The organism is Brevibacterium sp. 239c (assembly GCF_900169365.1).
Lineage (GTDB): Bacteria > Actinomycetota > Actinomycetes > Actinomycetales > Brevibacteriaceae > Brevibacterium.
This window is the reverse complement of sequence record NZ_FXZH01000006.1, coordinates 172,257-229,927: the sequence shown is the minus strand read 5'-3', so window position 1 is coordinate 229,927 and position 57,671 is coordinate 172,257. Positions and strand designations below refer to the sequence as shown.

The following is a 57,671-nucleotide window of genomic DNA, read 5'->3' as shown; positions in this document are numbered from 1 at the left end:
CTGAGGCCAGCCGCAAACTCTCCCCGGATCTCTTCCGGCGTCTCTTCGAAGTCTCACGCTCGCCCTCACTCCTCATCGCCACAGACTACGACGGCACCATTGCGCCGATCGTCGACCTCCCCGGTCAGGCCTTTCCACTGGATTCCTCGGTGGACTCACTGCGGGCTCTCGCTCTGCTTCCCTCCACCTCGGCGGGGGTGATCTCCGGTCGCAGCCTCCGCGACCTCGCAGCGATGTCACGGCTGCCACGGGAGGTCCACCTCTTCGGATCCCACGGGGGAGAGACCGACACGGTCGCCATCGACACCCTCGACCCGGGGCAGCGCACAGCTCTCGACGGCCTACGTCGAGACCTCTTCCAGACGTTGCCGACGTCGATCATCGAGCACAAGACCACCGGGGCCGCTGTTCACCTGCGCGGACTCGATGAGGCCGAGCGCAAGAGGGTCGAAGCCGCGGTGAGCGAACTCGTCGAGACTCACGCGATCTTCCCGACTCGGGGCAAGCAGGTCATCGACCTCTCGGTCGTCCCCTCCTCGAAGGCCGCGGCTCTGCAGCGCCTGCGGGAGCAGACCGGGGCAGAAGTCGTCGTCTTCATCGGCGATGACACCGCCGATGAGTTTGCCCTCGAAACATTGGGCGAGGCCGACCTCGGGCTGAAGGTCGGCCGCGAACCCGCAGATACACACGCGGACTACCGCATCAGTACTCCTGCCGAGGTCTCCGTCGTCCTCGCCGCCATCTACGAGCTGCGCAAATCCTGGCTATTCGGCAGGCGCGCGACCCCGATCCACAGGCACAGTCTGTTGGGCAACGGACAATCCACGGCACTGGTCGACCCATTCGGCAGCATCTGCTGGATGCCGCACCCACTGCCGCACTCCTCGTCGATGTTCTCCGAAATCCTCGGCGCCGAAGCCGCCGGATTCTTCGCCGTCGACACCGAAGCCGGAACCGCCCCGCTGACACAGCGCTACATCACCCACTCGACGCTGTTGGAAACCCGGTGGCCGGGCCTCAACTGCATCGACTACCTCGCTCCTGTCGACGCCAACAGCGACGACACCATCGTCGTGCGGGTGCTCACCGGCGACACTGCTGCCCGTATCCGCTTCGCCCCACGTCTGGACTACGCCACCGTGCCGACGCTGATGGTGCGCACCCATGACGGTGTACAGGTCCTAGGCACCTCCGAACCCATCTCACTGATCGCACCCGGCGTCGACTTCGAGATCAGTGAGACCGGACAGTCCCATACTGCCGAGGCGGTCGTCGTGCCCTCAGAGCAGCCCGGGGGAGTCGTCGTGCTTGTGCTGGCCTGCGGCACCGGAACCGGCGATGCCCGCTACATGGCCACAGGTGGTGAGCACCATGTGCGCGAGCGCGCCCTGAACTTCTGGACCAACTGGGTCGACACCCTCAACATCCCCAGCCACCATCGTGAGGAGGTCATCCGCTCGGCGGTGACTCTGCGCGCCCTGTGCCACGAACCGACGGGAGGGGTGCTCGCCGCACCGACGACCTCCCTGCCTGAGGGCATCGGCGGCGTGCGCAACTGGGACTACCGCTACACCTGGCTGCGCGACGGATCGATGACCGTGCGCGCGCTTCTCTCGCTGGGGTCCACCGGCGAAGCCGAAGGCTTCCTGTCCTGGCTGACGGGAATCCTGGCGCGCACAGTCTCTCCCGAACAACTCCACCCCCTTTACGCCGTCGACGGCTCGGCGCTGACCACCGAGGCGGTGCTGGCCCACCTGCCCGGATATGCGGGATCTCGCCCGGTGCGGGTTGGAAACGCGGCCGAACACCAGGTCCAGCTCGACGTCTTCGGTCCGGTCACCGAGCTCCTCAACGAACTCAGCGAGCACCTCGGCGATCTTCCGGACTCATATTGGAGGTTGACCTGCCAAATGGTCGAAGCGGTCAGCAAGCGGTGGTTCGAAGCCGACCATGGCATCTGGGAGGCCAGGCGGCCACCGAAGCACAACGTCTACACGCGTGTGATGTGCTGGGTCACGGTTGACCGGGCGCTGCAGATCGCCGAGCGCGTCGATCGTGAACTTCCCGGTGCCTGGCGGCAGCTGCGTGAGGAGATCGCCCACGATGTGCTTGAGAACGGGTACAACCAAGAGGTCGGGGCCTTCACGGTTGCCTACGGAGAGACCGACCTCGACTCGGCGTGCTTGTTCGTGGGACTCTCCGGTCTGCTGCCGGCCGACGACCCGCGCTTCGTCTCGACCGTGGATGCGATCGAACGCGAGCTGCGAGTCGGGCCGACGGTCTTCCGCTACACCTACGACGATGGGCTGCCCGGCCTGGAGGGCGGGTTCCACATCTGCACGACCTGGCTCATCGAAGCCTTCATCAAGGTCGGGCGCATCGACGACGCCTGGGACCTTTTCCGGCAGTTGGACAATCTGCTCGGGCCCACCGGCCTGCTGGCCGAGGAATATGATCCGGTCGCGGAGATGCACCTGGGCAACCACCCGCAGGCCTACTCGCACCTGGGCTACATCCGCGTCGCACAGATGCTCGACGAGTTCCGTCCGAGCTGAGCACAGCACACAGCATTCTGCACACGGCACACGGCAACGAGAAACGGGTCGAGTGTCAAAAGACGAGGCGCGCGTGCGTTTCTCGACACGCAACCCGTGGCCCGGAGAAAGTGGCACAGCCTCACTCAACGAGGAGGGTGACCACCTCGGCGATGCAGGCCGGGCGGTCTTCGCCTTCGATCTCGATGACGTGCTTGAGGATGACCTGGGTGCCCTTGTCTCCGGGGATGACCTCGTTGACGCTGACCGTGCCGCGCAGGCGAGAGCCCACCGGCACCGGCTGGGCGAAGCGGACCTTGTTCAGCCCGTAGTTGACGCGGATGGACACGCCTTCGATGGTGAAGATCTCGCTCGAGAACTTCGGGATCAAGGACAGGGTGAAGAAGCCGTGGACGATCGTCGAGCCGTAGGGGCCGTCTGCGGCGCGCTGCTCGTCGATGTGTATCCACTGGTGATCGTCGGTGACATCGGCGAAGGTGTTGATCGCCTCCTGGTCGATCGTCGTCCACTCGGACGATCCCAACTCGGTGCCGACGAGCGAAGTGATCTCATCGATTCCATTGAGTGTGCGCATTCTGGTTCTCCTTTGATCCGTGACTGTTGTACGTGCCGTGTCAGGCGTGTTCTTAGCGGACATTCGATTGAGAGAATGCCGGTACTTGGCACCTTACTTGTTCGCATCGGACTTGGCATCGGTGTGTCCGGGATTCGGTTAGGTTGGAGGCATGGCCACTCCGTCACGATTCCTCGACGAACCTTTGACTCAGCCGCTCTCACCCAGGTGGGTCGACCGACCGGCAGGGTACCGGGATTTCGAAGCGGCCTTCTTCATCGGTCATGGTCGTGCCACCTTCGACCGCTGCGCGGAAGAACTCTTGCACTGGCAAGTGAAGATCCGCAGCGGGTTCGACATCGATGTCGAGAGTCCGAAAAGCGGCCCGCAGACGCAAGGCGACGGCCGGGACAATGGCTGGGACAACGGCGGGGACAACGGCGGGGACGCTTCGCGGACAGGTTCTGGCCGCCCGCGGGTCGAAGTCGGACAGGAACCCACGATCTTCGTGCGGCTCGGACCGTTCCGTCTGCCCGAACCGGCCCGCGTCATCGAGGTCTTCGAGTCGGAGGCACATCGCGGATTCACCTATGGGACGAAGCCCGGGCACCCGATCACCGGTGAGGAGTCATTCATCCTCATTCACACCCCCGATGACCGAGTCTTCCTCGTGCTGCGCTCGCTCTCACGAGCAGGACTGGGGATCTGGCGCCTCGGCGAACCCCTCGTCCGTCTCGCCCAGATCGTCTACCGCAGGCGCTACGCCCGCGCCCTGCGCAGCTGACCGTCCTAGGCGGATTCCAGGTACTGCTTGAGTGCCTCGTTTTGGGCTTCAGGATCTGGGAAGACCGCTTCGGTGCGGGCACCGCCTGTGATTGGATCGTTGCTGAAGTTCAGGCGTATGCCGAGCAGGCGGGCCTGTCCCTGTGCGATCACGAGGCCCAGGCCCATGCCGCCGCCACCGGCGGAGACGAAGCGGGTCGGGCCGGTGTTGACGATGTCGGGCGGGTAGCCGGAGCCGGAATCGGTGATGGTGATGCTGAGGGTGCTCGTCTCCAGGCGGATCGGGTCCGCGCCGTGCTTGATCGCGTTGACCAGCAGGTTGGAGATAATGCGTTCGAAGCGGCGGACATCGGTGACCAGCGTCGAGTTCAGGGCCGCCAGATGAGTGTCGATGGTGTGACCGGACAAGGCGCCGGAAGCGGTCATCGTACCCAGCAGCGAGCGGATCGCTTGGTCGATGTTGACACGGGTGAACTCGGGGTTCGCGCGGCCCGCATCGAGGCGTGAGACTTCGAGGAGGTCTTCGACGAGGACCTGCATGCGCTGCACCCGATCCTTGACGAGCTCGGCGGGACGCGAATCTTCCTCGAGCAGGTTGGCGGCGTTGACGAGGCCGGTCAACGGGGTCCGCATCTCGTGCGCCAGGTCCGCGGTGAAACGCTGTTCGGAATCGATGCGTTCGGTCAGTCGTGTCACGGCTGTGTCGACCGCCGAGGCGAAGGCCGCGACCTCTTGGTCCGTATCGTCGACGACGTCGGCGATCCTGATGCTGGTGTCTCCGGCCGCGATCTTCCGTGCGGCTTGAGCCCCCAGGGTCAGCCTGCGTGAGATGCGACCGGCCACGATGGAGCCGACACCGCCGACGACCAGAGCGGAGCCGATCATTCCCACCAGCAGAGCCTGGTCGATGCGGCCGATGAGTTCCTGACTGTCCTTGGTCGAGGCACGCACCGAGATCACCTCGGTGTAGGAGCCGACCTCGATCGGGGCAGCGGCCCATACGATCTCTTCACCGTCGACCTCGGAGCGCATCGTCACGCTCTGGCCCTTGAGCGCCTGGGCGCGTGCATCCTTGGGCAGTGCGGGGTCGTCGATGCGGGCGTTGAGGGTGAGCACTCCGGTCTCGGAGAAGATGGCGACTGAGTTCGCGAGCTGCTCGGTCACGGTCGAACGCATCCGGTCATCCTCAGCCCGCGCCGCGGACTGACGCAGCACGATGGAGCAGGAGAGCACAGCGATGATGACCGAGGCAACGATGAGAAGGGAGATCTTCCAGCGCAGTGACATGCGATCAGCCCGCGAAGCGGTATCCGAATCCGCGGACGGTTTCGATCATGTTGGCGCCGATCTTCTTCCGCAGGCGCTGAATGTGGACGTCGACGACACGGGAGTCGCCGGCCCACTCGTAGCCCCAGACCGTGAAGGCGATCTTCTCTCGCGAGTAGACGTGTTCGGGCTGCTCGGTCAGAAGCAGAAGGACGCGCAGCTCCGTGGGGGTGAGGTGGACTTCCTCGCCGTCGATCTCCACGGTCAGGCGACCGGTGTCGAGGACCAGCGAGCCCAAGCGTGTTCGGAACGGGCCCAGCTCATCATCGGAGCCGGCGCTGCCGTTGCGGTTCTCGCCCGCACCCGGGTAGCCGCCCTGGCCGGAACTCGCCTGCATGGCCGGTGAACCGTCCGGGCGAGGCGGAACGGTGACGTCGTCGCCGATCATCTGCTCGTCTGAACCGTCGCGCATGTCCGCCGAGGTGAATTTTCCGCCCGCACCCAGGTACGTGTCGTCGGACTCGAGTTGGGCCTTGAGGCGTTCACGGGTGTCCATGCCGGGGCTGGCCCCAAGTACCTCAGGGATGCCGTCTCCGGTGATCATGCCGCCGGGGCCGATCACGGTTTCGTGCTCCTCGTCCAGCTCGGCGGACGGGGAGTAGCCGAGCTTGTCGGTGCCGGTGGTGATGAAGCGGCGGACGACGGCGCGGATGCGAGCGTTGAGCACCTGCATGTCGAAGGGCTTGGTGAGGTAGTCGTCGGCTCCGGCCTCGAGCGCCTGGACGATGTCGATCGCATCCGAGCGGGCGGAGATGATGATGATGGGGATGGTGGAGCGCTCACGCACGGCTCTGCAGATCGAAGCGCCGTTCATGGTGGGCAGCATGAGGTCGAGAAGCAGAACGTCGGCACCGTGTGCAGCGACGAACTCGTACCCCTCACGACCGTCGGCGAATGCCGACACCGTGTAATCGAACCGTTCCAGGCCGATCTGGGTTGTCTCCCGGATGACCTCGTCATCCTCAACCAGAACAATATGCATTACGTTTCTCCATTAAGCCGCGTGAAGCGTTGACCCGGTTCAAACCTACCTTCATGCAGGCGGAATACCTGCACTGACCACCCCGAAGGGCAGCAGGCCTCGTCGCCGTCGGCATACATCGCCTCCTGCACCACCAGTGTCCCATTCTTACCTGGGCTGAGTTTGAGCTGGTTGCCAGTGGCGATCAATTCAAGGCGTGGTCTGCTGTCCTTCTCACTGATGACAGCCCCCGCCACGATCTCGCTCTTCTGCTTCGGGTTGGCCACGGTGACGAGCTGAAACTTCTTGTCGCCGCTGAGGAAAGGTGTCGCGAATTTGAGGCATTCTTTGCAGTCGGCGACGACCTTCGCCGATTCCGTTGCCTTCCCGGTCACCGCGATCCCCGAGGAGTCCACAATGGTCTTGCGGATCTCCTTGAGCGAGAACGGTTTGTTGGGCGGACCGGAGTCCGAATTCGCGGGTTCGAACTGAGTGGGAGATGTCTCACCTTCAGGTTCCACCCGCAAGCCCTTGTCCGGACCGCAAGCGCTCAAGCCCGCCAGCGTGATCGTTGCAAGGGCGGTTGCGATCACTGTTCGCAGAACTGTGCGCGGGCGCGACTTCTGACCAGGGACGACCTGGTTCGAGCTGAGCGCGCGCGACACCTCGTCAGAGGGGCGCCGAATGGGGATGTGCACATAGACATTTTTGCGTGTTCTGACCGGGTAGTCCACCCGCGCTCCGATTCCGTCGAGCCGGGAACGGTGGTTTCCACGCTTCGCCTCTGAGTTGCACGGCCACCTCGGTGCGCCGATTCTCAGGTGAGGTCGGTACGCTGGGGGCATGGCAGCATCGAAGTCTGAGAAGAAGTCCACCAGCACCGTGTCGTACAAGGACGCGCTCAAAGTGGGGCTCGTCTGCGGTATCGCCGTTCTGATCCTGTCGATCATCGTCACCCGCGCCTGGCAGGACGGGACCGCGTTCGGGTTCGCCTTCGTCTATGCAGGTGTCGCATTCGTCGTGGTCACCGTGTTCGCCAGCATTCTCAATTGGGTGCTGCGCAATGACACTCAGAACGATGATCAGACCTACCCGATCCTCAAGTGATCCCAGCGACGCTGTCCTGATTCCTTCGGTACCCGCCTGAATTCGGCGGTCTTCATCCGGGTCTAGGGCGATGGCCCTGTCGGCCCGGTTCCACCTCGGTGAAGTAGGCTTTTTCCATGGAGACATGGAACACAGAACTCACGCCGCTGTCCTTTCTGCGCCGCTCCGCGGACGTCTTTCCCGGCACACGCGCCGTGGTCTACAACGACCAGGAGATGACCTACGCCGAGTTCGCCGCAGCGGTGGAGACCCGGGCGCATGCTCTGCGTGCCGCCGGCGTCGGGCCCGGCGACCGAGTCGCCTACCTCATGCCCAACCTCCCCGAAGCGCTCATGGCCCAATTCGCCGTGCCCTTGGCCGGAGCTGTCCTCGTGCCGATCAACACCAGGCTGGCCCCCGAAGAGGTCCGCTACATCTGCAACCACAGCCAGGCGAAGCTGCTGGTCGTGGACACGCAGCTGTGGCCTAGCGTCGCCCCTGTCATCGATGGCTTCGACACCGTTGAGACCATCATCGACGTCGAGGACACGACGATCGCCACCTCCGCCGAGGCGGTCCGTCCGGAACCCGCAGCACCGACCGTGACCAGCCTGGACGAGTTCCTGGCCGGCGCCGAGGCTGACACCGAGGAGTTCACCTGGCGCGTCGAGGACGAGCGGGCGACGCTGTCCATCAACTACACCTCCGGCACGACAGGACGCCCCAAAGGTGTGATGTATTCACACCGCGGCGCCTACCTCAATGCGCTCGGCGAGATCATCCATTCGGGCCACGATAAGAAGAGCGTGTATCTGTGGACGCTGCCCATGTTCCACTGCAACGGCTGGTGCACCGGCTGGGCGCTGACTGCCGCAGGCGGCACACAGGTGTGCCTGCGCGAGGTGCGCGGAGACGTGATCTGGGATCTTATCGTTCGTCACACGGTCACTCACCTCAACGGTGCCCCGACGGTGATGAGCACGGTGATCAACGCCGAACAGGCACATTCCCTCGATCAGGCAGTGACCGCGACGATGGCAGGTGCCGCGCCGAGCCCGACCCTGATCTGGCAGATGGAGGCGCTGAACTTCGAGATCGTGCACGTGTACGGGCTCACCGAGTCCTACGGTCCCTACACGGTGTGCGAATGGCAGGATTCCTGGGATTCACTCGATGACAAGTCCCGAGCCCGGCTTCGGGCGCGGCAGGGTGTGGGCATGGTCCAAGCCGATCAGACCCGCATCGTCGCCCTCGACTCGGGAGACGAGCTTGTCGACGTTGCAGCCGACGGGCAGACGATCGGAGAGATCGTGATGCGCGGAAATAACGTGATGAAGGGGTATTTCCGGGACCCCGAGGCGACTGAAAAGGCGTTCCAGGGCGGCTGGTACCACACCGGTGACCTCGGCGTGATGCACGAGGACGGCTACATCGAACTGCGAGATCGCTCGAAGGACATCATCGTCTCCGGCGGGGAGAATATCTCGACAGTCGAGATCGAACAGGCGATCTCCTCGCACCCGGCGGTCCTCGAAGTCGCCGTCATCGGAGTCCCCGACGACAAATGGGGCGAGCGGCCGAAGGCATTCGTCATCGTCCGTGAGGGGCAGCCGGTCACCGAGACCGAGATCGTTGACCACGTGCGCACGCAGATCGCGAAGTACAAGGCGCCGCGGGAGGTCGAGATCGTCGAGGCCCTGCCCAAGACCTCGACAGGCAAGATCCAGAAGTTCGAACTGCGCAATCAGGAATGGGGCGACAGGGAGTCGCGAATCCAGGGCTGACACGCACTTGGCCCACAGCGGTTGCAACCGCTGTGGGCCAAGTGCGTTCTGTGGGTGCGCCGGTCTAGCGGAACCGCAGCAGTCGGAGACTGTTGAGGACGACGAACACCGAGGAGAACGCCATTGCGGCCCCGGCGATCATCGGGCTGAGCAGGCCGAACGCTGCGATCGGCACGGCCGCCGTGTTGTAGGCGAAGGCCCAGAACAGGTTGCCCTTGATCAGCCCCAGAGCCTTCCGGGACAGGCGGATGGCCTGCGGGATCTGCCGCGGATCCGAGCGCACCATGGTGATGTCGGAGGCTGCCATCGCCGCATCTGTACCCGAACCCATCGCAATGCCCAGATCGGCACCGGCCAAAGCCGCAGCATCATTGATGCCGTCACCGACCATGGCCACCGCCAGTCCCTGAGCCTGCAGCTCATTGACCACAGCGATCTTGCCCTCGGGCCGGACATCGGCGCGGACCTCGGCGATTTCGAGCTTGCCCGCGACCACCCCGGCGGCTTGGGCATTGTCCCCGGTGAGGAGGACGGTGCTGATGCCGAGCGTATGCAGCTCGTCGATCGCCTCGGCGGCTCCGGTCTTGATCTCGTCGGCGACGAAGGTCAGGCCACGGAACTGTGAGTCGATCGCCAGGGCGACGATCGTGGCTCCGGTGGGCACCGAATCCGCGGGGAACGAGACGTCGATCCCGTGCTCCCGGAGCAGATCCGGACGACCGGCGAGCACCTCGTCGCCGTCGATCGTCGCCCGCAGACCACCACCGGGAATGTTGTCGAAGTCTTCGACGCCGGAGCGATCGATGGTGGCGATGCTGCTGCCTGCAGCCTCGGCACCCGCGTTCATCCTCGCGGCCCGGGCCTCGACGATCGCGCGGGCCACGGGATGCTCGCTCTGTGACTCCAAGCGAGCCAGAACCTCGAAGTCCGCATCGCTCAGCTGCGTGTCCAGGAGGGTCATGATTCCCGTGGTCAGGGTGCCCGTCTTGTCGAGGACGACCGTGTCGATCGAACGCGTCGACTCGAGCGCCTCGGGCCCGGAGACGAGGATGCCCAGCTGGGAACCGCGCCCGGACGAGACGGCCAGGGCGGTCGGCGTGGCCAGGCCGAGGGCACAGGGGCAGGCGATGATGAGCACGGTGAGCGCGGCGTGTAGGCCCATCGACCAGTCGCCGGTGATCAGCCCCCAGGCGAGGAGCGTCAGGAGGGCGATGCCGAAGACGATCGGCACGAACACGGCAGAGATCCGGTCGGCCAGTCGCTGCACGGCCGGTTTGCCCGTCTGCGCGCGGCTGACCAGGTCGGCCATGGCCGCCAAGGTCGTATCGGACCCGACCCGTGCGGCCCGGACCTCGAGCACACCGGAGGCGTTGATCGTGGCACCGGTGACGCTGTCGCCGACTCCGACCTCGACGGGAACGGATTCGCCGGTGAGCATCGCTTCGTCGATCGCGGAGTGACCGGAGATCACCTCGCCGTCGGTGGCGATCTTCTCACCCGGACGCACGATGAAGACATCCCCGACGGTGAGTTCGTCGATCGGGACCTGGACCTCTGTCTGGGCGCCCTCGGCCGAGTCGCGCAGCACGTTCGCGGACCGTGCGCCCAGGCCCAGCAGCTCCTTGAGTGCGGCCGTGGCGCGGTTCTTCGCACGTTCCTCGGTGAGCTTGCCGATGAGCAGGAACACGGTGATCGCGGCCGCAGCCTCGAACCACACATGGTAGGACTCGGGGATCTGCCAGCCGTAGCCCGCGGCGACGGCCCGACCCAGGGTGATGTACGAGTAGAGGCTGGCGACGATGATTCCGACGCTGACCAGGGTGTCCATGGTCGTGGACCTGCCCCGTGCAGCCTTGGATGCCGCCGCGTGGAAGGGCCACGCACCCCAGGTCACCACCGGCAGGGCGAGGATCGCGACGATCCACTGCCAGCCGGTGAAGTGCCAGCTCATGACCATGGAGACGGCCACGATCGGCGCCGCCAGAATCAAGGATCCGATGAACCGGGGCCGCAGATGCCTGGGGTCGTAGTCGACGATCTCGGGTCCACTCGCCGAAGCGGTCTTCACGGTGGCACCGTAACCGGCCCTTTCGACGGCGGTCATCAGGTCATCGTCACTCAGTTCTGAGTCGACGACCACGTGGGCTGTGTTCAGCGGGAGGTTGACCTCGGCGCTGACTCCGTCGAGGCGGGCGAGTTTCTTCTCGATGCGCGCCGAGCATGATGCGCAGGTCATTCCCGTGATGTCGAGATCAACCTCGCGTGACATCACTTCACCTCATAGCCGGCTTCGTCGACGGCCGCACCGATCGCAGCGTCGTCGAGTTCCCTTTCGGAGGTGATGGTCACGGGGGAGTCTCCGCCGGCATTGAGCTCGACGTTGACCTCGGTGACTCCGGGCAGTGCTCCGAGCTCTTCCTCCACGGAGCTCACGCAGTGGCCGCAGGTCATTCCGTTGACGATGATGGTGGTGGTAGTCACGATGTGTCTCCTGTCTTCGCGTGTCATCACCTGCAGGTGTGCCGGTGATGCTGCACTCAGCTCTTGATGAGCCGGGCAATAGCGGCTGAAGCCTCTTCGATCTTCTTGCGGGCGGCGTCGTCATCTCCAGAGGAGGCGGCGTCGACCACGCAGTGAGCGATGTGCTCTTCTAAGAGGTTGATGGAGACCGCGTGCAGCGCGGCCGTTGCTGCGGAGACTTGGGTCAGGATGTCGATGCAGTACTTGTCGTCATCGATCATCCTTCCGATCCCACGGACCTGACCTTCGATCCGCTTCATCCGCTTCGCAAGGGCGTCCTTCTGCGGGGTGTATCCATGTTGCTCAGTCATGACGATACTGTATACCCCCTTAGGGTATAGGTCAAGTGGTGAGTGCTGCTCCTGTGAGTGTGCGATTGGTCTCACCGTGGGCATCCCGTGTTACCAAGCTCTTACAATCGAATCATGCGCGTTGCCAGACTATTCCGATTCCCGGTCAAAGGATTCCCGGCCGAGGAGATCTCCGAAGCGGATGTGCGCACCGGCCGCGGCATCCTCGGTGACCGCGTCGCAGCGTTCACCAACGGCAGCCTCGACGTTCCCGACGACAGCTGGCACCGGTACTCAGCGTTCACAGTTCTGAAGAACGACACCGATCTGCAGAAGTGGCAGGTGGCCATCGACCTCGCCGAGGCGGCTGCTGAGTCCGCGACGGTGACACTGACGTCACCGACGAACGAGTCCACGAGGTTCCGCACGGGTGACCGGGACTCAAGGGCCACCTCGGCGGAATTCCTCTCTGCACGCATACCCCCTCAGGGTGGCTTCCCGCGCGCACTGAGGGTCGCGAACCAGGGCATGTTCGACTCGCAGGCTTCCGGCGTCTCGATCATCAACCCGGCCACGGTCACGGCAATCTCCCACACCGCCGACGGACAGGCTGCCCTGGGGCCTGATGAAACCGAACTGGACCCGTTGCGCTTCCGCGGCAATGTGCTCCTCGACGGACTCGCCCCCTTCGAGGAGTTCGCACTCATCGGCAAGATCGTGCGTCTCGGCGGGGTGCGCTTGGCCATCACCCAGGCGATCGAACGCTGCCCGGCGACCACCGTCAACCCGGCCACCACCGCCGTCGATGTCAATGTCCCCCGGGTTATGGCCTCGGCATGCGGGCATCTGCACTGCGGAGTCTACGGAAGAATCCTCGAATCAGGCCTGGTCAGCACCGGTGATCAGATCGAGATCGAGGGTGACGCTCCACGTGAACTCGTCAAGACCGCACGCACCCCGCGCTTCATGACCGTGCTGGGCAGCCAGCAGATCTGCAATGACATCGTCGAGGTCTCCCTGCGCGATGACCAGGGCTGGATCCGCGAATTCGACGAACCCGGCACCAACCTTCGCGTTCACCTCGAACTCGGCGAGCCGTTCTGGCGAACCTATACGATCACGGACGTCTCCGACGACGTCGTGTCGATCGCGGTGCGCACCCAGGGCAAGGGCTCTCGCGCGGTCGCCGAACTCTCCGCCGGGCAATCCATCCTGGCCTCCGGGCCGCACGGAACGATGACCGCGAGCCGCGTCTTCGGGGGCACGACCGCGCTGGTCACAGCGGGCATCGGCATCACACCGAGCCTCGGACTGATGCGCGGGGCCGAGCTGTCGGGCACCGAGAAGATCAAACTCTTCCACGTCGACCGCGACCACCGGACGGCCTGCCTCTGGGACCGCCTGCAGAAGCGTGCCCAATCACGGCAGATCCCGGTCGAGGCCCACCACCGCGACACCGCAAGCCACGGCAGGCCAGGCCACGCCGAGCTCGTCGACTGGCTGGCAGGATGCGACAACGTCATGGTCTGCGGGCCGGTCGACTTCACCCGAGCGGTGCTCGAGGCCAGCGTCGAGGCCGGAGTTCCGGCCGTGCACCAGGAGATCTTCGCGTCTCCGAACACCGGCATGAGCGAGGCCATCGCCGCATGCCCGCCCGCCGAGGTGACCCTGGAGAATTCGGGCACGAGCTTCGTCTGGGAACCGCAGCAGGGAACTCTGCTCGAGGCCTTGGAGGCCCGTGGGCTGCAGGCCGATAACTCCTGCCGAGGCGGCTCCTGTGGGACCTGCGCCGTGTCCTTGGCTGCCGGGTCGGTCATCTATCCGGTCGAACCGGCCGCGCGGATCGCCGCCGACGAGGTGCTCGTGTGCTCCGCCGTCCCTGCCGGGCCCATCAGCCTCGGAATCTGACCGAACCGCGTCTGGGAATCTCGCGCCAGGCAGACCTGGGAACGGACACGGCGGGTGGCAGAATGGACCCATGCCCAAGGACCAGCGTGCCAAAAAGTCAGGAGGACTGACGAGACCGGTGGCACGTGTGAGCCGACGCATGAAGTTCGGTGTGGCCGGGCGCATCATGTTCGCGAACTCGATCATGCTCGTGGGCATCATGGTGCTGACCACGAGCCTCCTCTACATCCAGCTCTCCCAGCTGAACCAGAAGCGGGAACAGGATCTGCTGCGCTCCGCGGCGGACAACATGTCGATCTCGCTGAGCCTCGTCGGGACCGGTAAGACAAGTCCGGCCGACTTCATCGACGAGGAATCGCATGACAACGTCAAGAAGATGCTCGACAATGTCGTGAGCGAATATGACTTCGATGTGGCAGCCGTCGTCCCCATTGACTACCTGGTCACCCCGCCGTCGTTGGGTTCGTCGAATCGGCAGGATCGCAACGAAGAGAAGATCGTGTCCGCGAACTCGGGGGATGTGCCCGAAGACTCGATCGATCAGCTCTCGATGGCCGTCGACGGTTCGCGAGTCTCTGAGGGGCAGTCCATAGTCCGCTTCCTCGACGACGGCGGCCCCGGCGGGGGCACGATGTACGTCATCAGTCCGGTCTTCGCGAAACACCTCGGCGTCGATGATGTCGGTCCCAACACCGTCGTTGGGGCGGTCATCGTCGGCAACTCAGCGGACTCCGTGCGAGAAGGCTTCTTGGCGCAGAGCAACTGGCTCATCGGCATCGCCATCACCACGTTGGTCCTGGGTATCGCCGCCTCCTGGGCGACCTCCAGAGGCCTGCGCCGAGTCACCGGCGACTACGGCGCCACCGAACTGCGCAGCATGCTCGAGTTCTACTCCTCGGTGCTCAAGGCAGTTTCGGAGGGGCTTCTGCTTGTCGACCGGTCGACGGGCATCGTCCTCATCAATGCCGATGCGCGCGAACTCCTCGGCCTGCCCGCCGCAGGCGGAGGTTCCACGGGGGAAGGCACCGCGGGCGAAGGGCCAGCTGACGAAGGGTCAGCTGGCAGAGCCTCGGCGGACGAGCAGATCGCCGCCGATGACGATCCCGTCCGAGCGACCTCACCGGTCGGCGGCATCGCACTGCACGACCTCGATCTGCCCGACGCCCTCATCGATCTGCTCTCGTCCGGCCGCTGGGCCCGCGACGAGATCCACTACACCGACGACCGGGTGCTCGTCGTCAACCAGCAGCCCACCGATGCCGCCAGCGACACCTGGGTCGTGACGATGCGCGACCACACCGAGCTCGCCGAACTCTCCGGTGAGCTCGTCTCCGTACGGTCATTCTCAGACTCCCTGCGCGCACAGACCCACGAATACGCCAACCGACTCCACATGGTCGTGTCCCTGCTGGAGACCGGGCATGTCGACGAGGCGATCGACTTCGCGGCTAAGGATCTCGATGACCTCAACCGGGTCACCGGCGACGGTCAGATGAGCTTCGACCACCCTGTGCTCTCTGCACTGCTGCTGTCGAAGATCGCCCAGGCCGCCGAGGCGGGCATCGACATGACGGTCGATACGGCGGGACTCTCGGGCCGCCTCGCCGGGGATGATCGTGACCTGGCGACCATCCTCGGTAACCTCATCGACAACGCCTTCGATGCCCTGAGCAGACGGGACGTGCTGCCGGAGAACAAGCGGGTGCATGTGGTCCTGAGCGGAGCGGGCGGTGCCGGCGGCTTCACTATCGAGGTCAGCGACGACGGCCCGGGCATCGACGAGGATTATGTCGACGCGATCTTCGAACGGGGATGGTCGACCAAGCACGACGGCGTCGAGATCGACAAGGGACTCGGCCGGCAGGAAACCGGCACCCGAGGGGTCGGGCTGTCTCTGGTCGTCCAGGCGATCCGTCGCCTCGGCGGGGCCGTCGACGTGCAGGGCCGCGGTGAGGACTGCGATGAATTCCAGGGCGCTGTGCTCACGGTGTGGCTGCCCGACAACCAATACGTCGACCCCGGTGCGCTCGGCCAGACTTCCGGGCGCGCCTCAGCAGGAACATCGTCATCGAACCAGCCATCTGGGAACCCACCCGCCGGGCCGATCCGGATCGTTGGCGACGACCGCGACTGACCCGGCTGCCCAGGCGGGCGACTGATTCGGCTGCGCGACGTCCCAATGAATGAAACTTCTCCGCCCCATCTCGTGGATCCGGCCTAGGCTGAAGAAGAATGCCGGTCTGGTGGACAAGGGCCATCGGCCGAAGCGAAATCGAGTGGAGGAACCATGGATCAGGACATCGTCGTTTGTGAACCGCTGCGTACTGCGATCGGAGGTTTCGGAGGACAGTTCCGCGACATCCCCGCCCACGAACTCTCCGCCACCGTCGTCCGTGAGCTCATCGCCAGGACCGGACTCAACCCGGAACTCGTCGCCGACGTCGTCATGGGCCAGGGCTACTCCACCTCCGAGGCACCCTGCATCGGCCGTGTCACCGCGCTCGACGCGGGCCTGCCCGTGACGGTGCCCGGCAAGCAGGTCGACCGCCGCTGCGGCTCCGGACTGCAGGCAGTCATCGACGCAGCAATGGTCGTCGGCTCCGGCAACGGAGACTTCGTCATCGCCGGTGGTGTCGAATCGATGTCCCACGCGCCCTTCTACAACGACACCATTCGCTGGGGAGTGCGCGGCGGCAGCGCCGAATTCACCGACTCGCTGGGCCGTGGCCGCGTCACTCCGGGCGGTAAGAACTACCCAGTTCCCGGTGGAATGCTCGAGACCGCTGAGAACCTGCGCCGCGAATACTCGATCGGCCGCGACGAGCAGGACGAACTCGCCTTCAACTCACACCAGCGTGCTGCCGCGGCCGCTGAGGATGGACGCTTCGCCGAAGAGATCGTGCCGGTGACGATCCCCGCCACTCGGAAGGTCGCCGAACACCAGATCGACGCCGATGAGCACATCCGTCCCGACACCAGCATCGACAAGCTTGCCAAACTGCGCCCCATCCTGGGCAAGGACGATGACCAGGCAACCGTGACCGCAGGCAATGCTTCGGGCCAGAACGACGGAGCTGCCGCAAGCATCGTCACCACCCGCGCAGCGGCCGAGGCGCAGGGGATGAAGCCGCTGGGCCGCCTGGTCAGCTGGGCCGTGGCCGGAGTACCGCCGAAGACCATGGGCATCGGCCCTGTCCCGGCCACCACGAAGGCCCTCGAAAAGGCCGGGCTGAGCCTGGCTGACATCGACCTCATCGAACTCAACGAGGCCTTCGCCGCTCAGGCGCTGTCCGTGACCCGCGAATGGGGCTTCGGCAAAGACGACTTCGATCGCCTCAACGTCAACGGCTCTGGAATCTCCCTGGGTCACCCGGTCGGCGCCACCGGTGGTCGGATCTTGGCAACCCTGCTGCGCGAAATGGACCGCCGCGACGCTCGCTACGGACTCGAGACCATGTGCATCGGCGGAGGACAGGGCATCGCCGCAATCTTCGAGCGCGCCTGAGGCCTCGCGCCTGAACGCCGCGCATGATTTGGCGGGAACAGAACCCCGATCTTACGCACGAAAATCAAGGTTCTGTTCCCGCCGAATCCCCGTAAACGCGCATGCTCTGCTGACCAGGAAGATGGGAAAGCCCGGCGGCAGGCCAGGCTGTCGGTTGCTGACCGGCCCAGCAGCGCCCCGGCGTTCCAATCCTGTGTCATGGATGTGCCGAGGCTGTAACACGAACCACGGCAGGCCCGCAACGACGAACGCTAGACTGGCGGCATGTCAGATACAACTACCCCTGAGTCGAGCATCGGTGTGCTCGTGGTTGAGGACGAGGCAGTCGCTGCCCGGGCCCACGCAAAGTACATCGACCGCATCGACGGCTATCACCTGGCCGGTGTAGCGAAGAATGCCACTCAGGCGATGGCTGCTCTGACCGGAAAGATCTATGGTCTCGACGCGGACTGCATCAACCTGGTCCTCCTCGACATGAACCTTCCCGACGGCCACGGACTGCAGGTCTGCCGAGCCATCCGCGGTCACCGCGTCGATGTCGACATCATCGCAGTCACCGCCGCCCGGGACATGCAGATCGTGCAGGAGGCGCTGTCCTACGGCGTCGCCCAATACATCATCAAACCGTTCACCTTCCCCGTGTTCAAATCCAAACTCGAGGCTTACTCCTCCTTCCGCGACAGCCTCGGCGGGGACAGCAGCGAAGGCGAGGTCACGCAGACCGACGTCGACACCGCGATCGCTGCACTGCGCACCCACACGGTGGCCGCTACCGCCAAGGGTGTCCCGGATGCGGTGCAGACCGAAGTGAAGTCCGTCCTCGGCGACCAACCCGGACAGTCCGCCGCCGAGGTCGCCGTTGGTCTCGGAGTCTCGCGAGTGACCGCACGACGGTACTTAGAGGCCATGGCCGACGCCGGCATGCTCGCTCGCCGCCCCCGGTATGGGGCAGCCGGGCGTCCGGTGCTCGAATACACCGTCGTCACCGACGACGCCTGAACCACCCCTCGATACCCGGGCTCCATCCCCACAATGCCCGGCGGTTCCAAGCCGCGACTGACGAACCCCCGGCCTCCTTCCCCTTATCAGCGAACTCAGTCGACAAGTGGACTTCCCTGCTGACTGCATTGATGATTGACCTATGACAAAGAAGTCCAAGACATGGCTGGCCATCGCCCTCGTCGTCGTGCTGCTGGCCGGTGCCGGCGCCTTCGCCTTCTTCACGTTGCCGCTCCAAGCGGAGACAGCGGCGGAAGATGCCGCCGCCGATCTGAACAGCGGAACCATCGAATCGAACGCCTGGTCAGACAAGAAGACGGCGAAGAAGCTGCATGATCTGATCCTCGCGACTCTCGACCAGAGCATGAAGAAACGCTCGGTGAAGTTCGCAGGCACAGAGGCACACGGTGATGGCATGGTCGCGAAACTGAAGTGGACCTGGACGAACCAGGACGATGAACCTTGGGAGTACACCTCCGAACTTCCCCTGCACAAGAAGGGTCTGCTCTGGTCCGCGGAACTCACCCCCACGGTGCTGCACCCTGACCTCGAAGACGGCCAGGTCCTCGTCTCGCAGAAGACCCCCGGGCGGCGCGGGGCAATCCTCGGCGAGGACGACGAAGAGCTGATGGCCGAGGGCCCCGTCGTCGACATCGGCATCCACCCCGCCAAACTCGACGAAGCTGAGGACGACGATGACACCCTCACTGCTCTCAAGGACGAACTCGACATCGACCTGAAATCGCTGAAGGAACGCGTCGACAAGGCTGAGCCCGATCAGTTCGTTCCTGTCATCACTTTGCGTGAGGGCGACTACAAGAAGGTCAAGGACTCGATCCACTCCCTGCCCGGCACCGTGTTCAAAACGCACACTCAGCCGCTGAGCCGAAAGAAGGGCTTCGCCGGCCCGACGCTGGGAACGGCCGGTGCCGCAAGCGCCGAGGAGGTCGAGGCCTCTGATGGAAAACTCACCGGTGAATCCGTTGTAGGCAAAAGCGGACTGCAGAAGTCCTTCGATGAGCAGCTGACCGGACCGGGCAGCGAAGCGATCTACATTGCGGACCGCGATGACGGGAACGACGAAGACGCCGACGAGAGCAAAGCCACCGACGACGGCGATGCCGCCGATCCTGTCCGCGTCCACGAGTTCCCCGAAAAAGACGGCGAGAACATCACCACGACGCTCAACGTCAAGGTGCAGGAAGCCGCGGACAAGGCCGCCGCGACGGGTAAGAAGCCGACGGCCCTCGTTGCGATCCGGCCCAGCGACGGTCACATCATCGCTGCGGCCAACCAAGATCCGAAAGGTGCCGGCTGGGACCGGGCGCTGACCGGACAGTACGCGCCCGGGTCGGTGTTCAAGGTCGTCTCGGGCCTGGCTCTGCTGGAATCAGGAGTCGATGCGAAGACGACTCTCGACTGCCCGAAGACGACAACGGTCGACGGAAAGAGCTTCAAAAACGCCGAAGACCATGTCCTGGGCAAAGTGGCCTTCGAAGACAACTTCGCCGAATCCTGCAACACCGCGTTCGTCAACTCCGCAGAGAAGGTCTCGGGTGAGGACGTGGCGAAAGCGGCGTCGAGCCTGGGAATGGACGATGCTGATCTCGGAACCGGGGCGAAGATGGCGATCGTTCCCAGCGATGATGACGCGGTGACGCATGCGGCGCAGATGATCGGTCAGGGCAAAGTCGTCTCCAGCCCGCTGGCAGTGGCGGTGATGGCCGCGTCGGTGGCCGAGGGCGACACGGTCAACCCGCTTCTCGTGGTCTCCGAGGACGGCAAAGGCAAGAACAAGGAGAAGGACACGAGCGAAGACAAGGGCAGAAGCGAGCAGGCGATCGATGCCGATGCGGTCGCCGCGATGCAGAAGCTCATGCGCCGTGCCGTGACCGATGGGACTGCCGGCGCGTTGCAGGACGTCCCCGGCGAACCGGTCCATGGCAAGACCGGCACCGCCGAATACGGTGACGAGACCCCACCGCGCACCCACTCCTGGTTCGCCGGCTATCAGGGCGACGTGGCCGTGGCCGTCCTCGTCGAGGACGGCGGGTTCGGCGCCGAGGCGGCTGTGCCGGTGGCGAAGAAATTCTTCGAATCGCTCAACTGAGGCAGAGCCTCACCAATGCCTCACTTCATGCGTAGGGACCGCATGACGTCGAAGGCTGTGGTCAGTGTGCGGGCGAATCGCGACTGGTCGAGCGGACCGAAGGGGGCGATGGGAACCAGCTTCTGCTCCGCAATGCTGTGGGAGTGCATGAACTGGTAGAGGCCCTCAACGCCGTGCCGATGACCCATACCTGAAGCCTTGACCCCGCCGGCCGGAGAATCGATCGAACCCCAGGCAGCCACGTAGGCCTCATTGACATTGACCATCCCGGATTCGAGCTGCCGGGCTGTTTCGAGCCCGCGGGACTGAGAGAAGACGCTGGCGTTGAGACCGTATTCGGATGCGTTGGCCCGCTTGATCGCCTCCGCGTCACTTGCCACCGGGTACACGGCGACGACCGGGCCGAAGGTCTCCTCAGCGAACAGCTCGGCCTCCTCGGTGACATCGGTGAGCACGGTCGGCAGATAGAAGTAGGGCCCCATCTCCGGGACCGGGCGGCCTCCCGCGATGACCTGAGCTCCGCTGGCCCGTGCCTGTTCGACGTGCTCGCTGACTCGGGCCAGCTGCTTCGGCCCTGCCAAGGACCCCATTCCGGGGCCGTATGAGTAGTCGGGGCTGAGTTCGAGGTTCCGGGTCGCCTCGGCGAAATGGGCGCAGAACTCTGGGTAGAGATCCTCATGGACATAGATGCGCTCGATGGACAGACACAGCTGACCAGCCGAGGAGAAGCACCCACGAACCGCGCCGTCTACGGCCGACCCAAGATCGGCATCGGAGAGGATGAGCATCGGATTCTTTCCACCGAGTTCAAGAGCGGTCGGCAGCAGACGTCGAGCAGCCTCGGCGGCAATGGAACGCCCTGCGGCGGTCGAACCGGTGAAGGAGATCCCATCGGCACCGGCCATCAGCGCAGGCCCGACCTCCTTGCTGGGTCCGGGCACCAGCTGCCAGACCTCCGCGGGCAGGCCGCAGGCAATGGCCAGGCGGCGCATGATGATCGCCGTCAGAGTCGTCTGGCTGTCGGGCTTGTGGACCACGGCATTGCCGGCGGCCAGAGCCGCAAGCAGGTCGGTCGCGCCCAAAGTCAGCGGATAGTTCCAGGGGGTGATGAACCCGACGACGCCCAGCGGGGTGCGGGTGACCTCGGTGCGGGTCAGGACGGGAACGGCACCGCGGCGACGCTGCGGGCGCAGACGGGCCGGGGTGGTGACCCCATAATGACGGCACACGTTGTAGGTGTCGAGAATCTCGTCATAGGCGTGGATGCGGGCCTTGCCCGTCTCGTACTGAATGATGTCGAGGAGAAGGTCCTCGTGCTGGCGCAATGCCGAATGCAGGCGCAGCAGCACCCGGGCGCGGTGCTCGGGAGACCGCTGCGACCAGGCATCGGCGGCGATGCGTGCGGTGGCATAGGCGTCCTCGATATCGGCCGTGGTGTTCGAGGCGAAGCGGGGGAGTTCTACACCGGTGAACGGCTCGGGGCTGACCATGCGATCGCCGCTGCCCGAGGCCTCGGCATAGGGGTCGGTGTCGAGGAAATCGCGGAGCCGATCGGTGACATGGGTGAGTCGGTCTGCGTGGGTGCCGGTGCTGGTGACGTCCGTGTGCATCATGCCTCCGTGTCGTCAGAGAATGGGTGGGTTCAGGCCCGGGAGGCCGCTAACCTACGCTACAGTATTCTCATGGTCTCACGTGAACTGCGTCACGCAGTCCGCGGGGTCGAGGCTCCCGCTGCTGTGCTTGATCTGGAGGCGTTCGACGCGAACGTCACCGCCTTGGCCGAGCGCGCCCAGGGTCTGCCGATCCGCGTCGCTTCGAAGTCGCTGCGCACTCCCGCTGCAATCGACCGAGCGCTCGCCCACCCGGCCTATTCCGGTGTCCTCGCCTATTCTCTGCCGGAGGCGCTGGCCCTGCACGCCCGAGGAGTCCGCGACATCCTCGTCGGCTATCCCACCGTTGACCGGCGCAGCCTCACCCAGATGTTCGCCGAGGCGGGGGCCACTCAGAACATCACCCTGATGATCGATTGCCCCACCCACCTCGACATCATCGACAGTGCCCGCAGCGAGGCGGCTGCTGGTGGTACGGCTGCAGGTGACTCGGCTGCTGTTGACGCAACGGCTGGCGGTACCGCACAGACCGTGCGTGTGTGCCTCGACATCGATGCCTCCTACCGCCTGGGCGAAGGGGTGCTGGGCAGCCGAGTCCATATCGGAGCCCGGCGCTCGCCGATCCGAGACGCGGCCTCCGCCGTCGAGCTGGCCGCACATGTCATCGCTCGCCCCGAGGTCAAGCTCGTCGGGCTGATGTCCTATGAAGGACAGATCGCTGGCACCGCCGATGCTGGGGCCACAGCCAAACAGGCGGTGGTGCGTGCCATGCAGAAGCGCTCGATCGCAGAGCTGAAGGTGCGGCGCCGCAGCGTCATCGACGCGGTGCGTGAACTCGCCGACCTCGAATTCGTCAACGGCGGCGGCACCGGGTCCTTCGAATCCAGCGTCGCCGAGGGCACGCTGACCGAAGTGGCCGCCGGATCCGGGCTCTTCTGCCCGGGACTCTTCGACGGCTACACCCACTTCCAGCACGAGCCGGCCGCCTACTTCGCCACTCCCGTGGTGCGCCGGCCAGGACCCGGCTGGGTCACGGTCTTCAAGGGCGGCTTCATCGCCTCCGGCGTCCCCGGCCCGGACCGAGTTCCCACGATCGCCTGGCCCCAGAGCCTCGAGTACGCGGGCCTCGAAGGTGCGGGTGAAGTCCAAACTCCCCTCACCGGGCCCGGAGCCGAAGACCTGCGCATCGGCGATCTGGTCTGGTTTCGGCACGCGAAGGCCGGTGAACTCGCCGAACACTTCAACGAATTCCTCGTCGTCTCGGGGTCGCAAGTCGTCGACACCTGGACGACCTACCGCGGACAAGGATGGGTGCTGTGAGACGGCACGAGGAAACGACGCGGATGCGGTTTCGGAACTGGTCCGGTCATGTCCACGCGTATCCGCACACCTTCCGCAGGCCCACCTCGGCGGGGGAATTGAGCGAGGTTCTGACGTCTGCAGCCGAAGCCGGTCAACGGGTCCGGCCCGTCGGTGCCGGCCACTCGTTCACCCCGGTCGCCGCAGGTGACGAGGTCATGGTCAACCTCGACCACCTCAGCGGAATCATCAGCGTCGACGAGGCGAGCCAGCGGGTGCGCTTCCACGCCGGCACCCGGCTCCGCGACATCCCGGCCCTACTCGCCCCCTTCGGGCTGGCCCTGGCCAACCAGGGCGACGTCAACCCGCAGGCGCTCGCCGGAGCGATCTCGACGAGCACCCACGGGACCGGGCTCGGCTTCACCGGATTCGCCGGAACCCTCACCGGACTGTCGCTCATGGGCCCCGACGGCACTGCAGTCCAGCTGTCAGCGACACGTGACCCGGAGATCTTCGACCTGGCCCGCGTCAGCCTCGGCGTGCTGGGCATCGTCACGGAGATCGAGCTGCAGTGTGTGTCCTCCTTCGACCTCATCGCCGAGGAGGTTGTGACGGACCTCGACGATCTGCTGGACGACCTCGAACCGCGGATGCGAGCCGCCGATCATTTCGAGTTCTACTGGTTCCCGCACACAGATACCGCTCTGACCAAGACGAACACCCGTGTCGGCCCTGGCGAGATCGGCCCGGGCCACCTCGCCGAGGCAGGGGTGCGCAACCGGATACTGAACCTGCTCGACAAGGAAGTGGTTGAAAACGGTGCCCTGCGCCTCGCCGTCGAACTCGGTTCAGCAGTGCCCAGTCTCGTGCCCCACATCAATCGGATCGCCCAGTCCGCCGTTTCGGACAGGACGTATCGGGCACCGGGCCACGACGTCTTCGTGACACCTCGGCGGGTGCGGTTCAACGAGATGGAGTACGCGGTTCCCTTCGCATCCGGCGCCGAGGTGATTGCTGAGATCCGCGCAGCCATCGAGTCGAGAGGATGGACGATCTCATTCCCGATCGAAGTCCGATCTGCGGCCGCCGACGATGTTCCGCTCTCGACCGCCTACGAACGCGACACGATGTACATCGCGGTGCACCGGTACGTGAAGGACGACTTCGCCGAATATTTCCGTGTCGTCGAACAGATCTGTCGACGTCACGGGGGCCGCCCGCACTGGGGCAAGATCCACAGCCTGGGCGCCGGTGAACTGCGTGAACTCTATCCGCGTTTCGAGGACTTCTGTGCGCTGCGGAACCAGTTGGACCCGCAGGCGGTGTTCGGCAACCGATTCACCGACTCCCTGTTCGGGCTGGGTTCGCGCGTGAGCTGAACTGGTGCGTGGGCTGAGCACACGTGCGGGCTGAAATCGGGTGCGGGCTGAACTGGCGAGTGAACTGAGAATTTCCAGCTGACCTGCCCACGGGCTCCCACCAGCAGTAGGGTGGTCAGGATAGTCTCGATGATCGGCCATATCCGTTGTCGTTGGGAGATACGGCCGCAGCATTCCCTAAGAAATGGAATCCTCGATGTCAGATTTCGAAGCGCAGGCCCAGTCGGACCCCGCGGTCTCCAACAGTCCGGAGAAGGAGAAGGGACGACGTCGATCGATGATGGTCGCCGCCTTCGGCACCATAGTTGAGTGGTACGACTTCTCTATCTTCTTCTACGTCGCGACCATCCTGACCAAGGAGTTCTTCGGCGATCGGCCGGACTCGCTCTTACTCACCTTGGGTGTGGGAGCCGCCGGCTTCCTGTTCCGCCCGCTCGGTGCCATGGTCTTCGGTCACCTCGGCGATCGGGTCGGCCGCAAGTCCGCGCTGGTCGTCTCTGCCGTGCTCATGGCCGTCGCGATGCTCGGAATCGCTATCATGCCCGGATACGAGACGATCGGCATCTGGGCAGGTGTCGGCATGGTCTTCTTCCGTTGCCTGTCCGGATTCTCCGTCGGCGCAGAGTACACCGGAATCATGGTCTTCCTGATGGAGTCGGCCGGCAGTAAACGGCGCGGACTCGCGGCCAGCTGGGCGGCGGCCAACAGCGAGGTCGGAGCGCTCCTGGCAGTCGGGTCGGGAGCATTCCTGGCCAGCACACTGTCCGCCGAGGCGATGAGCTCCTGGGGATGGCGCGTCCTGTTCATCTTCGGAGCTCTCCTCGCTGCGCTGATGATCCCGCTGCGTCGAATGATGGAGGAGACGGACACCTTCAAACGCCTGCAGGCGGCGGAGAAGACGAAGCGGGCGCAGAACGCGAAGAGTGACAAGCCTGTGGTCTCACGCGGTCGCTCCCCGCTGCTCATCGCCTTCCTGCAGCAGCCCCGCGCGATCCTGGTCGCGTTCCTCATCTCCTCGATCGGTTCGGTCAGCTACTTCCTCAACATCACCTATGTGCCGACCTATATCGAAGAGGTCTCTCACGTGAAGAACTCCGGGTCTCTGGCGCTGGGCACCATCGCCGCCGTCGTCGCGATCGTCATCACGCCCCTGTTCGGCCTCGCCTCGGACCGCTTCGGGCGGAAGAGGACGCTGGCAGTGCTGATGGCCGTCTTCATCCTCACCACCATTCCCGCCTACGCACTGCTGGCCGATGGGAACTCCGGGGTCGCGATCTTCGGCGTCGCATTCCTTGCTGTGCCGGCCGCCGGATGGAGTGCTGTGGCAGCGGCCATGGTGCCTGAGCAGTTCACCGGCACCAGCCGCTTCTCCGGAATGGCCATCGGCTACAACGTGGCCACGGTCCTCTTCGGCGGACTCTCACCGCTGATCGCGACCGCACTGATGAGCTCCACCGGCCTCACGCTGGCACCGGCGATCTATGCGACCGTCATCGTCGTCGTCGCAGGTGTTCCGACGTTGTTCCTGGCGCGCAATATGGCGGGCAGGCCCCTGGCGGAAGTCGACCGTGACAAGGATCTTGTCCCCGCCTGAGGCGAGTTCTGCTCCGTTCTGGGATCAGCGCCGGTCCCCTGGGGTCAGTGTCGGGGGAGGCGTCCCAGAAGCCACGAGACGATCTCGGGCCAAGCGCTCTCGGAGATCGAGCGCCGCAGCAGACCGTGATGGCCGATCTGGGCGACCCCGAGTTCTCGCGGCGTGAAGGTTCGTCGTTTCACCTCGGCGAGGCGGACATGGTCGACGAGTGCGTCGATCTGCGCTGGTGAGGCCCAGTTGTCGTCGCTGGCACCGATCGCGAGCACGGGCGTGCGCAAACGTGCCATCCGGGCCGCGGCTCCCAGGCTCGGATCGTCGAAGAAGTACTCGGACATACAGACCCAGCGGCCCCATTCGAGCATGGCCGCAGTCGGGATATCCTCGCCGAGTCCGAGGCGTCTGCCGGGCGCATAGCCGACGAGGGGACTGATCAGAGGGCCGAGTGTTCTGAGGATGAGACCGACTCGCAGACGTTCGCCGCGGGGATTGATGTCGCGCAGCGCCGCTCGTGCCGTGCCCACGGTGACGAAGCCGCGCAGGTCCTCTGTGGCGTTGCCCAACAACAGAGCATGACCACCGAGGCTGTGCCCGAGTGCGAGTTTCGGCAGCTCGGGAAATTCAGTGTTGGCCCAGGCAGCGACGGCATTCGCATCCTGCTGCATCCAATCGCGCATCCGCAGCTGTGAGTGCTCCCGGGCCGGGCCGGAGGCGGCAACGCCTCGTACATCGTAGGTGAGCACAGCCAGGCCGCGTTCGACCGCGTATTCGGCGAAGTACGTATAGAACCGGGCCGGTGTGGCGGTGGCGGGGTGGATCGTGAGGAACCCGACCGGCGTCTCCGGCGGCATCAGCACGGTGCCGACGATGTGGCTCGCCCGCTCGGAGTCGGTGTGTCTGGAACCAGCGGCATCGGTGTGCGTGCCGCCGGTGACCGGAATGCGCACGGAACTCATCATTGTGCTCGTCATGAGCACAAGGTTAGTGAAGATCGACCGTATTATCTACCGGTCGGTAACAGTGAGTTCCGTGCGCCGAGATCAGCCCTGTGTACGGGCTTTCCAATCGGAGACCTCTGACTCAGCCAGCTGCGCGGCAACGCCGACGTAGGTGGCCGGAGTCAGTGCCGTCAGCTGTTCGGTCTCAGCCTCGGGCAGTCCGAGACCCGAGACGAAGGACTGCAGGTCCGTCTGGTCGATGCGCTTCCCGTGAGTGAGCTCCTTGAGCTTCTCGTAGGGGCTGTCCATGCCCGGCACGCCCTGCAGGCCGGCGGCGCGCATCACCGACTGGATCGCCTCACCCAGGACCTCCCAGTTGGAGTCGAGGTCGGCGGCCAGCGCCTCTTCGTTGATCGCGAGCCGATCGAGGCCCTTGATCAAGTTGTTCAGCGCCAGCACGGAATGGCCGTAGGCGACACCGATGTTGCGCTGCGAGGTCGAGTCCGTGAGGTCGCGCTGCATCCGTGAGGTCACCAGGGTCGAGGCGAGCGAATCGAGCAGTGCGCATGAGAGCTCGAGGTTCGCCTCGGCGTTCTCGAAGCGGATCGGATTGACCTTGTGCGGCATCGTCGAGGACCCGGTGGATCCTGCGACGGGGATCTGCTTGAAGTAGTTCATCGAGATGTAGGTCCACATGTCCGTCGCCAGATTGTGGGCGATGCGGTTGAACCGTGCCATGTCGGCGAAGAGCTCCGCATCCCAGTCATGGGACTCGATCTGCGTGGTCAGCGGGTTGAATGTCAGGTCGAGGCTGCCTTCGACGAAGGTCTTGGCCAGTTTCGGCCAGTCCGCGGTGGGCACGGCGGCCAGGTGGGCGGAGTAGGTCCCGGTCGCACCGTTGATCTTGCCGAGGAATTCGCTTGCCTTGATCCGCTCATACTGGCGGCGCAGACGGTGGACGAACACTGCGAGCTCCTTGCCCATCGTCGTCGGCGTTGCCGGTTGACCATGGGTGTGGGAGAGCATCGGCACCGTGGCCAGCGCCGAGGCGGTGTCGGCCAGTGAGTCGATGAGTGCCTTCGCACGGGGCAGCCACACATCAACGGTGGCGCCCTTGATCCCGAGAGCCCAGGACAGATTGTTGATGTCCTCAGACGTGCAGCAGAAGTGGACGAGCTCGCTGAGATCGTCGGCACCGAGTTCGACTAGCGCTTCTTTGATTGTGTACTCAACGGCTTTGACGTCATGAACCGTGACGGCCTCATGGGCGGCCAGGGTGGCGATCGTCTCCGCATCGAAGTTCTCGGCGAAGTCACGCAGCCCGGTGACCTCGTCCTCGGTGAGGCGACGGACTCCCTCGATCACGGAGTTCTGAGCGAGGTGGATGAACCACTCGACCTCGACGATGATCCGATTGCGGTTCAGGGCCGCCTCGGAGAGGTGATCGACGAGGTCAGCGGTGTCTTTGCGGTAACGGCCATCGAGTGGTCCGAGAGCAATGGCGGGTGAGATGTCAGCAAGCGAAACAGTCGGCATGATGTCATTTTCTCATGAGCCGCGTGCAGACGGGGAACCGACCATCAGGCGGTCGGGCCGAGACCCGAGGTCCGGGCTGTCTCTTATGCTCCACCTCCTGTGGATTGGGCCGCGACTTCGGCGTCGGAACCCTGTGGAGCGTCGACCGATTTCCACAGGACGAACCGGAGACCTTCCAAGGGAGCGGGCCGCTTCGTACGGTGAAGGCTGACGCCGAGTCGAAGGGAGGACGACAGTGATCACCGATGAGCTGGCACTCAACCGGGATGGGTGGAGGCGGCGAGCAGATGAGCTGCGCAGCCTGGCTCAGACCTGCCGGCAGGTCGAAGGATGGGACTCCCCGGCAGGACGGATGCTCGGCGATCGTCTGCTGACCTGTTCGGACTCGATCACCACCCTGGCAGAGAGAGCAGACAAGCTCGCCGAGGCCTACGACCTGCATCTGCAGGTCGTCTCGGTGGGAGGCCGGATCCAGATATGAACGAGGGAACGAGGTCGGCAGTGGGGGCGGGGAAAGCTGCGGCTGTGCCGGGCAGCAAATGGTTCGCCGTAGACAGCGCACGAATCATGGGGCTCCCTGAACGGCTGAGGTCGCTGTGGCCCCACGAACTGATGCCACGTGCAGACGCTGCCGTGACCACCTCGGCGGGGGATCCGGCATCAGGGGTGACTGGGGCAGCGGAAAAGGAGTCCAGCGGAACGCGGACCGGGGGGCAGGGGATCACGGAAACGGTGATGCTGGGGGAACCCACCGGCAGGGAATCCAAGCGCGGGCTGGATGTGCTCACCGCCTGGCTGACCGGTTTCACCGCCGAGCTCAATCTCACCCGCTCGCGGATCACCATCGTCATCAGTTCCGGGGCCGAGACCGCCCACCTCGAGGTGTCCCTGCTCGATGACATCTGCCTGGGCATCCTGGTGCTCCACGGTGAGGGCTTCGAGGAGTTCGCAGGCTTCGAACTCCTCAGGCGTCTCCGCCCGCAGGAGCTCGGGCAGGTCACCGAAGAGCTGAGCTCTCTGATCGACAGAGACTGTGTGCTCACCCTGACCTACCTGAGTGAGGCCAGAGTCGCCGGGATGGAGTTCCTGCACAGAGTCGGCGGAACCTGGGCCCGGCCGACGCTGGAACGAGACGGTGAGACGATCACCATGGGAGCTGAGCACAGCCTTGAGTCCAACGCGGTGCGAGTCCTCCTTGCGGCGACTCTGACTCGCCTCCAGTCGACGACCGTCCTCCACCCATGATCGCGACCCGAACCACCGGCGGTCCACAGCTGAAGATCGATGACCGGGCAGACTCCAGCGGGGACGAACTGCAGCGCATCTGCACCACGATCGGTGACCTGTCTGCGGACGGGGCGCTCGCCGACTTCGATCTGGCCACACTCCTGACGCAGGTTCCTGCTCCACTCACAGCGATCAATCTCGATGCCGCCCGAATCGTCTACTTCCACCAGTCGACGCGGGTGCTCATCGAACTCGAAGCCACCGTCCTGGCCGTCAGAGCCGCAGTCTTCGCCTACAGGCAGGCGGAGAAAGGCGTCAGCGAGACCTTCGGCGGACTCCTCGACTATTTCGGATACGTCAGCGGTCGCGTCATTGCCATCACCCTGCCTGTGACCATCCCGATCGGCATCGCCGTCGGAGCCCCGATCTACCTGGGTCTGAAGCTCCTCGATGTCACAGGTCTCGACGATGTCGTCGCCAAGCACTTCGGCATCGACCTGGCGCAGACGAAGGCGGCGGCCAAGGAAGCCTTCGTCGCCCTCCTGTTCGAGCACTCCGATGTCTCAGGGGCCATCATCGAACACGTGCTGCCGGGAATCGTCGTCGGTTTCATGGGGCTGCCGCCAGCGGTGCTGGCCACCGAGGGCGATCATGGGCTGTGGCCACACGACTCGTCATCGATGACCGCGTGGGTCCTGGGAGGTGCGAACATGTTCGGACTGCTCCTGCCCTCAGACGTGGAGGTCTGGAAGGCGAAGGGACTCACTCCGGCCGATGATGAGCCGCCGCGTGACCTCGAGGACCTCTATCGCAGAGAGGCGGACCGCCACCGCGGTGCCGACTCCGGACAAGTGCGGATCGAGGAGATCACCTCCCCCGACGGCACTACTCGCTACATCGTCTACGTGCCCGCGACGACCGACTGGTCACCCGAGTCAGGACAGAACACCACCGATCTGACGACGAACGTACAGGCAATGGCCGGCAATGACACCGTCATGGCTGAAATGGTCCGCCAAGCCATCGCCGATGCGAATATCGGGACAGATGCCGAGGTCATGTTGGTGGGGTATTCGCAGGGCGGAATCACTGCCGGTTCCTTGGCCGCCGACCCGGCCTTCCTCGCCGATGTGAATGTCACCGCACTCGTCACAGTGGGAGCACCGATCTCAGATTTCCCGGTCGACGAGGGCATCGATGTCCTCTCGATCGAGCACGAACAGGACCTGGTGCCCGACCTCGACGGCAACGAGAATCCAGCCACAGACCAGTGGTCGACGATCACCGTCGACTACGATCCCGAACAGCTGCGCCAGGCCCCGAACCTGCAGGGCAAGACCGATGCCGAACTCGACGAACTGTTCTCCTCAGCCGGAGCCGCACACTCCTCAGCTGCCTACGCCGCCTCGATCGGGCTCATGCTTGCAGGCGGTCATGCCGGACTCAACCGGTTCACCGCGAAGAACTCAGAATTCTTCACCGGTGATCTCAAGGAGACGAGGGATTACCAGGGGAAACGCAAGCGAACATGACCCGAGTCCAACCTCGGCGAGCTGGGGCTCTGGACTGGTCGGACATGCGTTTGTCGGACGTTGGACCAACTCTGCGACCATCGACAATTCGACATGGAAGCCTTTGGACGTGAACGACACGCGCGAAATTCGCCTCCTAGGCTGAACCCGACCATAACAACTGGCGCTCGACGCACATGGCCGATGTGGCATGCGGTCGGTGGATTCGGTATCGTGGTATCACCTGTGAATCACATCACTCGAGGGCGAGAACTCACACCAGAGATCCCGTCCGCAGGACACCGTCCGCCACTGGTCACCTCCGGTGCGCTTGGACCTTGAACAAAGGAGAACTGAAATGACCTCCAACATTTCAGTGGGAACCGGGACTGCCCACAGTCAGTCATCGGAACCTCGGATGATCCAGATGCTCACCGAAGACGGCAATCGCGTCGAATCCGGTGAATATGACGCTTTCGCGGCAGAGCTCACCGATGAGGATCTGCGCGGCTTCTACCGGGACATGGTCCTGGTTCGTCGCATCGATGCTGAGGGTGCGGCCCTGCAGCGCCAAGGACAGCTCGGCCTCTGGGCGCCGATGTTCGGTCAGGAAGCGGCCCAGATCGGAATGGGACGGGCGGCACGCCCCAAGGACTTCGTCTTCCCCACCTATCGTGAACACGGCCTCGCCTACACCCGCGGCGTCGAACCCGAAACCCTTCTCGGCATGTTCCGTGGCCAGGACCACGGCGGTTGGGACCCTCAGGAACACCGCTTCCACACGTACACGATCGTCATCGGTTCGCAGACGCTGCACGCCACCGGCTACGCCATGGGCGTGTCCATGGACGGTGACGTCGGCACCGGTGACCTGGAACGCGACACTGTGGCCATCGCCTGCTTCGGCGACGGAGCCACCTCGCAGGGCGACGTCTCAGAAGCGCTGACCTTCGCCGGAGCCTTCCACGCACCCGTGCTCTTCTTCTGCCAGAACAACCAATGGGCCATCTCCGAACCGACCCACGTCCAGACCGCGGCACCGTTGTGCAAACGCGGCGAAGGATTCGGCGTACCCGGTCTGCGTGTAGACGGCAACGACATCATCGCGATGTACGCCGTGGCCAGGGCCAGCCTGGATTCGGTCCGCGCCGGCAACGGCCCGATGCTCATCGAGGCCTTCACCTACCGTCGCGGCGCCCACACCACGGCCGACGACCCGACTAAGTACCGTGACCGGGCCGAGGAAGAGATCTGGGAGGACCGCGATCCGCTGAAGCGGCTTCGGGCCTACCTCGACAACCACACCGAGACCGCTGACGAGTTCTTCGCCGAGGTGGACGCTGAAGCCGACACTCTCGCTGCTCGCATCCGTCACAACTGCATGACCATGGAAGATCCCGATCCTGTCGAGATGTTCGCCCACGTCACCTCCGAACCTCACTCCCTCGTCGATGAGGAACGCGCGGAATTCCTCGCGTACCAGGCCTCGTTCGCCGATGCAGGTGAGGCCTGATGGAGAAACTTCCCCTGTCAAAGGCCATTACGGCCGGAATGCGCAAAGCCATGGAGGACGACCCGAAGGTCGTCCTCATCGGTGAGGACATCGGTAAGCTCGGCGGCGTCTTCCGTGTCACCGAGGGCCTGCAGAAGGATTTCGGTCCGCAGCGGGTCATCGATGCTCCACTGGCCGAATCCGGAATTGTGGGAACCTCGATCGGCATGACGCTGCGCGGCTACCGTCCGGTCATCGAAATCCAGTTCGACGCTTTCATCTTCCCGGCCTACGACCAGATCGTGACTCAGGTTGCCAAGCTCTACAACCGCACCCTGGGCAAAGAAAGAGTGCCGATCGTCATCCGTGTGCCCTATGGCGGCGGAATCGGTTCACCCGAGCACCACTCGGAGAGTCCGGAGACGGTCTTCGCCCACCACGCTGGACTGCGCCTGGTTTCACCCTCGAATGCCCATGACGCCTACTGGATGATGCAGGAAGCGATCAAGAGCGACGACCCGGTGATGTTCTTCGAACCCAAACGCCGCTATTGGCTGCGCGGAGACGTGGATACCGCGAACCGCGGCGACCTGGGAATGCACGATGCCAGTGTCATCTCCACGGGCACCGACGTCACCCTGGTGGCCTACGGCCCCCTGGTGCCCACGGCCAAGGACGTCGTGGCAGCAGCGGCAGACGAAGGTAAGAGCGTCGAACTCATCGACCTGCGCAGTCTCAGCCCGATCGACTTCACAGCGATTGAGAAGTCGGTGCAGAAGACCGGTCGCCTGGTTGTCGCACACGAGGCGCCGACCTTCCTCGGACTCGGCTCTGAGATCGCGGCACGCATGTCGGAGCGCTGTTTCTTCAGTCTTGAGGCTCCAGTCATCCGAGTCGGCGGCTATCACACGCCGTACCCCGGCTCACGGATGGAAGAGCACTACCTGCCTGACCTGGACCGCATCTTCGATGGTGTCGACCGGGCACTGGCCTACTGACTCAAGGAGAGTTGATATGTCTTTTGAATTTTCTCTTCCTGACGTCGGTGAAGGCCTGACAGAGGCCGACCTCGTGTCGTGGAAGGTCGCCGTCGGCGACACCGTCACCGTCAACCAGATCCTCGTCGAGATCGAAACAGCCAAATCTCTGGTCGAACTGCCCAGCCCCCAAGCCGGACCGATCGAGGCTCTGCTGGTCGAAGAGGGCCAGACCATCGAGGTCGGAACACCGATCATCCGCTTCGGCGGCGACGATTCCACCGGCAGCTCCACGACCGCGGGAGCATCGACACCTGGGACAGGAGATGCACAGGCTTCGGTCGAGAGCGGAGACGACGCCGAAGGCGGCGCCACCCTCGTCGGCTACGGTGCCAAAGCAGTCTCGTCTAAACGTCGTCCCCGCAAGGGTGCTGGCGTTCCGGCGCCGGCAAGCCCGACCTCAGCGTCGGCCGTACCGGAAGCTCCGGCTCCGGCAGCGCCGGCACCTTCCGCTGCACCAGCCGAAGCCGCTGCACCGGCAGCCGCCTCGGCAGGCAAGCCGCTGGCCAAGCCTCCCGTGCGCAAGCTCGCCAAGGATCTCGGCATCGACCTGGCAACGGTCGCTGCGACAGGTTCACGCGGCGAAGTCACTCGTGACGACCTCAAGGCCGCAGCCAGCGGCTCTGGAGCAGGACTCACCGCAGCGGCAGTTTCGAGCGCGGGGGCCGCGGCCGCCTCAGCGGGGGTCGGTTCCACCGGCGAGCTCGAAGAGCGGATCCCGTTCAAGGGCGTGGCGAAGATGATGGCCAAGGCCATGGTCGAGTCCGCGTTCACGATGCCTCACGTCACCGAGTTCCTCGACGTCGACGTGACCGAGACGATGGCCTTCGTGCGAAAGCTCAAGTCCACGAAGTTCCTGGGCGAGGACATCAAGGTCTCTCCCTTGCTGCTCGTAGCCAAGGCTGTGGCCTGGGCTGTTACCCGCAACCCGCGGATCAACTCGTGCCTCGAAGGCGAAGAGATCGTCATCAAGAAGTACCTCAACCTCGGTATTGCCGCAGCCACTCCGCGTGGTCTCATCGTGCCTAACATCAAGGGTGCACACGCGATGGGCCTGACCGATTTGGCTCAGGGCATTCAGGATCTGACCGCGCTGGCTCGTTCGGGCAAGACACCTCCGGCAGACCAGTCCGGGGGCACGATCACCATCACAAACGTCGGTGTCTTCGGCGTCGACGCGGGAACTCCGATCATCAATCCCGGCGAGGCCGCGATCCTGGCCTTCGGGCAGATCCGGAAGAAGCCCTGGGTCGTCGGTGATGAGATCGTTCCACGTGACATCACGACGCTGTCGGTGAGTGCTGACCATCGCGTCGTCGATGGTGAAATCATCTCGAAGTTCCTTGCCGACGTCGGTCGTGGACTCGAGGATCCGACACTGCTGCTGGCCTGAGGCGAGCTCAGACTTCCCCCGTAGAAATCCACGTCGCAGTCATCAGTCTGAATGCGACACCACGGCGGAGCGTCGAGACATCTATGCGTGCGTAGATGTCTCGACGCTCCGCCTGTGTGGTGGGGCTCTACCGTTGTCTCGGCGCGTTATTGATGTTGCGGCGAGGGAACACCGCCGCGAACAGCTCGGAACCTATTTGTCGAGGTAGGCGCTGTTGTCGGCCGGGCTGCCGTCCTTGACGAGGCGCTTGGCGATGCAATGATCTCGATCAAGCCCCCAGGAGCGGCACTGGTCCAGCGCAGGCTCGGCATCGCTGTAAGGGGTATTGATGATGGTGACCCAGTAGTTGTCGTCCTTGTAGGAACCCCAGTCCCCGCTGTGGATGAGGATCGCACCCGGGTATTTGACGCGGTTGGTCTCGAACTCGTCGAGGATGTCCTGTGCTGACCATGTCTTGCCGTCGGCCTCGAGTCCGATATCTTTCGCGCTGACCTGCGTCACCCATTGGCCTTCGATATCATCGGCCTTCGCCGTGCCTTCCTTCGTGTAGGTGGACAGTTCCTGCTGTGGGCTCGCCGTCGGCTGCACCAGTGACTCGGAAGGGGATGGGGAGGCGGATTCAGACTCGTCGCCGCCGAAGTCGACGGGCACGGTTCCCGATGACGGGGCCAGCGAGCGGATTCCGAAGAAGGCCAGCAGGCCGAGAATCATCATGATGGCGATGATGACAATCGTGATCTTGACTCCGTTGCCCTTCTTCGGGGCGGGTGTCGGCTGGAGCGGGATCTGTCCGGATGCCGGGCCGCCAGGCCCGTGCGCTGCGTGCCCGGGTCGACTTTCCCTCGGTCCGTGGCCTTGTGTCTGCCCGCGAGTCGCGGTGTGGCCTAGGCGTTCTGTTGGTTGCGTTCCCTGGGGGGCCTGAGCCTGTCCCTGGAACGGGGAGGCGCTGACGGGGGCGAAGACGTTGCGAGTCCGATTTTTGGATACGGGTACGTCGCCAGTGTGCTTCTCGAGGTATTCGTAATAGGTCGAGGTGTCGAAATCAGCAGCACTCTTGGTGGACTCCTGGCCCGGCGACAGGGTCAGACTGGCACGATCCGTTTGGTCCTTCTGCCAGTCATCGCTGGTCGCTGGACGGATTCGCGGCCTCGGTGGAACGTCGCTCATCGGTCCTCCTGAGTGCCAGATGTGGTGGCAATCATCTTCTTACCTTGGCACGACATCGGCACGTGTTCAACACGAGCCAGAGCAGGACGCATTGCCTGCTGGATCATGAGAGCGTACCTGGGTGCGCGATGAGTGCGAGGCGCGAAACAGTGTTCGCCCGCAAATACGGAGGCAACGCGTTCTCGGCCGCTCCGGCGCGACCCTACCCATGGGGTGTCGCGACCGACATTCAGTGAATTTGCTCTGAAGGCCTGTCTCTCACTAAGATTGTTATCTGTTGTGTCGTAGGAGTTCGATCACCGATTGATCTGCTGAGGCCAACATGGTGCTCACCCACCGCTGCACTCCAGCTTCGGCCAATCTCTCACAGGCTACGGCTTCAGCGCTGGTGAGACATCTCGCCCAAACGGGCAAACCTGTTTTGGCGTACACAATTTTCATTGCGAACGCCGCATACCGGGCGACTGTCTGGTAGGTGGTCGGGCATTTGTCCGACTGAGCAGCATTCGTGAAAATTTGTTGATGTCTTCCGACATCGGCGCAAGCCAGCGTGGATCCCACGCAGACCTGCTTGCTTCGAGAGTCGGTAACTTGTGAACTGGAGGAGAGTCATGGCAGCAACCTGCCAAGTAACCGGGGCCGTCCCTGGTTTCGGACATAACGTGTCCCACTCGAAACGAACCACTAAGCGTCGTTTCAACCCGAATATTCAGAAAAAGCGCTACTTCGTTCCGTCTCTGCGCCGCAGCGTCACCCTGACCTTGTCCGCCAAGGGCATCAAGGTCATCGACGCGCGCGGAATTGACGCGGTCGTCGGCGAACTCATTGCCAAGGGAGTGAAGCTCTGATGGCTAAAGCACAGGACATTCGTCCCATCATCAAGCTCAAGTCGACAGCAGGTTCGGGGTTCACTTACGTGACCCGCAAGAACCGCCGCAACAACCCGGATCGCATGGTTCTCAAGAAGTACGATCCAATTGTTCGTAAGCACGTCGATTTCCGAGAGGAGCGCTGAGCGCACATGGCTAAGAAGTCAAAGATCGCACGCGACAAGCAGCGTCGAGTCATTGTTGAGCGCTACGCGGAGCGTCGTGCGACGCTCAAGCGTCAGCTGACACACCCAGACAGCACCGACGAGCAGCGTGAAGAAGCACGCCTCGGACTGCAGAAGCTTCCTCGCGATGCCTCACCAGTGCGTGTGCGCAACCGTGACCAGGTTGATGGCCGTCCACGCGGCTACCTCCGCAAGTTCGGCCTCTCCCGTGTTCGTTTCCGCGAAATGGCACACAACGGCGAGTTGCCCGGCATCACGAAGTCAAGCTGGTAATCTCGAGGAAGTTCGTTATCGGAAAAACGGACCGGTAACCGACCGACTTGTCCTAAGGAGGACGCTTTTATGGCTAAGAACCGCAGTGAGCTCGTAGCAGAAGTTGCAGAGAATTCCGGATTGACCCAGAAGCAGGTTTCGGACGTTCTTGATGGTGTCTTCGATGTCTTCTCCGACGTCGTCGGCAAGGGCGAAAAGCTCACCATCCCAGGATGGCTGTCTGTTGAGCGCACCGAGCGTGCCGCTCGCAAGGGACGCAACCCGCAGACCGGTGAAGAGATCCAGATCAAGGCCGGCTACTCCGTGAAGCTGTCCGCTGGTTCGAAGCTGAAAGCTGCCGCTGGCAGCCCTAACTGAGCCTTCGCGCATCAGCGTGAAATGACCCGGACCGTCTGGTTCGGGTCATTTCTTGTCTCCTCGCCGAGACTTCGACCACGTCCGGGCCCCGCAGTTAGCTCGGCTTCAGACTCCGGCGATATCCTTGAACCATGAATGAAGCGGCGGTCTGCCACCAGTGAGCACTCAGGTATTCGAATCGGTCACCCGATTCACGTCTCGCGCCGCCGTTCCCCTCGTCGTCATCGGCGGACTCGCCGTGGGTCTGGCCGCGATGCTATTCACCGGAGCGGCTTCTGCGACGCTCCTCAATGACCCAGGTCCCTACGTTCGGTACGGTCTGCCCGCCGCGAAGTTCGTCTTCAACATTTCAATGGCACTGACCTTGGGCGCACTGATGTTCGCCCTCCTCATCCTGCCCCGCACCCGGGGGCGCGGCAGGAGCCGGAAGGCGACTGCCGCAGCCGCCAATTCTGGGGTCCCCGACGAGACCCCGCTCAATGTGCTGTGGGAAAAGACCCTGAAGATCGCCGAGGTGGCCTCGGTCGCCTGGACCATCTCCGCCGTGGCCGTCCTCGTCCTCACCTTTGCCGACACGGTCGGTGCGCAGGCCTACCTCGACTTCTCCAATCAGCTCGGCGTGTTTCTGACCCAGATCGCCTTCGGTCAACTCTGGACACTCATCGTCGTCCTCATCGCCGTCACCTCGACCCTGTGCTTCGGCACCCGCAGCTACCTGGGCATCGCTTTGGCAGGCGTCCTCGGCGTCGGCGTGGTGATCCCGCTGGCGCTGATGGGACACTCCGCCGAAGCCTCCGGACACACCCAGGCCGTGAACAGCATCGGTCTCCACCTAGTGGGCATCATCATCTGGTTGGGCGGCCTCTTCACCATCGCTCTTCTGGGCTCGGACCTCGCCCGCTCGCACCAGCTGCGCACCACGATCGAACGCTATTCGTCGTTCGCGCTCATCGCCTTCGCCATCGTCGCCTATTCCGGTGTTGTGAACTCCCTGCTGCGCGTTCACAGCTTCGCTGACCTCATGACCCCTTACGGGCAGGTGATCGTGGCGAAGGCTTTCGCGACTATTCTGCTCGGTCTCGTCGGGTTCTGGCATCGCCAGTTCGTCATCCGACGACTGGGGGACGCCGCCTCGGCGACTAGGGAATTCTGGCGCCTCATCATCGTGGAATTCATCATCTTCGGCGCCACCATGGGCCTCGCGGTCGCTCTGTCACGGTCTCAACCCCCGGTTTCCCAGGAACCTGTCGGCGACCCGACCCCCGCAGAGATCCTGACCGGCGACCCACTTCCGCCCTCGCCGAGCTTCGCCCGCTACTTCACCGAATGGTCCCTGGATCCGCTGTGGGTCGTCGTTGCCGTCGGCCTGTCTGTGGCCTATATCGTCGGGTTCATCAACCTCCGGCGCCGAGGTGATTCCTGGCCGATCCATCGCCTGATCTGCTGGCTGCTGGGCATGATCTTCCTCGTCTACGTCACCTCCGGCGGTGCCCGGGTCTATGGCGAGATCCAGTTCTCCGGACACATGATCCAGCACATGCTTCTCATCATGGTGGTGCCCCTGCCGATGGTCCTCGGTGCGCCCATCACGATGCTCATGCGGGGGACGAAGGCGCGCACGGACGGTTCGCGCGGCATCCGCGAATGGGTGCTGTGGCTCGTCCATACTCCGTACATGAGGTTCTTCGCGAACCCGATCTTCGCAAGCGTGAACTTCGCTGGTTCGCTTGTGATCTTCTATTACTCGGGCATCATGAAATACGCGCTCGAATGGCACCTCGGCCATGAGCTGATGATCATCCACTTCCTCGGCGCGGGCTATCTGTTCGCGCAGGCGCTCATCGGCATCGATCCCGGAGTGAAGCGACCGGCGTATCCGCTGCGCCTGCTCATGCTGCTCATCACGATGGCCTTCCACGCGTTCTTCGGCATCTCGATCATGAGCTCAGAAGTTCTCATCGAGGGTGATTGGTTCGGAAACATCGGCGCTGACTGGGGCTACTCGGCAATCGAAGATCAACAGTTGGGTGGTGGAATCGCCTGGGGCATCGGTGAGCTCCCCACCCTGTTCATCGCGATCATGGTGGCCTTCCAATGGTCGAAGTCCTCGGATCGCGAAGCCAAGCGAAGCGACCGCCGCGAAGCCCGCACCGACGACGCAGAACTTCGCGCCTACAACGACATGCTCGCCAATATGGCACAGCGCGACGCGAACTCCAGCCCACGAGGCAGATGACTGCACACCTCGTGTGCGGGAATGTGCACAGATAATTCCCGAATTCGAGCCGTTCCTGCACCCATTCATTCTTCACATGGCGCACACTGTTGCTTGGATCATATTTATCTACGGCGTGACACAATCCGCGCCGATGACGTGGACCTGAAGCCGCATAGCTGGGGCTTACAGGCACACCTCCGCACGGGCTGAGACGCCACAGCAAGTCGATTCGCGCATTCAACGCTGATGCGGATCGTGGAAATCAAGGAGAGTCATGAGTTCTTCGAACAATGCCGAGAGAAAGACGATTCGCACCCAGCTGCGCAAGGTCGTCGCCGCCTCGATGGCTGGAACTATCGTCGAGTGGTAGGAGTTCTTCCTCTACGGAACCGCGGCCACGCTGGTCTTCCATATCCTGTTCCCGCCCTCGGACGACCCGCTGAACGCGATCCTCGCGGGCTTCGCTACCTATGCTGTCGGGTTCATCGCGCGGCCATTCGGCGGCATCATCTTCGGCCACTTCGGCGACAAGTACGGACGCAAGAAGCTGCTGCAGCTCTCGATCATCCTCGTCGGTGCGGCCACATTCCTCATGGGCTGCCTGCCGACCTTCGACTCGATCGGCTATTTCGCTCCGGTTCTGCTGGTCATTCTGCGCCTGATCCAGGGGTTCGCCGTCGGCGGCGAGTGGGGCGGCGCCGTCCTTCTCGTGGCCGAGCACTCCCCGAACAGGGAACGCGGGTTCTGGGCATCCTTCCCGCAGTCGGGTGTGCCGCTGGGCAATCTGCTTGCGACCGGTGTGCTCCTCGTCCTTACGGCAACACTTACCGAAGAGCACTTCATCTCCTGGGGCTGGCGCGTCGCCTTCTGGCTCTCGGCCGTCATCGTACTCATCGGTTACTACATCCGCACCAGGGTCTCCGACGCTCCGATCTTCGATGAGGTTCAGTCCGAAGAGATCGAGGAGGGAGTGGACTACGGCATCAAGGCCGTCTTCAAGCGCTACCCCCGCGAGGTTTTCTCCGCGATGGGACTGCGATTTGTGGAGAACATCCACTACTACCTGGTCGTGACCTTCTCGATCACCTATCTGGCCATCGCCGTCGGTGTCGAACAGGCAGAGATCCTCGGCGTACTGCTCGCCGCCCACGCAATCCACGCAGTCATCGTGCCACTGGTCGGAGCGGCAACGGACAGAGTCGGTCGTAAGCTCCCCTACGGCATCGGCATCGCGTTGACGGCCACCTGGGGCTTCTTCGCGTTCCCGATGTACGACACCGGCAACGCCTTCGTCATCTTCCTCGCACTGCTCATCGGCCTCATCTTCCACGCACTGATGTATGCCGGTCAGCCGGCCATCATGTCGGAGATGTTCCCGACCCGCATGCGCAATTCGGGCGTCTCGACCGGCTACCAGGTCACGGCTATCGTGGCCGGATCGTTTGCGCCGATCATCGCCACTGCGCTGCTGCAGAAGTTCGAGTCCTCGGTGCCGATCGCGTTCTATCTCCTCGCAGCCGCTGTGATCTCGATGATCGCGCTTCTGTACACGAAGGAGACGAAGGGCATCGATCTGCGTTCACTGGATCAGGTGGACAAGGACCGTCGAGACGCCGCGCAGCGCTGATCACTTCATGCTGATCGCGCTGAGCTGATCAGATAAGGCTGATCAGCTCACCACCACACGGTATCGGGCGGTTCCGATGAATATCGGCACCGCCCGAAACCATGACAGCGCACAATACAGTGGAAGCACAACACGTTTGAAGGGACAGCAATGGTCGATCTCAGCAGCAAACGCGCCCTCGTCACAGGGGGCGCCTCCGGCCTCGGCAAGGCTATGAGCGAAGCTTTCGCCGCAGCCGGAGCGCACGTTATCGTCGCAGACGTCCACGCGGAGTCTGCGGAAGCCGTGGCCGACGACATCGGAGGGCAGGCGTGGACGGTGAATCTCGCGGATACCTCGGCGCTGGATGGGGTCGATCTCGACGTCGACATCCTCATCAACAACGCCGGCATACAGAGGATCCACCCGATCACGGAATTCCCGCTTGAGGAATGGCGGCTCATCAACACTCTCATGCTCGAAGCCCCCTTCGTGCTCACCAAGGCCGTGCTGCCGGCGATGTGCAAAAGGGGATGGGGGCGGGTCATCAACCTCTCCTCGATCCACGGCCTGCGCGCCTCGGCGAACAAATCAGCCTATGTGGCCGCTAAGCACGGGCTCATGGGACTGACGAAGACGACCGCGCTGGAAGCCGGCCCCCAGGGCGTCACCTGCAACGCCATCAACCCGGGCTACGTGCTCACACCCCTGGTCAAGGGGCAGATCACGGACCAGGCGAAGACGAACGGCATCAGCGAAGACGAAGTGCTCGAGCAGGTCTTCCTCGGCCACTCTGCGGTGCCGAAGCTTGCCGAACCGGAGGATATTGCGCAGTTGGCGCTGTTCCTGGCCAGTGACGCGGCCGCCGTCATCAACGGCAGTGCCCACAGCATCGACGGTGGTTGGTCCGCGGCCTGAGACCCTAAGTCTCGACGTGCGAGTCTGTCTCAGAGAACTTCGAGGACGCTGCGGACCCCTGCATTGCGCAGGGATTCGTGGCGGACCGAAGCCCAGTAGGAGACAGGCTTCGAGAACTCCTCAGGCAGCACCTGCACGAGGCGACTGTTGCCCACAGCGAGGAAGTCGGGCAGGATCCCGATCCCAACTCCGTCTGATGTGGCAAGCACGTGCGCATGCACCGAGGTGGAGCGGAAGAATCCCTTGCCGCGCGGCAGTGCGTTGCCCGCCTCGTCGAGGTCATCGACCTGGAGCGAGTTCTCGATGTAGTAGACAAGACGATGCTCGGCAAGATCGTCAAGCGTCATCGGCAGCGAATGGGTTTGCAAGTATTCGCGGGAGGCGTAGAGCTGGAGCCGATAGTCGCGGATGTGCTTCGCGACGCTGCGTGGAGCGTCTGGCCGGCCGACGACGACCTCGATATCGACGCCCGACCGGTACTGCCGGGCCCGCTGCGTTGCCGTGATGAGTTCGAACTGCAGACTGGGATGGCTCCGTTGCAGCTGGGCTAGGGCCGGCACCGCGAATTCCAGGGCGAAGGCCTGCGGACAGGCCAGGCGAATCGTCCCGGATAGGGCAGAGCTGGAGTGGGCGTCGATGCGCCCCAGAGCAGACTCGATGTCCTCGGCCACCGGCAGCAGGAGTCGTCCGGCAGTGCTGAGCTCCCAACCGTCCGGTGAGGCCACGAGCATCCGCTCGCCGTAGGCTTTCTCCAGCGCTGCGATACGTCGGGACACCGTCGTGTGGTTGAGGCCGAGGCTGTGCGCGGCGGCGGTGAACTTTCCCAGCCGAGCCACGGCAAGCAGTGTCAGCAGATCTTCGGGAGAGATCTGCGAACCGGACCCGCCTGGTGCATATGAAGCCATAGTGGTTCCATCCTATCTGCGTGCGCGCACATATCCGGTGCGGAATATGTGATTCTGCGCGAACCGTGTTGCCTCAGCGACTGGCGTAATGTGAGGGGAAACACTGCACCACCTGAAGAACATGATGCGAGGAGGCATATTATGTCGACAATTGGATGGGTCGGCCTGGGAAACATGGGTCGTCCGATGACCGCGAATCTGGTGAAGGCCGGTCACACTGTGAATGGTTTCGATCTCGTGCCAGAGGCCGTCGCCGCGGCAGCTGAACACGGTGTCACTGCCGTGGGCTCGATCGCCGAGGCGGTCGCCGGCGCCGACATCGTCTTCACAATGCTGCCGAAGGGTGAGCACGCCCGCACCGCATACCTGGAGCCCAACGGCGTGCTGGCCAATGCTGACAGGAAGACCCTCCTCGTGGATTCCTCGACCATCGACTTCGACTCCGCCCGCGCCCTGCACTCCGAGGCAGCCAAGGCCGGCTTCCGCTTCGTCGATGGTCCGGTCTCCGGCGGCGTCACCGGCGCCGAAGCTGGGACTCTGACCTTCATGCTCGGCGGAACCGATGAGGATGTCGCCGAGGCGAAGTCCTTCATCGAGCCGATGGCCGGCAACATGTTCCACGCCGGTGGAGAGGCCGCTGGTCAGGCCGCCAAGATCGTCAACAACATGATGCTCTCGATCAGTCTGCAGGGCGTTGTCGAAGGTGCAGTGCTCGCCGAACGTTTCGGGCTTGACCCGAAGGTCTTCTACGACATCGCAACAGTCTCCTCCGGAGACTCCTGGCCGCTGCGCACCTGGTACCCCGTGCCCGGCGTGACCGAGACCGCAGCCTCGAACAACTCGTTCCAGCCCGGCTTCGCCACTGCACTCATGCACAAGGATGTTGGACTCGCCCTCGCCGGCGCCGAAACGCAGGGCCTCGACCTGCCGGCCGCGCAGCTCGTCCACGCTCAGCTGCAGAAGCTCATGGACGAGGGCTTCGACGGCCTCGACACCTCGGCGCTGATCAGGAACATCGATCCGAAGGCCCCGGGCCTGCCCGAGTAGATGCTGCAACGCGACCTCATGGCTCGCAGACTCCGGGTTCTCAGTCGACCGCTCCCACGGTCGGCAGTCCACCCGGGCCTGCAGGCTGCGCAGGGACGTGGAAGACTGGAAGCATGAGTTCTTCAGACACACCTGCATCACTGACCGAGGACGCGATCGCGTCTATCAGAGACAACCTTGACGAGGTTGCCGAACGCACAGCGACCGCCGCCGAGGCGAGCGGACGAGCACGTGATGACGTGCGCGTGCTGCTCGCGACCAAGACTCAACCGGCAGAGAGGATCCGCGTCGCCATCGAGCACGGCTTCACGCTCATCGGGGAGAACAAGGTGCAGGAGCTGGTGAGCAAGGCCGATGACATTGCGGATCTGGACCATCAGGCGCATCTCATCGGCCCCCTGCAGAAGAACAAGGTCAATCACACACTGCGCCATGCGCACTGCATCCAATCCGTCGACACTCTTGAGCTTGCGACGAAGATCAGCAATCGACTGGACGTCCTCGATCAGACCATTGACTGCTTCGTGCAGGTCAACACCTCGCGTGAGGACTCGAAGTCCGGGATCGCGCCCGAGGATGCTGAGGCACTCATCTCCGAACTTCGTGGGTTCACCCGGATGAGATTGCGCGGACTCATGACGATCGGTCTTCCCGGGCGGACGCCCGAAGAGATCCGTCCCAGCTACACCGAACTCCGTGAACTCAGCGAGAAGCTCCTCACCTCGGGCGTCATGCCCGCCGAAGCGAGCGAACTCTCCATGGGGATGAGCAGCGACTTCGAACTCGCCATCGCCGAAGGCGCCACCATGGTCCGCGTCGGTTCGAGCGTCTTCGGAACCCGCGACTAATCCTGACGCGGCTTCAAGGCACGGCCGTCACTACCGCTGGGACTCTGCGCCTTCTGGCGGAAGTGGGCTCGCAAGCCGTCGATGAGCGCCCCGCGCCAACAGGCAAAGTCGTGACCGCCCTGATAGACAGACAGCGACGTCTCGCACCCCTTATTGCTGAGCACCTCAGCGAGTCGGCGCGTGTGATCGATCATGAGGTCCTCTCGGCTGCCTACGGCGAGGTGGAACTCCACCTCGGGGCGCTTCGCCTCTGAGAACTGGCACGTCAGCCAGGTGTCGGTGTTGAGTCGGTCGAGATCGGCCGGGCTTGCCTCGCCTCCCGGATGCCACCAGAGCGACGATGAATGTGCGAGGACTGCACCGACAGCTGTGGGGGAGTCGAGTGCCATGAGCAGGGCCGACAGCCCGCCCAGGCTCTGACCTCCAACGATCCGCTGCGAGCGGTCGGGCAGCGCATAGCCCTGCTGCCCCAGATCGTCCTCGATCTGTGGCAGCAGCTCATCTGTCACCTGCTTGAGGAACTCCCGGTTGCCTCCAAGAGCGCCGACCCGCAGCGCGCGGCTTCGGGCGCCGATGCCGATGATCACGATCGGCGGCAGACCGGCCGCTTCGCAGGCGCGGGCCACATCGAGCCCTTCGAACCAGTCGTCGCCGTCGAAGAGGACGAGCAGACCCTCCGGCCGCTTCGTGTCGGGCGTATAGACGTGCACCGGGCAGGTGATCCCACCGATCTCGCGAACGGAAGTAGTTACGAATCCGGGGGCCGCCTCGGCGGAGGACCACATGCTGTGATCGGGTGCCAGGGGCCCGGAGAACACGGAGGTCCCGACGGTGGGCTCGGACACGTTCGGCCTGCGCAGGGGCGCATCGGCGTTGAATCCATCGACGAATACCGACGGCCCGACATTCCGCCCCGTGCCCATCGGCTCTGGCATGTCCGAGGTCGAGGGGCTGAAACCGTAGGAACAGCGGAGATCGGCGGGCAAGGTCAGGGTCACGCCCCAGATTCCCATGCCGGGCACGCGGCTCATGATGCCCAGTGCCTGACGGTGTTTGTCGGTTACCCGATTGGCCACGAGTCTCACACTGCGGATCTCGGGGTCGGTGACGCGGTAGAGGAATGTGATATCCCGCATATCTTCGTCGGTCTCACACGGGTTGACTATGGGGGTGCCGAGCGTGGCGACGTCATTCCAGAATCGCTCCTCGCTGTCGGCAGAAGCGCTGGCGATCCCGGTGTCGGCCCCAAAATAGGCGGCCTGAATGTCTGTGAAGCGCACGAATGAATCCTTGCAGATGGTCCTTCTGGGCAGGTGTGGACGGTATCGTCCGAGCAGCCGGGTGAGTATCGCATTGCGGACCTCGAGGTTCCGCGCTGGACAGGACTGCTGACAGCATTGCTAGTCTAAGGGATTAGGTTAGGCTTACCGACATAGAAGCTCATCGGATTCTTGACGTGCTGGGTGGACTCAGTCGCCGGTCGAGTTCTCTGCACCGCTCCATCGCGATGGCTGGCAGACCCACGAGCACCCTGAATGGCTTCACCCTGAACGGAACCACGACAACGTCGCCCGGGATCTCGGAAGAGATCGCGGCTGTACCAAGGAAAGCAATGAAAAAGAGCTTGACGATCATCGGTGCCGCTTGTGCCCTCGCACTCGCCGGCTGTGGAGGGGCCAGCTCCGGAGCCACGAATGACACCTCCGACGAGGCGGATTCGGGCTCAGACCTCTCTGTCCCCCTTCCGGAAGGCTGGGAAAAGGTCGGGGGAACAAGCGACTTCTCCTCGATCGAGGCGGAGCCGAAGCTGCCGGCGAAGGTCAAGGACGGCACGGACACCGAGGTCGAGGTCAAGGACATCGACAAGATCATCGTCGCCGGGGACGGGGTCGCCTCCACTCTCGGAGCGCTCGGCCTCAAGGACAACATCGCCGCCGCACCCGAGAACTCGACGTCCCCGGAGGGGCTTGGGGCGCCGGAGCACTTCGAATTCACGAAGGAAACGGGAGTCGAGGGACTGCTCGCGATGAACGGTACCCTCTTCATCGGCGACAACACCAAGCGTCATGGCTCGGTCGCCGAGCAGTTCCGTGACGCCGGCACCGAAGCTGTCGTCATGGATGATCAGCAGTCGCAGGGAGACAAGCTCAAGGCCGTTGCTTCCTATGTGGGAGCCGAAGACGCCGGTGAGGAACTGGCCGAACTCGTTGACGACCAGCTTGCCGATGCCGCCACGATGGCCAGGGAATCCGATAAGCAGGATCTGTCCGTCATCGAGGTCACGGCCAATGGTGCAGGAGGGCAGAACGCAGTGGCGGGCACCGGAACGCCGGGCAATGAGATGATCGAGACCCTCGGCTACACGAGCGTCGGGTCGGAGTCGAAGCTGCGCGGATACTCCCGCGAATTCAGCAACGAGGGAATCGTCTCCTCTGCGCTCGACGTCATCGTCATGGCCGAATCCGACTACGAGAAGTGGGGCGGTGAGGAGGGTCTCTGGGAGGCATTCCCGACGCTCCAGCAGACCCCTGCCGGAGAGAACTCCGCGATCTTCGTCATGCCCGATGCCCAGCTGAAGTATTCCAGCCCCGAAATCGGCGTCGGAGCCCAGGCTCTCGCCAAGGCCGTCGCGAAGCTTCCGTGACTCGGTCAGTCTCCGAGCACAGCAGTGTCACGAAGGATCATCGTGGCACTGCTGAACCCGGTCAGCGCACAGACCAGAAAGCCGAGAGGCGCGCAGACAAGAAGTCGGAGAGGCGTCATGATGTGCGACGGCTGCCGCTTCTGACCTGTGTGGTCATCGGCCTGGCCGTTCTGGCTCTGCTCATGACCATCTCGGCGTCGGTCGGTCCGCTGCGCATACCGCTCGGCGACGTCGCCCGGATCGTGTTCGCCCAGCTGGGACTCGTCGACGGTGGGGACCTCAGCCAGCGCGACGTCTCGGTCGTGTGGCAGCTGCGCGTCCCCCGCGTGCTCATGGGCGTCTTGGTCGGTGCGGCGCTGGCGATCTCCGGTGCCGCTCTGCAGAGCCTATTCAACAACCCGCTCGCCGACCCCGGCATCATCGGGGTCAGCGGCGGAGCCTCGGCGGGCGCGGTCGGCGTCATCGTGCTCGCCGGCAGCTCCATCACCTGGCTGCTGCCTCTCGGCGCCTTCCTCGCCGGTCTCGCGGTCACCGGCCTGATCTACGTCCTCGCTCGGCCCGGTCGCAACACCGGAACCTCGCGCATGCTGCTCGTCGGTATCGCCGTGGGGTCCGGATGCCAGGCGCTGACCGGCTTCTTCACGTTCATCGCCGATGATGCGCAGCTGCAGACGCTGACGTTCTGGCAGATGGGCTCGCTGAGCAAGGTCACCTGGGCGCAGATAGCGGCGACCGTGCCGATCTTCGTCATCGGGTTGGCCATTCTGCTCATCAGCACACGCGCTCTCGACGTGCTCACACTTGGGGAACGCGAAGCCCAGCACCTGGGTCTCAACGTCAAACGGAGCCGCCTCGTCATCATCGTCGCGACCGCACTGCTCACGGGTGCGGCGGTCGCCTTCGCCGGTGCTATCGGCTTCGTCGGGCTCGTCGTTCCGCACATCGTGCGCATCATCGTCGGCCCCGGCCACCGAGGACTGCTCCCGATCTCGGCGATCGTCGGATCGATCCTCATCGTCGCCGCCGACTGCGCTTCCCGCGTTGTGGCCCCGCCGGCCGAGGTGCCCATCGGACTCTTCACCGCGGCCGTCGGTGCGCCCTTCTTCCTGTTCCTGGTCGTGCGAATGCGGAAAAGCTCATGGTGACGAATATGATGAGAGAAGTGATGAAGGAAGCAGAGGACCCCACCGCCGAGGTTGTCATCCGAACAGAGGATGTGACCTTTGCCGTCGACGGTCGTGAGCTCGTCTCCGGAATCTCGTTCAGCCTGCGGGCCGGGGAAGTCGTGGCTCTCGTCGGGCCCAACGGTGCTGGAAAATCAACGATGCTGTCCCTGCTGGCCGGAGATGTCGCGCCGACGCAGGGCAGGGTGGAGATCTCGGGCATCGACGTTCGTTCGTGGAAGCCAGGACCCCTGGCGAGGAAGCGATCGGTCATGCTCCAGCACAACAGTTCGAACTTCTCGTTCAGTGTGAGAGAAGCCGTGCATATGGGGCGTCTGCCCTGGGGCGTCGACCCTGTGCGCGACGAGGAGCTGGTCGCCGAGGCGATCGAGGACTCTGATCTCGCCGGTTTCGAAACCCGGGATATCACGACGCTGTCCGGTGGCGAGGCCGCTCGTGTCTCCTATGCCCGGACGAGAGTGCAGACGACGCCCGTCATCTTCCTCGACGAACCCACCGCGGCCCTCGATCTCAAACACCAGGAGACCCTGCTGCGATCGGTCAGGAATCTGCGAGATGAGGGAGCGGCCATCATCGTGGTCCTCCACGACCTCAATCTCGCTCTGAGATATGCGGACCGAGTGCTCGTCTTCGGCAATGGAGAACTCGTCGCCGATGGAGTACCGGAAGAGGCGTTGAGCGAGGAACTCGTCGAGGAAGTCTACGGCCAGCGCGTGCGCAGGCTGAAAGCCGAAGGAATCGACACCCCGATCCTCATCCCCGTGTGACGTGCGAAGCCCAGACCCGAGGTGTGCGAAGCTCCGGTTTGAAACGTGCGGAGCCCCGCGGAACCCACAAAGCGCGGAGGCGCGCCATCCCGGGCCGCGACGGAAGGTCACATGATGACACCCGGACTCCCGCCTCGGCGGTGAATCTGTGAAGATGGAGGCATGACTAACAGTCCGCAGGAAACCGCAGCCTCGGCGGGAGATCCCTCCGCTGCATCATCGTCCACCGTGTCGAAGTCCGCCGTGCCCCACGTCGTCAAGGTGCGCGCACCTGAACTCATCGGCCGCCGATGGATGAATTCCGGAGGCAAGGAGCTGAGCCTGGCCGACTTGCGCGGCAAGGTGATCCTGCTCGATTTCTGGACCTTCTGCTGCATCAACTGTCTGCACGTGCTGGACGAGCTGCGCCCGCTCGAGGAGAAGTACGCACAGGAACTCGTCATCGTCGGCGTCCACTCCCCGAAGTTCGAGTTCGAGCGCACAGTCGAGGCCGTCGATCAGGCCGTCGAGCGCTACCAGGTCGAACACCTCGTCCTCGACGACCCGGACCTCGTTACCTGGCAGGCCTACACCGCCCGGGCCTGGCCCACATTGGCCGTCATCGACCCCGAGGGCTACCTGGTTGCGACCCTGTCGGGTGAAGGCCACGGCGCAGGGCTCGGTGAGATCATCGAGGGGCTCATCGAAGAGCACTCGGCGAAGGGCACACTGCACTCCGGCGACGGACCATACGTGCCGCCACCTGCGCCGGAGACCGAGTTGTTCTACCCCGGGAAAGTCACCGCACTGCCCTCAGGCAACCTGCTCGTCGCCGATTCGGGACACCACAGCCTCGTCGAATACGATTCCAGCGGACAGACAATCATCCGCCGCATCGGCACCGGTGAACGCGGAGCGGACGACGGCGATCTCACCTCGGCGAGTTTCAGCGAACCCGGCGGCATCACCGTCCTCCCCGATGATGTGGCGGCGAAGGCCGGCTATCACCTCGTCGTCGCCGACACCGTCAATCACACGCTGCGCGGCATCAACCTCGAGACCGAAACCGTGACGACGATCGCCGGCACCGGTGCGCAGCATATGGTCGGCGCGATCGACAACGTGGTCGGCACCTACGGTGAACTCGGCCGCTACGACGGTCCCGCTCTCGACGTGAAGCTCTCCTCGCCGTGGGATGTCCTCTTCGTCCCTTCCACCGCCGAGGTGGTTGTGGCGATGGCAGGCAACCACACTATCTGGTCGTTCGACCCCGAAGCCGGGTCGATCCGCCTGCTCTCGGGCACCATGAACGAAGGCCTGGCCGACGGCGACTCTGAGAACGCGTGGTTCGCGCAGACATCGGGCCTTGACCTCAGCTCCGACGGTGATGTGTTCATCGCCGACTCTGAGACGTCTGCGATCCGCCGCCTCGACCCGAACACCGGATCCGTGTCCACGCTCATCGGCGAGGGACTCTTCGACTTCGGATTCCGCGACGGACCCGCAGCCGAAGCCAGGCTGCAGCATCCCCTTGGGGTGCGGAGACTGCCTGATGGTTCGATTGCGATCGCCGACACCTACAACGGGGCGATCCGCCGCTACGACTTCACCACGAACGAGGTCTCGACCCTGGCCCGTGGCCTGCGCGAACCTTCCGACATCTTCGTCCTCGAAGCCGCCTCAGCCGCCTCAGCCGCCTCAGCCGCCGAATCGACCGACGGCACCGAAGCCGCTGAAGCCGAACTCCTCATCGTCGAGTCCGCCTCACACGCCCTGACGAGAGTGAAGCTGCCCAAGGATGCTCAGCGCGTCGACGAGGGTGCGCTCACCAGCAATCGCCCTTCGACCGAGATCGCGTCGGGCCCAGTGTCCGTGACCGTGAGCTTCACTGTTCCAGCAGGTCAGAAGCTTGATGACCGGTGGGGTGATCCTACGTATCTGCAGGTTTCGTCGACACCTCCAGAGCTCATCGTCTCCGGCGACGGAGGAGCTGAAGGTCTCAAGCGCGACATCGTCATCAACCCTGAACTTGCATCAGGGGTCCTGCACGTGACCGCACGCGCTGCCGCCTGCGACGGCGAACCAGGCGGAGAGATTCCATTGCACGCGGCATGCCATCTCTACCAGCAGGACTGGGGCATTCCAGTCGACCTCGTCGCCTCCGCCCCCGCTGAACTCACCCTCGACCTCCGCGGAGCCTGAGACTCGCCGCTACTTCACGGTGACGTCGCCGAGGCGGCGCGGATCGAAGCGGACCTGTGAGGACTTGACGATGACAGAGCCTCCCATGACGAAGGAGAGGGTTTCGTCGAAGTCATGCTCGGCCGCTGTGACGATGTCGCGGTAGCGCCCCTGGATGCGCACCTCCACCGTTGAGGGAGTGAGCTCGAGGTCATTGCCCGAGGCGGCCAGGCTGACCCGGGGTTCACGTACCAGCGACCACTTCACATCACCGAGGATCTCGTTGTCCGTGTCGTAGCCGAACACACAGTCCGAGGGGTACAGAGTCTTCGCCTTCACACACTTGTGCAGATGCTCGCTGACCTGTTTGTCGACAGCCTGCTCCAGCTTCGCAGTGGGCTCGGGCGACAGCGCGATCTGGGCGGTGTCGGTCGGTGCGATCACCTCGGCGCGTTCGGGCTTCGACTTGAGATAGGTCGCATCGAAGCCGACGAGGTAGGTCGCTGGGAACAGCACGGGGACCGTTCCGGCGGCGACTCCGTACCCGTTGACAGTGGCAGTCGACGAGCCTTCGACCTGCAGATCAAGGGTCGGCCACTTCTTCTGCTCGATGACCCACCTGTCGAAGAGCCCGGCAGCCGCCGGCAATTTCACCATGGACAGGTCCACGGTCTGCGTCTGCGAGGACAGCACATAGCTCAGTGAGACCTTCGCATGGTCGTCGTCTATCGAGACCGTCTTCGCCTCGGCATCGCGCGGCAGGTCGGGAGCGGCAGAGAGCACATCATGATTGAGTGCCAGAGTCGATGACGGGGTGGGGGAGGAGAGGTAAGAGAACGCGCGCTCGGCATCGGCATGCTCGATTGCCGAAATATAGGCTTCAGCGGCGCGGGCAGGTGTGTAGACGGTGAGGTTGAGGAGGGGAACCGCGGCCACAGTGAGGACGATGACCAGAAGCGCCGAAATCAGAAGTTTGCGCGAAGTTCGCATTGCTTCTCCTGAATCGGTGGGGGATGGAGGGGATTTCAGTTTAATGCCAATTGCCCGCAACTTGAGGCCATGAGCAGTGCGGACACACGGGACAGTGGAGTGGCAGGGGTTATTCCACCGAATACGCGTGCAGCGCCGAGGTGTCGACCTCGACGAAGACGTGGGTGCCGATTTTGACGTTGGCGCGCAGTGAGGCGATCGATTCGCCGAGGCTGGGGTGCAGGACTCCGAATCCACCCCCACCCCCGGAACTACCAGAGCTACCGGAGACCCCGGCCAGGTCGGCCAGGTCCACGTCGAGGGCGAGTCCCATCTCCGTATCCACCGGCGAGAGTTTCGCCTGCAGGCAGGATCCGCGATCGCGGAGTCCGATCACAATGGCTTCGAACACCGTCGCCGAGGTGAACGCCGGGTCGTGTTCGTCCAATGATAGGAGCGCACTGCGCCACCCCAGCGTGACGAAGACCTTCCCGTCGAGTTCTGTTCGCGCCTTGACCGCGGAGTGACCGATCGACAGCCAGCCCTTGCGCGCCAACCCGGAATAGACATTGACACCGCTGAGTTCGGCCGGCAGGGAGCCCCGAGGTTCCGTGACGACCTGTTCCAGAGTGCCGAACGCGACGAGCTCACCTTTTTCGATATTGGCCGTCCCCGCCTCGGCGACGGTGAAATCGGTCAGCGTATTCGAGGTGAAGACGATCCCGCGGCCGTGTGCTGCGGCCAGATCGGCCAAGCGGCCGCGCAGGCCGGCACGCACATGGCCGGGGACGGATGCGAAGGGGTCGATGAAGGTCAACCATGTCGAACCGCTCGCCCACGCCACAGCCAAGCCGAGTTTCGCATATTCACTGGCATCGAGTTCGCCGAGCCGGGACTTCAGTGTTTCGGGTTTGACCCCGAACTCCGTGTACGCCTGAGCCAATGCCGCCTCCCCAGATCCGGCATTGGCTTCGCGAAGATACTTTCTGACCCAGCTGCGCACACGAGTTCGCCCCGACCGGAGACCGGTCGGGAACTGCGGTGGAGGTGCGACGTCGGAGCGCGCAGCAACGGACAGCACCACCTCAGTGGTGCTGTCCGTGCTGCCCATGAGACCGAGCATTGTCCCTGCTCGGAGACGACCGAGATCGATCTGGTGTCTTCCGAGGTGCAGCCCCGCTAGGGACAATTCATCGTTCAACGGACCTTAGAACTCCGCAGGATCGTCGGAGGCGGTCATCCGCCGACGAGTGATGACGACAGCTGCGGCACCGACGACGAGGAGTCCGACGCCGAGGGCCAATCCGGTCATTTCAGCACCGGTGCGGGGCAGGTCGCTGCCACTGTCGCTGCCGTTGGCTCCGCCTTCATCGACCGAGGTGCCGTTGGTGACGACGGTGAAGCTGCCGCCCTGTGGCTTGTCGAAGCTGTCCGCCTGGGCACGAACATTGTAGGTTCCCAGAACAGCCTTGACCTTCGCCTGCACTCCGAAGGTCGCCTTGCCCTCAGAATCAGCTTCCTTGGTCATCGTGTAGCGATCGACCTTGCCCTGGGCATGCTCGACCGTGATCGTGATCTTCTCACCTGGCTGTGCACCGGTGATGCCGAGTTTGATGCCCTCGTCGAGGAAGTCCTCGGAGCTGATCTCGGTCGGATCGATGATGAGCGCCTGGGTCGCGGTGGCCGCGGCCTTCTTCTCACCCTCATCGGTTCCGGGGCTGGCCGGAGCGGTTGTCTCCGAAGGCGCTGCCTCGGTCGCGTCCGCGGTTTCCGGAGCCCCGGACTCCGGAGCCTCGGACTCTGGAGCCTCAGATTCGGTGGGAGCTGGTGCCTCCGTGGTCTCGTCAGCTTTGGCCTTCGACTTGTCGTCGGTGTCCGTGGGCTCGGGCGTCTCGGACTCAGTCGGCTCTTCGGACTTGGTCTCAGAAGGCTTCGGTGCGGCCGGCGTCTCCTTGGCCCTCTTGGTCTCAGAAGGCTTCTCGCTCGGCTCGTCCGACTTGGTCTCAGACGGAGTCGGCTTTGCGCTCTCGGATGGGTCCTCCGTCTTGGTCTCCGACGGGGTTGGAGCAGGACCGGTTGCAGAGGTGCAATCGTCGCCCTTGGCCTTGTCGTCGACGTCTGAAGCGCTGGGCACGACCTCGAAGGACACCTTCGAGGAGTCCTTCTCGGTCTTCTCATCGGTGAGGTAAAGCGAGTAGTTGCCCGCAGGAACCTTGGCGTCGTCCGTGACGGAGAAGAAGTAGGTGCCGGACACCTTGCCCTTATCGTCGACGGTGAGCTTCGTCTTCGGCGAGTACTTGGATCCATCGGTGCCGACGACCGTGACGGTCGCCTTGTCATCGGGGGTGAAGCCGGTGCCGGAGAATCCGATGCCCTTTTTGCGGTCCGCGATATCGGCCCGGGTCACCTGTGCATCTGACAGAGTCGCCTGTGGGTCCGAGCTGTCGGGAACCTTGGAGTCGGTTTCGGGGTCGTCAGACTGCTGTGCATCGTCATATGCACAGAGATTACTTGCTGCCGGCACCGTAGCGGACTCTGTCGCTGCGAACGCGGGAGCGCCAGCAAGACCTGTCAATGCAACGGCTACTGCGGGGGCAAGCACAAGACGCGAGGTCTTCACAGTAATGCCTTTCGATTGTTGTCAACCCACGAAAGGCGATGGAACTCCCGGCATTCCTTGGCTTAAGAAGAGGAAGGCACCATCGTGCGCGGGTTCGTACAGCTCCTAACTCTAAGGCATTCACGGTCCCCTTTGGGGAGACACACGGGAGAAAACCAGCAAAAACAGCGGGGATTGTTACGGTTTCGTTACCAAATTGCGGCGTGTTGCGGCGGCTGTGAGATTTTTCGCCCCCTCTGGAGCCCCGATCACTGCACTCCTGAGCCCCGGGCGACTACCATCGGAAATGTGACTCTCCTTTCCGATCGCGACATTCGCGCCGAGCTCGACTCCGGACGCATCGCCCTCGACCCCTATGACCCTTCTCTGATCCAGCCCGCCAGCGTCGATGTGTGCCTGGACCGCTATTTCCGTCTCTTCGACAACCACAAATACCCTGTCATCGACCCGAGCCTCGATCAGCCCGAGCTCACCCGCTTCGTCGAAGCTGCACCGGGAGAGCCCTTCGTGCTGCATCCGGGCGAATTCGTGCTCGCCGCGACGCACGAGCTCGTCACTCTGCCCGATGATGTCGCGGCACGTCTGGAGGGCAAGTCATCGCTGGGGCGGCTCGGGCTGCTGACCCACTCCACTGCCGGCTTCATCGATCCCGGATTCAATGGTCATGTCACTCTGGAGCTCTCCAACGTCGCGACTCTGCCCATCACCCTGTGGCCGGGGATGAAGATCGGCCAGCTCTGCTTCTTCCGTCTCAGTTCGGCCGCCCTCAACCCCTACGGCTCCCAGGCCACCGGCAACCGGTATCAGGGACAGCAGGGCCCCACAGCTTCCCGTTCGCACCTGAACTTCTTCCGGAGGGACATGTGACCACTCGCCGAGAGCTGCGGATGCAGCGTGAGGGGGTCGAGCGTGTCAATGACACGGATGTCTCGGCGGACCTGCGCGGTTTCCATCTGCTTCTCCTCGATGAACAGGTCGAGGTCTCCGATGTGCTCGCGCTCGTGCACAACCGGCTGCCCGACCTTGCTCCCCGTCTGGACGACAACGGCCAGCTGAGGTTGAGCCGACATTCGCGTCTCAGTGAGGGCGTCGACCTCGACGAGTCTGCGATCGCCGCGCTCGAGTTGCCCGACTGGGCTCATCACGCGGTTGTCATCGACTGCCCCCGGGACCGTGAACCGGTACCGCCGCCGGATTGGTTCAGCGACGCCGACGGACTGCATAAGGCGTTTCCCCGGGGTCTGCCCGATAGGGAAGAGGAGCGGATGCTCAGCCTCATCCTGGCCGTGGCATCACGCCTGCACACAGGCATTCGCCTCGCAGACGAAGATGGCCTGCCGACTCGGGTCATCGTGCCCGATCCGGAGGCGAAGATCGATCTCTACCTCTATTCGCCCTATTGGCTCGAGCCTGATGTGGCACTGTCGCTCGTGCGCAAGCACGCCTCGCATGCCTTCCAGCAGGCGCTTCCGACGCCCGATGAGGCGGTCCTTGCCCAGGCTGCGATCGACGATCCTCTCTTCGACGCTTCGGCGCCGGTC

The 57,671-nt window shown here is 63.8% G+C and carries 48 protein-coding genes and 1 pseudogene (2 of these 49 cut by a window edge); 33 read left to right on the top strand and 16 right to left on the bottom strand.

Annotated features, from left to right (window positions below; genetic code table 11):
- Positions 1-2,555, top strand: partial view of a trehalose-phosphatase gene (otsB, locus tag BSP239C_RS08130; RefSeq protein WP_101571680.1) — the 3' portion only. It extends 91 nt beyond the left edge of the window; the window shows 2,555 of its 2,646 coding nt (coding positions 92-2,646); the start codon falls outside the window, past its left edge; its stop codon occupies positions 2,553-2,555.
- A 121-nt stretch (positions 2,556-2,676) separates the two neighbouring features.
- Here otsB and BSP239C_RS08125 read toward each other — a convergent pair whose 3' ends face one another.
- Entirely contained in the window at positions 2,677-3,129 is a 453-nt protein-coding gene (locus BSP239C_RS08125; RefSeq protein WP_101571678.1) for a MaoC family dehydratase, read from the bottom strand.
- A 151-nt stretch (positions 3,130-3,280) separates the two neighbouring features.
- On the opposite strand from BSP239C_RS08125, the gene BSP239C_RS08120 reads away from it, so the two are divergent.
- Positions 3,281-3,892: a DUF1990 family protein gene (locus tag BSP239C_RS08120; protein ID WP_101571676.1), complete on the top strand. Its 612-nt coding sequence runs from the start codon at positions 3,281-3,283 to the stop codon at positions 3,890-3,892.
- A 5-nt stretch (positions 3,893-3,897) separates the two neighbouring features.
- Here the strand turns inward: BSP239C_RS08120 and BSP239C_RS08115 are convergent, their stop codons facing one another.
- The 3 genes from BSP239C_RS08115 to BSP239C_RS08105 are packed head-to-tail and all read right to left on the bottom strand — an operon-like array spanning position 3,898 to position 6,876.
- Positions 3,898-5,178: a HAMP domain-containing sensor histidine kinase gene (locus tag BSP239C_RS08115; protein WP_101571674.1), complete on the bottom strand. Its 1,281-nt coding sequence runs from the start codon at positions 5,176-5,178 to the stop codon at positions 3,898-3,900.
- A gap of 4 nt (positions 5,179-5,182) precedes the next feature.
- Positions 5,183-6,199 carry a response regulator transcription factor gene (locus tag BSP239C_RS21265; protein WP_101571672.1) on the bottom strand — a complete coding sequence of 339 codons (1,017 nt, stop codon included), beginning with the start codon at positions 6,197-6,199 and terminating at the stop codon, positions 5,183-5,185.
- A complete protein-coding gene (locus BSP239C_RS08105; RefSeq protein ID WP_257930129.1) occupies positions 6,199-6,876 on the bottom strand; it encodes a hypothetical protein in 678 nt (225 codons plus the stop codon). The genes BSP239C_RS21265 and BSP239C_RS08105 overlap by 1 nt, the downstream gene beginning before the upstream one ends.
- A gap of 145 nt (positions 6,877-7,021) precedes the next feature.
- On the opposite strand from BSP239C_RS08105, the gene BSP239C_RS08100 reads away from it, so the two are divergent.
- Positions 7,022-7,285, top strand: coding sequence for a hypothetical protein (locus BSP239C_RS08100; RefSeq protein ID WP_101571670.1), 264 nt, complete (start codon positions 7,022-7,024; stop codon positions 7,283-7,285).
- Positions 7,286-7,401: 116 nt separating this feature from the next.
- Positions 7,402-9,048, top strand: coding sequence for a long-chain-fatty-acid--CoA ligase (locus BSP239C_RS08095; protein WP_101571668.1), 1,647 nt, complete (start codon positions 7,402-7,404; stop codon positions 9,046-9,048).
- Between the two features lie 64 nt (positions 9,049-9,112).
- Here the strand turns inward: BSP239C_RS08095 and BSP239C_RS08090 are convergent, their stop codons facing one another.
- The 3 genes from BSP239C_RS08090 to BSP239C_RS08080 are packed head-to-tail and all read right to left on the bottom strand — an operon-like array spanning position 9,113 to position 11,879.
- On the bottom strand, positions 9,113-11,317 hold the full coding sequence (locus BSP239C_RS08090) for a cation-translocating P-type ATPase (RefSeq protein ID WP_101571666.1): 2,205 nt from the start codon (positions 11,315-11,317) through the stop codon (positions 9,113-9,115).
- Positions 11,317-11,529, bottom strand: coding sequence for a heavy-metal-associated domain-containing protein (locus BSP239C_RS08085; RefSeq protein ID WP_257930128.1), 213 nt, complete (start codon positions 11,527-11,529; stop codon positions 11,317-11,319). The genes BSP239C_RS08090 and BSP239C_RS08085 overlap by 1 nt, the downstream gene beginning before the upstream one ends.
- A 56-nt stretch (positions 11,530-11,585) precedes the next feature.
- Positions 11,586-11,879, bottom strand: a complete 294-nt coding sequence (locus BSP239C_RS08080; protein ID WP_101571664.1) for a metal-sensitive transcriptional regulator — start codon at positions 11,877-11,879, stop codon at positions 11,586-11,588.
- A gap of 114 nt (positions 11,880-11,993) precedes the next feature.
- On the opposite strand from BSP239C_RS08080, the gene BSP239C_RS08075 reads away from it, so the two are divergent.
- The 5 genes from BSP239C_RS08075 to BSP239C_RS08055 all read left to right on the top strand — a co-directional run bounded on the left by BSP239C_RS08075 (position 11,994) and on the right by BSP239C_RS08055 (position 20,380).
- Positions 11,994-13,766 (top strand): MOSC domain-containing protein, encoded by a 1,773-nt coding sequence (locus BSP239C_RS08075; protein ID WP_101571662.1) that lies wholly within the window; start codon positions 11,994-11,996, stop codon positions 13,764-13,766.
- Between the two features lie 70 nt (positions 13,767-13,836).
- Positions 13,837-15,900, top strand: a complete 2,064-nt coding sequence (locus BSP239C_RS08070) for a sensor histidine kinase (protein WP_101571660.1) — start codon at positions 13,837-13,839, stop codon at positions 15,898-15,900.
- Between the two features lie 153 nt (positions 15,901-16,053).
- Positions 16,054-17,271 (top strand): acetyl-CoA C-acetyltransferase, encoded by a 1,218-nt coding sequence (locus BSP239C_RS08065; RefSeq protein WP_101571658.1) that lies wholly within the window; start codon positions 16,054-16,056, stop codon positions 17,269-17,271.
- A gap of 264 nt (positions 17,272-17,535) precedes the next feature.
- Positions 17,536-18,270, top strand: a complete 735-nt coding sequence (locus tag BSP239C_RS08060) for a response regulator (RefSeq protein WP_101571656.1) — start codon at positions 17,536-17,538, stop codon at positions 18,268-18,270.
- Between the two features lie 142 nt (positions 18,271-18,412).
- The gene (locus BSP239C_RS08055) at positions 18,413-20,380 is read left to right on the top strand and encodes a penicillin-binding transpeptidase domain-containing protein (protein WP_101571654.1); all 1,968 of its coding nucleotides are present in this window, start codon (positions 18,413-18,415) and stop codon (positions 20,378-20,380) included.
- A gap of 20 nt (positions 20,381-20,400) precedes the next feature.
- On the opposite strand, the gene BSP239C_RS08050 is transcribed toward BSP239C_RS08055, so the two are convergent.
- The gene (locus BSP239C_RS08050; RefSeq protein ID WP_180958949.1) at positions 20,401-21,993 is read right to left on the bottom strand and encodes a succinic semialdehyde dehydrogenase; all 1,593 of its coding nucleotides are present in this window, start codon (positions 21,991-21,993) and stop codon (positions 20,401-20,403) included.
- Positions 21,994-22,062: 69 nt separating this feature from the next.
- On the opposite strand from BSP239C_RS08050, the gene BSP239C_RS08045 reads away from it, so the two are divergent.
- From BSP239C_RS08045 to BSP239C_RS08035, 3 genes are all read left to right on the top strand, one after another.
- Positions 22,063-23,310, top strand: a complete 1,248-nt coding sequence (locus tag BSP239C_RS08045) for an amino acid deaminase/aldolase (RefSeq protein WP_101571652.1) — start codon at positions 22,063-22,065, stop codon at positions 23,308-23,310.
- The gene (locus tag BSP239C_RS08040) at positions 23,298-24,668 is read left to right on the top strand and encodes a D-arabinono-1,4-lactone oxidase (protein ID WP_101571650.1); all 1,371 of its coding nucleotides are present in this window, start codon (positions 23,298-23,300) and stop codon (positions 24,666-24,668) included. The genes BSP239C_RS08045 and BSP239C_RS08040 overlap by 13 nt, the downstream gene beginning before the upstream one ends.
- A gap of 196 nt (positions 24,669-24,864) precedes the next feature.
- Positions 24,865-26,262 carry an MFS transporter gene (locus BSP239C_RS08035; RefSeq protein WP_101571648.1) on the top strand — a complete coding sequence of 466 codons (1,398 nt, stop codon included), beginning with the start codon at positions 24,865-24,867 and terminating at the stop codon, positions 26,260-26,262.
- Between the two features lie 44 nt (positions 26,263-26,306).
- Here the strand turns inward: BSP239C_RS08035 and BSP239C_RS08030 are convergent, their stop codons facing one another.
- Together BSP239C_RS08030 and purB are read right to left on the bottom strand one after the other, a co-directional pair.
- On the bottom strand, positions 26,307-27,230 hold the full coding sequence (locus tag BSP239C_RS08030) for a serine aminopeptidase domain-containing protein (protein WP_257930126.1): 924 nt from the start codon (positions 27,228-27,230) through the stop codon (positions 26,307-26,309).
- A gap of 69 nt (positions 27,231-27,299) precedes the next feature.
- A complete protein-coding gene (gene purB, locus BSP239C_RS08025; RefSeq protein ID WP_101571646.1) occupies positions 27,300-28,733 on the bottom strand; it encodes an adenylosuccinate lyase in 1,434 nt (477 codons plus the stop codon).
- A gap of 235 nt (positions 28,734-28,968) precedes the next feature.
- Here purB and BSP239C_RS08020 point away from each other — a divergent pair, with 235 nt between their 5' ends.
- The 6 genes from BSP239C_RS08020 (at position 28,969) to BSP239C_RS07995 (ending at position 35,393) form a co-directional block, all read left to right on the top strand.
- The gene (locus tag BSP239C_RS08020) at positions 28,969-29,214 is read left to right on the top strand and encodes a hypothetical protein (RefSeq protein ID WP_101571644.1); all 246 of its coding nucleotides are present in this window, start codon (positions 28,969-28,971) and stop codon (positions 29,212-29,214) included.
- Entirely contained in the window at positions 29,211-29,978 is a 768-nt protein-coding gene (locus BSP239C_RS08015; protein ID WP_101571642.1) for a hypothetical protein, read from the top strand. The genes BSP239C_RS08020 and BSP239C_RS08015 overlap by 4 nt, the downstream gene beginning before the upstream one ends.
- Positions 29,975-31,492 (top strand): hypothetical protein, encoded by a 1,518-nt coding sequence (locus BSP239C_RS08010; RefSeq protein ID WP_101571640.1) that lies wholly within the window; start codon positions 29,975-29,977, stop codon positions 31,490-31,492. The genes BSP239C_RS08015 and BSP239C_RS08010 overlap by 4 nt, the downstream gene beginning before the upstream one ends.
- Before the next feature lie 337 nt (positions 31,493-31,829).
- Complete coding sequence (gene pdhA / locus BSP239C_RS08005; RefSeq protein ID WP_101571637.1) at positions 31,830-32,984, top strand: pyruvate dehydrogenase (acetyl-transferring) E1 component subunit alpha; 1,155 nt, start codon at positions 31,830-31,832, stop codon at positions 32,982-32,984.
- Complete coding sequence (locus tag BSP239C_RS08000) at positions 32,984-33,961, top strand: alpha-ketoacid dehydrogenase subunit beta (RefSeq protein ID WP_101571635.1); 978 nt, start codon at positions 32,984-32,986, stop codon at positions 33,959-33,961. Before pdhA ends, BSP239C_RS08000 begins: the two co-directional genes overlap by 1 nt.
- Positions 33,962-33,977: 16 nt before the next feature.
- Entirely contained in the window at positions 33,978-35,393 is a 1,416-nt protein-coding gene (locus BSP239C_RS07995) for a dihydrolipoamide acetyltransferase family protein (RefSeq protein WP_101571633.1), read from the top strand.
- 192 nt (positions 35,394-35,585) lie between these two features.
- Here BSP239C_RS07995 and BSP239C_RS07990 read toward each other — a convergent pair whose 3' ends face one another.
- Positions 35,586-36,560, bottom strand: coding sequence for a protein kinase (locus BSP239C_RS07990; RefSeq protein ID WP_101571631.1), 975 nt, complete (start codon positions 36,558-36,560; stop codon positions 35,586-35,588).
- A gap of 611 nt (positions 36,561-37,171) precedes the next feature.
- Between BSP239C_RS07990 and rpmB the strand changes: the two genes are divergently transcribed.
- From rpmB to BSP239C_RS07955, 7 genes and pseudogenes are all read left to right on the top strand, one after another.
- Positions 37,172-37,408 carry a 50S ribosomal protein L28 gene (gene rpmB / locus BSP239C_RS07985; RefSeq protein ID WP_101571629.1) on the top strand — a complete coding sequence of 79 codons (237 nt, stop codon included), beginning with the start codon at positions 37,172-37,174 and terminating at the stop codon, positions 37,406-37,408.
- Entirely contained in the window at positions 37,408-37,575 is a 168-nt protein-coding gene (gene rpmG, locus BSP239C_RS07980) for a 50S ribosomal protein L33 (protein ID WP_101571628.1), read from the top strand. The genes rpmB and rpmG overlap by 1 nt, the downstream gene beginning before the upstream one ends.
- Before the next feature lie 6 nt (positions 37,576-37,581).
- Positions 37,582-37,887 carry a 30S ribosomal protein S14 gene (gene rpsN, locus BSP239C_RS07975; RefSeq protein ID WP_009882241.1) on the top strand — a complete coding sequence of 102 codons (306 nt, stop codon included), beginning with the start codon at positions 37,582-37,584 and terminating at the stop codon, positions 37,885-37,887.
- Between the two features lie 69 nt (positions 37,888-37,956).
- Positions 37,957-38,244, top strand: coding sequence for an HU family DNA-binding protein (locus BSP239C_RS07970; RefSeq protein ID WP_009882243.1), 288 nt, complete (start codon positions 37,957-37,959; stop codon positions 38,242-38,244).
- Positions 38,245-38,401: 157 nt separating this feature from the next.
- Entirely contained in the window at positions 38,402-40,480 is a 2,079-nt protein-coding gene (locus BSP239C_RS07965; RefSeq protein ID WP_101571626.1) for a cytochrome c oxidase assembly protein, read from the top strand.
- 256 nt (positions 40,481-40,736) lie between these two features.
- Positions 40,737-42,089, top strand: a pseudogene (locus BSP239C_RS07960) (MFS transporter).
- 150 nt (positions 42,090-42,239) lie between these two features.
- Entirely contained in the window at positions 42,240-42,986 is a 747-nt protein-coding gene (locus BSP239C_RS07955) for a 3-hydroxybutyrate dehydrogenase (protein ID WP_101571624.1), read from the top strand.
- Positions 42,987-43,015: 29 nt separating this feature from the next.
- On the opposite strand, the gene BSP239C_RS07950 is transcribed toward BSP239C_RS07955, so the two are convergent.
- Positions 43,016-43,891, bottom strand: coding sequence for a LysR family transcriptional regulator (locus tag BSP239C_RS07950; RefSeq protein ID WP_096159519.1), 876 nt, complete (start codon positions 43,889-43,891; stop codon positions 43,016-43,018).
- A gap of 90 nt (positions 43,892-43,981) precedes the next feature.
- Here BSP239C_RS07950 and mmsB point away from each other — a divergent pair, with 90 nt between their 5' ends.
- Together mmsB and BSP239C_RS07940 are read left to right on the top strand one after the other, a co-directional pair.
- A complete protein-coding gene (mmsB, locus tag BSP239C_RS07945) occupies positions 43,982-44,938 on the top strand; it encodes a 3-hydroxyisobutyrate dehydrogenase (protein ID WP_374701023.1) in 957 nt (318 codons plus the stop codon).
- Between the two features lie 113 nt (positions 44,939-45,051).
- Complete coding sequence (locus BSP239C_RS07940; protein ID WP_101571622.1) at positions 45,052-45,786, top strand: YggS family pyridoxal phosphate-dependent enzyme; 735 nt, start codon at positions 45,052-45,054, stop codon at positions 45,784-45,786.
- On the opposite strand, the gene BSP239C_RS07935 is transcribed toward BSP239C_RS07940, so the two are convergent.
- On the bottom strand, positions 45,783-47,066 hold the full coding sequence (locus BSP239C_RS07935) for an alpha/beta hydrolase-fold protein (RefSeq protein WP_101571620.1): 1,284 nt from the start codon (positions 47,064-47,066) through the stop codon (positions 45,783-45,785). The genes BSP239C_RS07940 and BSP239C_RS07935 overlap by 4 nt on opposite strands.
- A 332-nt stretch (positions 47,067-47,398) precedes the next feature.
- On the opposite strand from BSP239C_RS07935, the gene BSP239C_RS07930 reads away from it, so the two are divergent.
- The 4 genes from BSP239C_RS07930 to BSP239C_RS07915 all read left to right on the top strand — a co-directional run bounded on the left by BSP239C_RS07930 (position 47,399) and on the right by BSP239C_RS07915 (position 52,562).
- The gene (locus BSP239C_RS07930) at positions 47,399-48,430 is read left to right on the top strand and encodes a hemin ABC transporter substrate-binding protein (protein ID WP_101571618.1); all 1,032 of its coding nucleotides are present in this window, start codon (positions 47,399-47,401) and stop codon (positions 48,428-48,430) included.
- Positions 48,427-49,575, top strand: a complete 1,149-nt coding sequence (locus BSP239C_RS07925) for an iron ABC transporter permease (protein WP_257930125.1) — start codon at positions 48,427-48,429, stop codon at positions 49,573-49,575. Before BSP239C_RS07930 ends, BSP239C_RS07925 begins: the two co-directional genes overlap by 4 nt.
- A gap of 20 nt (positions 49,576-49,595) precedes the next feature.
- Entirely contained in the window at positions 49,596-50,381 is a 786-nt protein-coding gene (locus BSP239C_RS07920) for a heme ABC transporter ATP-binding protein (protein WP_096159537.1), read from the top strand.
- Positions 50,382-50,543: 162 nt separating this feature from the next.
- The gene (locus tag BSP239C_RS07915) at positions 50,544-52,562 is read left to right on the top strand and encodes an NHL domain-containing thioredoxin family protein (protein ID WP_101571616.1); all 2,019 of its coding nucleotides are present in this window, start codon (positions 50,544-50,546) and stop codon (positions 52,560-52,562) included.
- Positions 52,563-52,571: 9 nt separating this feature from the next.
- On the opposite strand, the gene BSP239C_RS07910 is transcribed toward BSP239C_RS07915, so the two are convergent.
- The 3 genes from BSP239C_RS07910 to BSP239C_RS07900 form a co-directional block, all read right to left on the bottom strand.
- Positions 52,572-53,531, bottom strand: coding sequence for a hypothetical protein (locus BSP239C_RS07910; RefSeq protein WP_101571614.1), 960 nt, complete (start codon positions 53,529-53,531; stop codon positions 52,572-52,574).
- A 109-nt stretch (positions 53,532-53,640) separates the two neighbouring features.
- Complete coding sequence (locus tag BSP239C_RS07905) at positions 53,641-54,621, bottom strand: ABC transporter (protein ID WP_257930124.1); 981 nt, start codon at positions 54,619-54,621, stop codon at positions 53,641-53,643.
- A 96-nt stretch (positions 54,622-54,717) separates the two neighbouring features.
- Positions 54,718-56,130: an LPXTG cell wall anchor domain-containing protein gene (locus BSP239C_RS07900; protein WP_145997421.1), complete on the bottom strand. Its 1,413-nt coding sequence runs from the start codon at positions 56,128-56,130 to the stop codon at positions 54,718-54,720.
- A 288-nt stretch (positions 56,131-56,418) separates the two neighbouring features.
- Here BSP239C_RS07900 and dcd point away from each other — a divergent pair, with 288 nt between their 5' ends.
- Positions 56,419-56,997, top strand: a complete 579-nt coding sequence (dcd, locus tag BSP239C_RS07895; protein WP_101571608.1) for a dCTP deaminase — start codon at positions 56,419-56,421, stop codon at positions 56,995-56,997.
- Positions 56,994-57,671: the 5' portion of a hypothetical protein gene (locus BSP239C_RS07890; protein WP_101571606.1), read on the top strand. The gene runs 324 nt beyond the window's last position; only the first 678 of its 1,002 coding nucleotides appear in the window; its start codon is at positions 56,994-56,996; the stop codon falls past the right edge of the window. Before dcd ends, BSP239C_RS07890 begins: the two co-directional genes overlap by 4 nt.

Bases quoted from the DNA above. Each gene is read 5' to 3' on its own strand.
- BSP239C_RS08125 (WP_101571678.1), bottom strand. From the start codon at position 3,129: ATGCGCACACTCAATGGAATCGATGAGATCACTTCGCTCGTCGGCACC.
- BSP239C_RS08120 (WP_101571676.1), top strand. From the start codon at position 3,281: ATGGCCACTCCGTCACGATTCCTCGACGAACCTTTGACTCAGCCGCTC.
- BSP239C_RS08115 (WP_101571674.1), bottom strand. From the start codon at position 5,178: ATGTCACTGCGCTGGAAGATCTCCCTTCTCATCGTTGCCTCGGTCATC.
- BSP239C_RS21265 (WP_101571672.1), bottom strand. From the start codon at position 6,199: ATGCATATTGTTCTGGTTGAGGATGACGAGGTCATCCGGGAGACAACC.
- BSP239C_RS08100 (WP_101571670.1), top strand. From the start codon at position 7,022: ATGGCAGCATCGAAGTCTGAGAAGAAGTCCACCAGCACCGTGTCGTAC.
- BSP239C_RS08095 (WP_101571668.1), top strand. From the start codon at position 7,402: ATGGAGACATGGAACACAGAACTCACGCCGCTGTCCTTTCTGCGCCGC.
- BSP239C_RS08090 (WP_101571666.1), bottom strand. From the start codon at position 11,317: ATGTCACGCGAGGTTGATCTCGACATCACGGGAATGACCTGCGCATCA.
- BSP239C_RS08080 (WP_101571664.1), bottom strand. From the start codon at position 11,879: ATGACTGAGCAACATGGATACACCCCGCAGAAGGACGCCCTTGCGAAG.
- BSP239C_RS08075 (WP_101571662.1), top strand. From the start codon at position 11,994: ATGCGCGTTGCCAGACTATTCCGATTCCCGGTCAAAGGATTCCCGGCC.
- BSP239C_RS08070 (WP_101571660.1), top strand. From the start codon at position 13,837: ATGCCCAAGGACCAGCGTGCCAAAAAGTCAGGAGGACTGACGAGACCG.
- BSP239C_RS08065 (WP_101571658.1), top strand. From the start codon at position 16,054: ATGGATCAGGACATCGTCGTTTGTGAACCGCTGCGTACTGCGATCGGA.
- BSP239C_RS08060 (WP_101571656.1), top strand. From the start codon at position 17,536: ATGTCAGATACAACTACCCCTGAGTCGAGCATCGGTGTGCTCGTGGTT.
- BSP239C_RS08055 (WP_101571654.1), top strand. From the start codon at position 18,413: ATGACAAAGAAGTCCAAGACATGGCTGGCCATCGCCCTCGTCGTCGTG.
- BSP239C_RS08050 (WP_180958949.1), bottom strand. From the start codon at position 21,993: ATGATGCACACGGACGTCACCAGCACCGGCACCCACGCAGACCGACTC.
- BSP239C_RS08045 (WP_101571652.1), top strand. From the start codon at position 22,063: ATGGTCTCACGTGAACTGCGTCACGCAGTCCGCGGGGTCGAGGCTCCC.
- BSP239C_RS08040 (WP_101571650.1), top strand. From the start codon at position 23,298: ATGGGTGCTGTGAGACGGCACGAGGAAACGACGCGGATGCGGTTTCGG.
- BSP239C_RS08035 (WP_101571648.1), top strand. From the start codon at position 24,865: ATGTCAGATTTCGAAGCGCAGGCCCAGTCGGACCCCGCGGTCTCCAAC.
- BSP239C_RS08030 (WP_257930126.1), bottom strand. From the start codon at position 27,230: ATGACGAGCACAATGATGAGTTCCGTGCGCATTCCGGTCACCGGCGGC.
- purB (WP_101571646.1), bottom strand. From the start codon at position 28,733: ATGCCGACTGTTTCGCTTGCTGACATCTCACCCGCCATTGCTCTCGGA.
- BSP239C_RS08015 (WP_101571642.1), top strand. From the start codon at position 29,211: ATGAACGAGGGAACGAGGTCGGCAGTGGGGGCGGGGAAAGCTGCGGCT.
- BSP239C_RS08010 (WP_101571640.1), top strand. From the start codon at position 29,975: ATGATCGCGACCCGAACCACCGGCGGTCCACAGCTGAAGATCGATGAC.
- pdhA (WP_101571637.1), top strand. From the start codon at position 31,830: ATGACCTCCAACATTTCAGTGGGAACCGGGACTGCCCACAGTCAGTCA.
- BSP239C_RS08000 (WP_101571635.1), top strand. From the start codon at position 32,984: ATGGAGAAACTTCCCCTGTCAAAGGCCATTACGGCCGGAATGCGCAAA.
- BSP239C_RS07995 (WP_101571633.1), top strand. From the start codon at position 33,978: ATGTCTTTTGAATTTTCTCTTCCTGACGTCGGTGAAGGCCTGACAGAG.
- BSP239C_RS07990 (WP_101571631.1), bottom strand. From the start codon at position 36,560: ATGAGCGACGTTCCACCGAGGCCGCGAATCCGTCCAGCGACCAGCGAT.
- rpmB (WP_101571629.1), top strand. From the start codon at position 37,172: ATGGCAGCAACCTGCCAAGTAACCGGGGCCGTCCCTGGTTTCGGACAT.
- rpmG (WP_101571628.1), top strand. From the start codon at position 37,408: ATGGCTAAAGCACAGGACATTCGTCCCATCATCAAGCTCAAGTCGACA.
- rpsN (WP_009882241.1), top strand. From the start codon at position 37,582: ATGGCTAAGAAGTCAAAGATCGCACGCGACAAGCAGCGTCGAGTCATT.
- BSP239C_RS07970 (WP_009882243.1), top strand. From the start codon at position 37,957: ATGGCTAAGAACCGCAGTGAGCTCGTAGCAGAAGTTGCAGAGAATTCC.
- BSP239C_RS07955 (WP_101571624.1), top strand. From the start codon at position 42,240: ATGGTCGATCTCAGCAGCAAACGCGCCCTCGTCACAGGGGGCGCCTCC.
- BSP239C_RS07950 (WP_096159519.1), bottom strand. From the start codon at position 43,891: ATGGCTTCATATGCACCAGGCGGGTCCGGTTCGCAGATCTCTCCCGAA.
- BSP239C_RS07940 (WP_101571622.1), top strand. From the start codon at position 45,052: ATGAGTTCTTCAGACACACCTGCATCACTGACCGAGGACGCGATCGCG.
- BSP239C_RS07930 (WP_101571618.1), top strand. From the start codon at position 47,399: ATGAAAAAGAGCTTGACGATCATCGGTGCCGCTTGTGCCCTCGCACTC.
- BSP239C_RS07920 (WP_096159537.1), top strand. From the start codon at position 49,596: ATGAAGGAAGCAGAGGACCCCACCGCCGAGGTTGTCATCCGAACAGAG.
- BSP239C_RS07915 (WP_101571616.1), top strand. From the start codon at position 50,544: ATGACTAACAGTCCGCAGGAAACCGCAGCCTCGGCGGGAGATCCCTCC.
- BSP239C_RS07910 (WP_101571614.1), bottom strand. From the start codon at position 53,531: ATGCGAACTTCGCGCAAACTTCTGATTTCGGCGCTTCTGGTCATCGTC.
- BSP239C_RS07905 (WP_257930124.1), bottom strand. From the start codon at position 54,621: ATGGGCAGCACGGACAGCACCACTGAGGTGGTGCTGTCCGTTGCTGCG.